This is a genomic window from Brachybacterium zhongshanense (assembly GCF_055385755.1).
Map to the genome: position 1 here is coordinate 564,691 of NZ_AP043790.1, position 55,898 is coordinate 620,588.

The following is a 55,898-nucleotide window of genomic DNA, read 5'->3' on the forward strand; positions in this document are numbered from 1 at the left end:
CTCGGAGCGTTTCAGGCGTGATCGGTGAGAGTGAGCGGGTGACCGTGCTCCGTAGTCGCCCTGTGTCGACGAGGTCGGCAATCGCGTTGAGCAGGCGGTGCTGCTCGATCATGTCGGCGGTGCGCTGGACGGGGCGGGTGAACATGAGCTCCCAGTGCCACGAGATGCTCTTGGCCTTCAGCGGCGACACGTCTCGGGGCCCGTCATCGATGGCGGTGATCTGGCCGAACGGCCGCACGATGTCCGCGTACGTCGGGATCTGCTCGTCCGAGTGCGCGGTGAAGAGCCAGTCGACTCCCTGTGGCGCGATCTCCTGCACCTGCGAGGCGAGATCGAGGCGGTGGTCGATCGTGTGCTCCGCGCCGAGCTCGGTGACCCATGCTGCGCGCTCCGCATCCGACGCGGTCGCGATCACCGAGACACCGGGCAGCAGTGCCTCGGCGAGCTGGGCCACGGCGGAGCCGACTCCGCCGGTGGCTCCGACGACGAGCAGGGTGCCCTTGTTCTCCTGGGTCAGGCGGAACCTGTCGAACAGCGTCTCCCACGCGGTGATCGAGGTGAGCGGAAGTGCAGCAGCTTCGGCGAACGACAGTGACGCCGGCTTGCGTCCGACGATGCGCTCATCGACGGCGTGGAAGCGTTGGTTGGTTCCGGGGCGGTCGATCGACCCGGCGTAGAAGACCTCGTCACCGGGGGAGAAGAGCGTCACCTCGCTGCCGACCGCGACGACGACGCCCGCGGCGTCGAAACCGAGAACGCGGAACCCTTCGGAGGGTGCGCCGGTCCGGAGCTTGACGTCGACCGGGTTCACCGAGACTGCGCGCACCTCGACGATCAGATCATGAGGAGCCGGATCCGGCATGTCGACGTGACGAGAGAGGATGCTGGCGGGATCGGAAGCGGGAAGGTTCTGCTCGTATCCGAGAGCGAAGTTGGTGTCCATACCGCGATAGTTCCCCATGGACCCTAGTTACCCGCAAGGGACGCTGGTTCCTATCGGGTACTGTTGGAGCCATGGCGACGACGACAGACTCCTGCGATCGTAACGACGTGTACGCCGCGATGTGCCCGTGCCGGGACATGCTCGACCTGCTGGCGAGCAAGTGGAGTGCACTCGTGATCGGTGCGCTCGAGGATGGGCCCCGAAGGTTCGGACAGCTCCGGCTGAGATTGGAGGGCGTCAGCCCGAAGGTCCTGTCCCAGACGTTGAAACGCCTGGAGGATCGCGAGCTGATCACCCGCACGGCCTACGCCGAAGTGCCCGTCCGCGTCGAGTACGAGCTGACGGAGCTGGGTGCTGGCGCTGCGGTGCCGTTGAAGCATCTTCGCGACTGGGTGGAGAGCAACGCCGCCTGACTGTCTCCGTCGGTCCCGCCCGCATGGCCTGTGGTGTCACTCGGCGCTCGGATGCGCAGCGTTGGCTGCAGGGTGCGTGGTCGCGGCGCATCGCCGACGAGCGTCGGCTGGTCCACCACGTTGTGGACCATGACCTCGTCATCCTGCAGGCCCGATACCACTATTGACCGGATCGCCCGTCGGGGTCCCGATATCGGTCTGGCTCTCAGAGGTTGGTCTGTCACGGAAGTCGGTCGAGTTCCGGTTTTCGAACTAAACCTTAGAGGGTGAAGCGTCCGGTGGAGGCTCGTGCTGCCGCCGTCGAGAGATTATGCGATCGTCGGTTTAGTTTGGGGCACCGGTCGACGGCGGTGCCGTATCGTGACAACGTGGTGCGCTACGAAAAATCGATGACCGGCTCGCAGAGCTCGCGACTGATAATCATTCGGGGAAACTCAGGAAGCGGAAAGTCGCTCCTTGCCTAATCGATCAGGGCGGCGCGGCCGCGTGGAGTCGCGTTGCTGGGGCAGGATACGTTGCGTCGGGAGATCCTTCACGTTCGGGATCGTCCCCGAGCCCTCAGCGTGGCTTACATTGACATGTCGGCTCGCTTTGCGCTCGACAACGGCCTGGATGTCGTCGTTGAGGGGATTCTTCACTCGGAGATATACGGCGACATGCTCACCCAACTCCAGAAGGATCATCGCGGTGTTACGCGCACGTTCGTTTACGAGCTCGGGTTGGAGGAAACTCTGCGAAGGCATCGCACGAAAACGCTCGCAGATGAAGTGTCGGAGGAACAGGTCTCATCTTGGTATCGCGAGTCCGACAGGATTCCCGAACTGGGTGAGATTGTGTTTGACGCTGAAGCCAGCGCGAACGATGCGCTTGCTCAGGTGCTTACCGAGGTCGGGTGGGGCGAAGCGGAATGACGATCGAGAACATGAGTAGACGTTTGGTCAAGAAGGCAGTTGGGTACGTCGTCCACCAAGGGAAGCTGCTCGTGTTCACCCATGACGATTTCCCGATGGAGATCACCGGTGTGCAAGTGCCCGCTGGATCGATTGTCGAGGGTGAGTCGCCTGCGGATGCCGTCGTGCGCGAGGTAGGCGAGGAGACCGGCCTCACGGCCAGGATCGTCCGTTCGCTCGGCGTCGAAACGTACGACATGTGGCCTGCCAAGCCTGAGGTCCACGAACGACACTTCTTCCAACTCGAGCTAGTAGATCCGAGTGTTCCCGACCGCTGGAAGTGCGGCGAACAGGACCCTTCCGACGGAGGCGAACCCGTTAGCTGGACGTGCTGGTGGATGGCGCTGACGGATGCTCACGTACTCTGCGCAGGCTTTGGCGCGCGCCTCGGAAGCATCGAAACGGATGGTGATCTCTAAGGTTGGTACGTGCCGGAATGCGGTGTAATTCCGGTTTAACCTCGATCTTTCATGGTGTCGGTGAGCGGGTGTGGTCGGCGTCGTTGCCGGTGTTCGCAGGGGGATTCTGGCATGAGGGTGTGACGGAGTGCCGCGTGTCGTCGCGGTGGCCGGGCTTCCAGCGGGCCGGGTCCTTGAGGTCGTGGGCAGTCGGGGGTCCTGAGGGCCTATCCAGCAGGGACGGGCAGAGCGCAGAGACGAGCGTGGCCAGCCTTGACGATCCCGGCCCAGGCTGAGCGGTCCGAGAGGTGCACGGTTCGAGCGCGGGCATGGCGGGCGAAGGTCGCCGGGACCTGGAACAAGCGGTCGCGGAGACGTTTGGGCTCCCACCTCCTGGCAGGCGCTTCGGGGTGGGCGAGCAGCCCCATCCAGGCGGTGAGTTCGCTGGCCAGAGCGACGATCTGGCACCAGATCCGGTTCTGCGCGAACGATGCAAGGGGCAGGTTCGCAAGTCCCATGTCCTTGGCGAGGCGGATCCGGTCCTCGCAGCGTGCCCGGCGGCGGTGGCGTACCTCGAGATCGGCCAGCTGCCCACGGGCGGTGTTGGTCGCGAAGGCGGTCAGCCGATACCCGTTCACGTCTTCGAACCTCAGCTGTGCTCCCGGATGGGGACGCTCGCGGCGGACGATGACCCGCATCCCTTTGGGCCACTGCGCGAGGTCCAAGAGACTGGTCAGCTCCGCGACGTCCGCACCTTCTCGCGGGGTCCCGTCGGGGTCATAGGCAGGCTCCCAGACGTGCTCGGGGATGATCCGGTAGAGCTCCGGGGTGTTGGTGGGCAGGGTGTATCCCACCGAGTAGGACACCCGGCGTTTGACCAGCTCGTCGAGGGTCTTCTTCGTCGATCCGGCACCATCGATCCTGATCAGCACCTTCTTCCCCGGCCGTGGACCAACCCCAGTCTGGTCGAGAGCATCACCGATCACCGTGGCGTGGTCAGCGGCGGTGTTCGAACCGGCGTTGCCCGGACGCAGCAGGCAGGCGAGCATCTCGCCCCCACCAGCACTGCCGTGGTCGGCGAAGGCCAGCAGCGGATGGAACCCGAAGCCCTTCTTGAACGTGGGCCTGGCCTTCTCCTTCTCGCTGTGGGCCGTCACCAGCGTCGCATCGAGATCGATGACCAGCGGATCCGCCGCGGTCGCCCCATGGCCTGGTGCGTGGTCTCCGGCGAGGTCCCACGCCCTTCTCCGCGCGGCTCGGCGTGCCAAGGCGATCGCTCGCTCAGCCTGATCCACGTCTGCGGCCAGGGCTGTCAGCATGCGGGAGATCGTCGGGTCCGAGGCCACCGGGCCATACACCGCCGGCTCGGCCCGCAGGGAGGAGACATCGGCCAAGCACTCGCCTCCGAGGGCGAGCATCAGTGCGAGGTCGAGGAGGATCTTGCCGGGGTCATGGCTGGCCAGAGGCCGCCGCCATGGTGCCAGAGCCCTTACGAGCTGCTGGTCCAGACCGGTGGCGCGCACCGTCTCGGTCAGCAGCACCCCGCCCGCTTTGCCCACCGCGGGCACCTCGGCGACATCAACCTGCACGCGCGGATACAACCCGGTAGTCTTCACCCTGAAGGTGCTCCTTCGACCTCGGCGAACTGGACTCTAGACAAGCCCCATTCTCCCAGGTCAGGAGCACCTTTCTACGTCCTCATCCACCCCTCGGACACCTCACCGATGAAAGCCCGAGGTTAACGCCTAGCCTCGATGTTTCATCGGGATGGCGCGTGGGGGCTTCCGGCGTCGTTGCCGGTGCTCGGTCGCTGATTCTGGCATGAGGGTGTGACGGCTTGTCGCAGTGTCCGTTGCGGGCGGCCCGGGTTCCACTCCTGGGAAGGCGATGTTGCTGGTCGTAGGGACGGATGGGCCTGCCGGGTCAGGTCTGGGCGACGGCAGTGCGGAGCCGGTTGACGCCGGTGAGCACGGTCCGGGCCTCCGGGGCGTGTTCGGCCAGGTGCAGAACCATGCTTCTGGAGCGGCGGGCGAGGGTCGCAGGGACCTCGAACAACCGGGCACGGAGCCTCTTGGGCTCCCATCGTCTCGCATCAGTACTGGTCAGGGCGATGGTCTGCATCCACGCGACCAGGTCAGCGGCGAGCTGGATGGTCTGGCACCAGACCTGATTCTGCGCGAACCCTTGGAACGGGAACCGCAGCAGCCCCATGTCTTTCGCATTGCGGATCCGGTCCTCGCAGCGAGCGCGGCGGCGGTGGCGGAGCTCGAGCGCGGGCAGCTGACCGCGGGCTGTGTTGGTCGCGAACGCCGTGATCCGCATCCCCTCGTGATCGGTGATCCGCAGCTGCGCCCCCGGATGCGGACGCTCTTTGCGCACGATCACCCGCATCCCCTCAGGCCAGCTCGTGAGGTCCAGCAGTCCGGTCAGCTCCGCCACGAACGCCCCGTCCCGGATCCCGTCGTCGGCGCTGTTGTAGGCCGGGGTCCACGCCCCTGCTTCGTCGAGGCGTTTCAGCAGTTCAGGAGTGTGGTCGGGCAGGGTGAACCCGACCGAGTAGGCCAGACGCCGCGCGGTCAGCCACGTCAGGAACTCCTTCGTGCCCCCGGCCCCGTCGGTGCGGATCAGGACCTTCTTCGATCCCCGACCACCCCGACCCAGCAGGCTCGTGGGGAGCTGGGCGAGCGCGTCCCGGCAGACGGCGATGTGATCGGTCGCGGTGTTCGAGCCCGCGTTGCCCGGGCGCAAGCGGATCGCGAGCGGTTCCCCCGTCCCGTCCTGGCCGTGGTCGAGGAACGCGCACAGGGGGTGGTAGCCGAAACCCTTCTTGAAGGTGGGCGTGGCCTGCTCCTTCTCGCTGTGGACGTTCACGAGGGTGGCATCGAGGTCGGTGACCAGCGGGTCCTTCACACTCGCCCGCGCCGAGGGGGACGCGGTCCCGGCCAGCTGCCAGGCCCGTGCCCGCGCGACCCGGCGTGCGTCAGCGATCGCGGAGGTCACCGCCGGGACGTCCTCGGCGAGGGTGGTGAGCATGCGGGAGATCGTCGGGGCCGAGGCGACCTTGCCGAAAAGGCACGGCTCACAGCGCAGCAGGTCCGCGTCGGAGGGATGCTCGCCACCGACGGCGAGGGTGAGCGCGAGATCCAGCAGGACCTTCGCGCCATGATGGTCGGCCAGCGGCTTCGTCCACCGATCCAATGCTCCCCGCAACGCCCCGGCGAGACCCGTCGCTGTGATCGTGTCGGTCAGCAGCACCGCCCCGGCATGCGAGACCGCGGGCACGTTCGCGATGTCCACGCGTGGGCGGGGGTAGAAGAACAAGGTAGGGTGGGACACCTGAAAGGTGCTCCTTCCAACGGACCGATACGAGCTTCAACACCCCGTATCATCCCAGGTCAGGAGCACCTTTCTTCATGTCTTCCACCGGTCGAGACCACCCACACATGAAATCTCGAGGCTAGGGTTGGAAGTAGAGAGCGTGCGGCGGAGGAGTGCCACCTCTCCCCGCCGCTTCTCGTCGGCCGACCAGCATGGATCGAGTCTCGATAGCCTTCCGCTTGGTCAACGATGCGGTTCTCGGGCCCGCGGGCGCAGGCGACGTGGGTGGGAGTCCGGCCGGGGTGGCGGCCAACATCGCGAATCCTCCACTCCCACACTTGACCCAGAGCAGCTCCCTCGACGAGGGTTCCGCGACCCGATCGGAGGGGGCGAGGGATCGAGACACGCACCACAGGCTATTGACTCACGATTGATATCTATCGATGATCGATGCATGAACATCGACCTCCCTCACCCTCCCCGCATCCTCGTAATCGCAACAGAGGCGCTGGTGGGCGTCTTGTTCGCGGTCGGGTTCGGGGTGGCCGTCATGCTCCCCGTCGTCTCCACCGCTGTCGCGGCGGAGCTCCCCGAGTACGCCGATCTCCGAGTGCCGCTCCTCGTTGCCGGATTCGCGTTCTTGACTCTCGGCCTCCTGGCCCTGGGGTCGGTCGCATTACTCGTCCACCGCATCCATCGGGGGTCGATGCTGGTGAGCTCATCGCTGGTCTGGGTCGATCTACTCGCGGGCGCACTGGCGGCAAGCGCTGTCGTGGTCGTCGCGGCGTCCGCTGTGATCAGCAACGGCGAGGCTGGCAGTCCGTTCCTTCTGATCATCGAGGTGATGGCCGTGCTCGCCTTGATGGCCATCGCAGGGGTCACGCTCGTGCTGCGCTCGCTCCTGCGCAGCGCCATCGACATGCGCGCCGAGCTGGAAGAGGTCGTGTGATGACGATTCGCATCACCATCGATCGCATGCTGGTGGAGCGGGGGATGAGCGTCGGCGAGTTCGCCGATGCCATCGGCATCACCCCGGCGAACGTCGCCGTCCTGAAGAACGGACGCGCCAAGGCCGTCCGCCTCTCGACCCTCGACGCGATCTGTCGTGTCCTCGAGTGCCAACCCGGCGACCTCCTCCACCACGAGAATCGAGAAGACGAGCCTGAGCAGTACAGATAGGTTTGACGACATGACCCACGAGTTCGACCTTCCCGCTTTCGCCGTGCAGTTCCAGAAGTTCCTCGACACGATGAGCGACCTCGCCGAGCAGCCGGATCGGGACGTCTTCGAGTCCGAGCTCGGCACGCATCTGGGAGTCAGCCCGCGCTCGCTCGACCCGGTGCGCCAGGAGTTCCCTCGGTGGAGATGGATCGACGTCGACGCCGCTCTGGACGCACTCTCGGCGACGCAGACCCTTCGCGGCGTCGTCCCGGCCGGCGACCCCGACGGCCTCTCCGAGGTGCTGTCGAACCGGTACAGCAACTACGCCTGGGGATCGGTCGAGCGCACGGCTCTGCCCTCCGGGCCGGGCCAGGTCACCCACGTGGCGACCAACGCCATCAGACAGCTGGAGATCGACGGCCAGCCGGTGATCGCGTTCGCGACCGACTCGAGCAGCCAGGACCCGGAAGGTGCCATCGCGGTCGAGGTGCTTTCGGCCGACGCCGCCGTCTCCCGCCGTGTGCTCTCCCGTATCGACGCCCATGTCCGGGAGCAGTCAGCGCTCGGCGGGCAGGTGGTCAGCTTCGTCGCAGGGCAGTACGGCTCGGAGCAGGGCGAGATCAGGTTCCATCCCCGGCCTCAGGTCCCCCGCCGGGATGTCGTCCTGCCGGCCGGGAGCCTGGATCGCATCGAGGAATCAGTGCTCGGGGTGAGTGAGAACGCCGCCGCGCTCCGCGAAGCCGGGCAGCACCTCTCGCGAGGGGTGCTGCTGTTCGGCCCTCCCGGGACCGGCAAGACCCATACCGTGCGATACCTCCTCTCCCGCGCCGCGGACACGACGGCGATCGTGCTGAACGGGGACTCCCTCAGCCACATCAGGCAGGCAGCTGACGCTGCTCGAGATCTGGGCCGAGCCATCATCGTCCTCGAGGACGCCGACCTCGTCGCCGCCGACCGCGACTTCAGCGAGGGAGAACGCTCCGTCCTCTTCGACGTCCTGGACATCCTCGACGGGCTCGCCGACGACGCCGACATCGCCTTCGTGCTGACCACGAACCGCGTGGGAGTGCTCGAAGAAGCTCTCGCCCTGCGGCCCGGACGCATCGACCTCGCCGTGGAGATCCCGCTCCCTGATCTGGCGCTCCGCCGCCAGCTCTTCACCCGGTACGGCCACCACCTCCCCTTCACCGAGCGGGGGATCGATCAGGCGGCCGTCGCCGCCGCAGGCACCACGGGCTCCTTCGCGAAAGAGGCCGTGCGCCGCGCCGTGATGAACTCACTCGCTCTCCGCCAGGACCTCACCGACACGCACCTCATCTCAGCCGTCCATGCGCTCGTCCGCGAAGCCGGCGAGCTCCGGGACGCCATGGCACTCGACGCAGAAGACCACGAGACCAGCGACGACGACTGAAGGTACGGAGAGCGTGACACCGAGCCGGCGTGACCGACCGCCACCACTTCGCCCTCGCGCCCATCGTCATGCCCGACCTCGTCCGACCAACCCACGCCAGCAGCCTCATCGCCATTCACCCCCGGGATTTCACCGGGGTGGGGTCTCGGTCGGCGGATGAGATAGCGAAAGGTGCTCCTGAGCTGGGAAGATACGGGGTGTTCAAGCTCGTATCGGTCCGCAGGAAGGAGCACCTTTCAGGTGTCCCACCCTACCTTGTTCTTCCACCCCCGTCCGCGCGTGGACATCGCCGAGGTCCCCGCCGTCTCGCATGCCGGTGCGGTGCTGCTGACCGACACGGTCGCAGCGACCGGTCTCACCGGGGCGTTGCGGGAGGCGTTGGAGCCGTGGACGAAACCGTTGGCCGAGCACCACGCGGCGAAGGTGCTGCTGGACCTGGCGATGACTCTCGCCGTGGGCGGGGAGAACGCCCGCGATACCGATCTGCTGCGGTGCGAACCGGGACTGTTCGGGGCCGTCGCCTCGAGCCCGACGATCTCCCGCATGCTCACCACGCTGGCCGAGGACGCACCGGCCGTGATGGCTGCGATCTCCCGGGCCCGCCGCACCACGCGTGAACGCGCCTGGGCCCTCGCCGGCGAACACTCTCCAGTCGCGGGGACCAGTGCGAAGGACCCGCTGGTCATCGACCTCGACGCCACGCTGATCACCGCCCACAGCGAGAAGGAGCAGGCCGCACCCACCTTCAAGAAGGGGTTCGGCTACCACCCACTGTGCGCGTTCGTCGACCACGGCAGTGAGGGGACCGGGGAGCCCCTGGCGATCCAGCTCCGGCCCGGCAACGCCGGCTCGAACACGGCCGCTGATCACATCACCGTCACCCAGGCCGCGCTCGCCCAGCTCCCGCCGACCCTGCTGGGAGGGGGTGGTCGTGGCTCGAAGAAGATCTTGATCCGCACCGACGGAGCCGGCGGCACCAAGGACTTCCTCCAGTGGCTGACCGGGCAGCGGTTGGCCTACTCGGTCGGATACACCCTCCCCGCCAACACTCCCGAGCTGCTGACACGCCTCGATGAGGTGAAGGCGTGGACTCCCGCCTACGACTGCGACGAGGACGGGATCCGCGACGGGGCCCGGGTCGCGGAGCTGACCGGGCTGCTGGACCTGACCGACTGGCCTGCGGGGATGCGGGTGATCGTGCGGAAGGAACGCCCCCACCCCGGCGCGCGGCTACGGATCACCGACCACGACGGGATGCGCATCACCGCGTTCGCCACCAACACTCCCCGTGGACAACTGCCAGTCCTGGAGCTGCGGCACCGCCGTCGCGCGCGCTGCGAGGACCGGATCCGCAATGCCAAAGCTCCCCCGCGCGCTTCGCTCTCAAGCGGGAGGTGCCCCCTCTGGGGCTGGCGAAGTTCCCGCTGCAGGGTTTCGCGCGGAACCAGATCTGGACCCAGGTGATCCAGCTCGCCGCAGAGCTCGTCGCCTGGATGCAGACCATCGCCCTGACCAGTACTGACGCGAGACGCTGGGAGCCCAAACGCCTCCGCGCGAGACTGTTCGAGATCCCCGCAACCCTCGTCAGACGTAGCCGAGCGATGGTGCTGCACCTCGCCCAGCACACCCCCGAAGCCCGCACCGTTCTCACCGGCATCAACCGGCTCCGCACCGCCGTCGCCCAGACCTGACCAGGCGGCTCCACCAGTCCCTACGACCAGCAGCAACTTCTTCCCGGGAGTGGAACCCGGCCGCCCGCAACGGACACTGCAACGGTCCGTCACACCCTCATGGCAGAATCACGCCACGAGAACTGGCAACGACGCCGATCGCCCCCACTCACGACCCCGATGAAACATCGAGGCTAGCCTTGATGAGCGCCTCGGCGTCCTCCCTGTGGCGGTCCACACCCAGGCGACGGTTCTCGCGATCCTGGGAGATCCGCAGGTAGACGGCGGCCCGCCGAGGCTCAGCACTCATGGGGTCAGTCTACGTCAAAGGTTATTCGGCTACGGAACGTGGTTGAATTCAGGTTCAATGTCTAATACAGGCTTCTGACCCACCTACCTGCGCATCAGTCCCTGACGCCGGGCACTCCCGTAACATTGCGGGTATGAATGGGGCGCTTTCGAAGGATCGAGCGAAGGTGTCACCGGCACGGACTGGCCGACTTGACTCCACGGACCGCCGGTACGAGCCTTTCGTGCGCCTCGTCCCTGCACCAGTGCGGCGGGTGGCCTCGTCGTGGAGGTGGGATGCGCCGGACGGGGGTGGTTCGTGGGACCTGCACATCGAGCACGTGGGTGCCCCGACGGCTTCGGTCCGAATGCTGCTGGTCCATGGAGCGGGAGGGAACGCGGCGGCGATGTGGCCCTACGCTGCGCACCTGAGTCGCCTGGGCGCTCGGGTTACGGTGGTCGATCTGCCCGGTTACGGGCGAACGATCCGGGTGCGGCGTGGACGCCGCAGCGTCAGTTATGGCGACTGGCAGCAGCTGCTCGTCGATCTCGTGGGTCGCGAGCATGACGAGCGGCCACTTGTCCTCGTCGGGGCGAGCATGGGTGGTGCCCTCGCGGTCGACACCGCTGCAGTGACCGGACTGGCCAAGCGGGTCATCGCGACCTGCCTGCTCGACCCGACTCGGCCGGGCATCGCTGCCGCCATCGTGCGAGCCCCGTGGATAGCGCGGCTGGGATTGCCACTGCTGCAGTTCGCCCGGGGGCCAGCGGCGAATCCACGGATCCCGGTCCGCGTGCTGACCCCTATGTCTGCGATTTCGAACGACCCTGGCCTCAGTCATGCAGTGCTCACCGACCCGTGCGGCGGTGGTGGCGCGATGCCGGCGGGCTGGTACCGCTCGTTCCTCGAGGCAGGTCCGGCTATTCCACCCGAGCAATACCAAGGACCACCGGTCGTGCTGTTGCATCCGGCCGAGGATCGTTGGACTATGCCGAAGCACAGCCTCGACTACCTTGGTCGGCTTCGCGGCAAGACCCGGGTCGTGATGCTTCCTGGCTGCGGCCACTTCCCCCTCGAGGAGCCCGGCTTCCAGGTCCTCCTGGACGAGGTTTCGGATGAGATTGAACAGGTGCTGGATGACCAGCGGAGAGGCAGCTGAGTCGGCCATGCGCGGTGAGAGACCGTAGCCCGGCGGCCGGTCTGGCCTGGTGAGGCGTGCATGCGTTCCCAGTCGTGGCGACGTCCTGGAGTTCGAGCGCCCGCGCTATGGCGGATCGCAGGAGCTCGCGACGATCATCCCCGGGCCCTGCCGGGGCCGGGTCCGCGGGCAGTGCAGCGACCTGGTCATGCCCCGCCATGAGGCGATCGGTCCGCGCGAGATCGCTCGGGTCCTGGCCCCCGGAGACCGTCTGCTCCCCCAGCAGGTCGACGGCGCCGACGCCGAGGAGATCCACGAGTGGTTCGGCACCGATCCCCAGTACCCGGAGGTCTCCTCGGAGCGCATCGTGCGCGATCTCGAGGCCGAGCGCCTGCTCGCGCTCGACGCGGACCGTCCGATCCGTGTCACGCAGAGACGCTTCCGCACCCTCGCCTCCCGCGATGGGGTTCAATAGTCCGATGAGCACCCCTGACCCGGTCCCGCATGTCGTCGTCTGCGGTCCCGCCTCCTGGAACTACCTGATCTCCCTGGACCGCCTTCCCGAACCGGTCCCGCACATGCAGTTCGCCGAGAGCGCCTGGCACACCGTCGGCGGCACGTCGGCCGGCAAGGCGGCGCATCTCGCCGGGCTCGGCGTCCCCACGGTGCTCCATGCGCCGCTCGGCGCCGCCGAGGACGGCGAGCGGATCGCCGCGCTCCTGGCCGGCGCCGGTGTCGATCTGCGCGCGGTCCGGAGCGAGCGCACCGAGAGGCATGTGAACCTCATGGCGCGGGACGGGCGGGTCTCCCTGTACGTCGCGACTCCGTCGGCCCCGTCGGCCGACGACGTCTCCTCCGCCGCCGCGTCGGCGCTCGCGGCCGACGTCGCCGTGCTGGACCTGTCGGAGCTGGGGCTCGCCGTGCTCCGGGATCTCGAGCGCTCCCCGCGCCGCCCCAGCATCTGGACCGACCTGCACGACTACGACGGCACCGCGGCGTTCCACGAGCCCTTCCTGCGGGCCGCCGAGGTCGTGCTGATGAACGCCGATGCGACCGACGACGCCTGGGCGCTGGTCGCCTCCTGCGTCGCACGCGGTCCTCGACTCGCGGTCTGCACCCTCGGCGCGCAGGGCGCGATCGCCCTGGAAGCCGACGGGACGCGGCATGAGGTCGCTGCGGTGCCGGCCGAGGTCGTGGACACCAACGGCGCGGGCGATGCCTTCATGGCCGGTCTGCTGGCGGCGACGCTGCGCGGACAGAGCATCCCCTCCGCGCTCTCCGCCGCGGCCGCGCAGGCGCGGGTCGCGATCGAGGGCGAGCATCTGCATCCCGCGCTCCGAGCCGAGGGCTGAGCTCTCGACCCTCAGAACGTGCTGGTCACAGACATATTACGGCATATTCTGCCATTCGTGACGTATACCTCGGGGGCTGTGGGGTGCCCTCTCCGCGCACCTAGAGTGGTCTGCCGATGGTTGCAGACTCCCGGATATCGCCAGTCGCCGGGCTCGACTCCACCCTCATGCGGGTCCGCCGTCGGACCCTGGCTCAGGGCTGGATCCAGCGTCTGACCTCGACCTGGGCCCTCGGCATCGCCTTCGTGACGGCCTTCGTCATCGCTGCCGGGCCCTTCCAGCAGATCGACCTTCTCCTCGCGAAGCGCTGGCTGCGGCGGATCGAGCCCGATCTGGTGTGGTTCGCGCAGAACGTGCTGGATCGCATCGCGGGTCAGATGATCTGCCTGCCTGTCCTCGCGGCGGTCGCGATCGTGATCGCGCGGCGCCGACGGTCGTGGCGACCGATCATCCTGGCGGCATCCGCGGAGGTCGCCTTCTATCTCGGCGTCGGAGGGCTGAAGCTGCTGACCGCGCGCGGTGTCGCCTATCGTCACGACCCCGCCTTCTTCTCCGCGGGGTTCCTCGCGGAGGGGTCCAAGGGCATCAGCTTCCCCTCCGGGCATGCGGCGGAATCGATCCTCATCTACGGCATGGCCGCGTATCTCATCGCGCGGTACACCGGGGCGTCCCGGCGGGCCGTCCGATGGCTGACCGCCGCCGTCGCCCTGATCGCCGTGAACTCGGTGGTCGTGTCGTTCCTGCTCGGCTGGCATTGGGCCAGCGACCTGGTCGGGGGAGTGCTCGCCGGGGGGTTCTTCCTGCGTCTGATCACGGATCTCGACGGGCGTGCGCTGCGTCGGCAGCTGGACCGGGTGCTGGGTCGGAACGAGGCGCGCCCGTCGTCGCAGGATCAGGTCCCGGCGGTGTGCTCCGACTGCGCGCTGTCCAGGGCCTCGGCCAGCGCCACGATGATGCCCTCCGGCCCTCGCAGATAGCACAGGCGGTACGCCTGGCCGTACTGCGCGATCTCGCCGATCAGGGATGCTCCGTGGTCGCGACGCAGACGGCCGACGACCCCGTCGAGGTCCTCGACCTCGACCATGATGGAGCGCCAGCCCAGCTCCTGAGGCTCATCGCGCGGGGAGTCCGCCCCGGTCGCGGCGGGGGAGAGGAATCGGCAGATCTCGAGGCGACCCGAGCCGTCGGGTGCACGCATCATCACGATCTCGGTGCGCATCCCGTCGATGCCGGTCACCTGCTGCGCCCAGGGGCCGTCGATCGCCGCGCGGCCCTCCTCCTCGAGGCCGAGATCGGCGAAGAAGGCGACAGCCGCCTCGAGGTCCTCGACGACGAGGCCCATGTGGTCCAGCCGAGCAGCGCTCATGGCACCACGGTAGGGGCGAAGGTCAGGGTGCGCCACCGGTGCGCGGATCCTCCTCGCGCAGACGCGGTTCGACCCGTGCCTTGGGCCGGGCGCCGGCCTTATCGGCGTAGAAGGCGCGGATGCGGTCCATGTCTGCGGTGACGTCGCCGGTCAGATCGAAGGTCGGGCCGAGACCGGTGGTCATGGTGGTGCGGTCCACGTATCCCAGCGTCACGGGCATCCCGGTCTCTCGGGCGATGCGGTAGAACCCGGACTTCCAGCGCGTGTTCCCGCTGCGGGTCCCGTCCGGCGTGACGACCAGGGAGAACACCTCGCCGTCGCGGATGCGCCCGACGATGCCGGACACGACGCGACCCGGGTCCGCGCGGTCGACGGGGATCCCGCCGAGGGCGCGCATGAGCGGGCCCCTCCACCCGGAGAACAGCGTGTGCTTCCCTAGCCAGCGGATGTCGATCTGCAGACGCCAGGCGATGGCGAGCATCAGCACGAAGTCCCAGTTGGAGGTGTGGGGTGCACCGATCAGGACGGTGGGGCGCTCCGGCCGGGGCTGCGTGGCCAGACGCCAGCGGCTCAGTGTCCAGAACGCGCGGGAGAGCAGGCGTCGCAGCACAGCTCCAGCCTACGCGCCGTCGTCGGCCTATGCTCCGTCGGTCTGCGGCCGGCGTCGGCCGCGCTTGGTCTCGCTCCGCTGCTTCTTGGCGGTGAGGCGCCGGCGCTGGGATCCCCGGGTGGGCTTCGTGGGTCGTCGTGGTACCGGCGGTGCGATGGCCTCGCGCAGGAGGGCGGCGAGACGCTCGCGTGCGGCGAGCCGATTGCGCCGCTGGGCGCGGTGCTCCGCTGCGGCGACGGTCAGGACCGTCCCGGCGAGCCGCGGGCCGAGTGCGGCGATCGCCCGCGGACGCTGCACCTCGTCGAGGGCGGAGGTCGTCCCGAGGTCGAGGCTGAGCTGCACGCGCGAATCCGCCGTGTTCACGCCCTGCCCGCCGGGACCCGAGGCGTGCGAGAACTGCTCCATGAGCTCCGCCGCGGGGACGACGAGTCCCCGCGGGGCGCCGGGCCCTGCTGCGATGCGCAGATCCTCCATGGGTGCATCATCGCAGAGGGCGCGGAGCGCCTCAGCCGACGTTCTCGCCGAAGGCAGGGTAGAGCCCGTGCCCGCCGTCGTAGGCGTAGGGCCCACCGCCGTTGAAGTACCAGATGCCGTTCTCCCAGCCGCCGACCGGTGTGTCGTACGTGCCGAGGTTCGTGCCGGTCGACGTCGTGGCGGTGATGCTCACTGGGGATCGCCAGTAGATGCGACGGCTGTTGGGGAGGTAGTCGCCAGTGTTCCGGATCCAGTCGAACGGGATGGATGCGTTCAGCGCGAACCAGATGGTGCCGCCGGGCGGGAGGGTGACGTTGCTCAGCGTGAAGTACGCCTGATCCATCCGGAAGTAGACCTCGCTCCAGGCGTTGGTCCCCGTGTTCTGGGTCCAGTCGGTGACCTGGGTGACGGTCCAGCCGGAGGCGCTTCCGACCGATGCGCCGCCGGACTCGCCAAGGTCGACGGTGCTCCAGTTGCTGAAGGCGTCGACATTGTTGCCGGATATCCCCTGGTTCCATGCGCGGGGGAAGGTGAAGTCGATCCTCAGCGTGCCCGTGAACGCGCCCTCGCCGGTGTTCGTGACCGAGAAGGCGCGGCGGAAGTCCGTGTTCGGGGCGACCACGCCGTTGGTGAAGTCGCTGCCCGTCCCGTAGCGCCCTTCGGCGCCGCCGAGGGCGTCGACCTCGAGGTCGCTCTGCGGGTCGAAGGGCGGGCTCGCGGCGACTGCCGGCGCTGCGGTGGCGACGGCGACGACCGGGACTGCCCATGCGGCCGTGGCGAGGGTCGCTCGTCGGCTGACCTTGGTCTCCTGTGCGGATACGTCGCTCTGACGCGCCGAAGTGTCCACTTTCTGCCCTTTCGTGGGGTAATGAGCGGAGTCGCTCCCTGGATGGCCGAAAGTTAGCATGCGGGGCAAGCGGCGGCAATGGCCGTCTCATGAATATGGCATGGTTCGCCATCCGGTGCTGGGACCGTGGTCCCTCAGTCCTCGAGGCCCGGCCACCCGTTCGCGATGCAGCCGTCCAGCGCCATCGACTGCTGGAGCATGACCGGAGCGGTCTCGCCCTCGCCCGGGCAGCCGACGTGGTCGTGGCCGAGGAAGTGACCGACCTCATGGTTGACCATGTAGGCGCGATACTCGTCGAGGTCGTCGTAGGTCGGTGTCTTGAGGAGCCAGCGGTCGGAGTTCAGCACCACGTCGTCCCCGATGCGGCAGTTCCAGGTGCCGCCGGTCCGGGCTGGCGCGCACAGCGAGTCGACCGTCGGCGGAGAGGCCAGGGAGATCGTGAACTCGGCGGACTCGGGATCCTCGACCTGCTGGAAGAAGACGCCGTCGAGCTCCTGCCAGCCGCGCTCGTCGGTGAGGATCGCGGCGATGGTCTCGGCGGTCTCGTCGGCGTCGATGTCGATGCCGTCCTCCACACGCACCGCATAGGTGCGCACGGCTGCGGCCGCATCGGAGGGATCGGAGTCCGCGACGGCGGGGTCGACGGCCGACACGGTCCAGGTGCCCTCGCCGACGGTCCCGGAGCGCTCGATCCCCGCGGACTCGTCCGAGCCCGCCTCTGCGTCCTCCTCGACCGTCGGGGTGGCGGTGGTCCCTCCGCCCTCGGTGCCGAGGTCCATGGTGTCCGATCCGGCCGACGGGGCGAGGGCTCGGATCGCGAGCGTCCCGCCGATCAGGATGCCGAGCAGCGCGAGCAGGACCAGGATCGAGCGCACGAGGCGTCCCCGCCGGGTCAGGACGAGGCGGTGCTGCGGAAGTGTCGTCGGTGGCACGGCCCCACCGTACTGCCCTCGGCACGAACCCGCTCGGCGCAGGCGGCTCGGTTCGCAGGTGATGGTCAGGCTCGCGACGATGTCGAGGTCCTCGAGCTCGACGGCGAGACGATCGTCCAGCTGGTCGCGGAGCTCGTCCTCCTCGGTGATGACCCAGTCGGTGATGCCGCGGCCGCCGTCGGGACCGGCGGGATCGGCAGGCAGCAGGAACCCGACGACGGCGTACAGCCGTCGGCCCAGCTTCGTGGAGCGCACGATCGGCGCAGGGAGGCCACGGGCGGTGCGGACCGTCTCGGCGGCGGCGGCGACCGCTGCGGCGATCGGCTCCGGAGGGGACGCCTCGAGCAGCTCCCGACCGCCCTCGCGCACGAGGCCCAGGGCCATCGGCGCGAGGGCGAAGGAGGCGAGCAGCACGAGCAGGGGTCGAGGTGCCCGGCCATGCTGCTGCGGCCGCTCGCGGCGAGGAGCATCGCCGCGATGCCGCCGGCGCCGACGACTGCGCTGAGCGCGGCGCCCGAGCGCCAGGACACCAGCTCCGCTCGGGAGAGCGCCGAGGTCCCCGCGAAGGATGCCAGCAGCCGTGCGAGGGCGAGGCACGCGAGGGTCGCCGCAGTGCCGTAGATCGCGACGGCGAGGCCCGTCGGCTCGGATCCGCCGGCGAGGATCACGGTCACGGCATCGCTCGCGCCGTAGGCGAGGGCTCCCAGCAGCGCCGCGCCCTGGATCGCGACGGCGAGGGGAGCGGCGGCGTGCCGGCCGTAGGGGTAGTCGGCCGTGGTACGGGAGGAGGCGATCCGTGCGGCGACCACCGAGACGGCCACGAGGACGATCCCCGCGAGGGTGACCACGCCGTCGAACAGGACGATCTGGGATCCCGTGACCGCTCCCCAGGCGACGCCGATCGCGCCGAGCAGGCCGGATCCGGCCATGCTCAGCGCGAGGGCGCGGGACTCGGCGCCGGGCGATGAGGGTGGGACGCCCACGCCCAGATCGTAGAACGCGCCGGTGGATCAGTCCTCGGTGCCGGTGGGGAGTCCGGCGGCGATGCGACGTCGCTCGAGCGTCGCGACGTTCTCGTCGACGCGCTTCTTGGAGAGCGGGTACCAGGTGACCAGGATCAGGCCGGCCAGACCCAGCAGCAGCGCGGGCACCAGGGTCGTCAGCGTGTAGATGCCGTCGAGGACCGACGGGGTCTGCTGCACGGACTCCGTGGAGGAGGACACGTAGCCGATCCAGCCGAGTGCCCAGCCCGAGAGGCCGCCGGCGAGCGCCTGTCCGAGCTTGCGGGCCCACGAGTAGGTCGCGTACACGGTGGCGTCGTTGCGCTCGCCGGTGCGGATCTCCTGGAAGTCGATCACATCGGTGATGAACGCCCAGATCAGCACGTTCAGCGCGGCGAGGCCCAGCTGCAGGAAGGCGTAGCCGACCATGAACACGTAGGGGCTGTCGGTGTGGACGAGGAACAGCAGGACTCCGGAGACGAGTCCCAGGGCCATGCCCACCACGCCGACCTCGCGCTTGCCGAAGCGCTTGGCCAGGGCCGTCCCGAAGGGCACCATCAGCAGGGTGGGCACGATGCCGACGAAGTTCACCAGCGAGAGCAGCTGTCCGTTGTTGAAGTACTCGTTGAAGGCGTAGGAGATCATGCCCATCTGCAGCATCATCCCGATGAGCATGACGAGGGCGGCGGCGACCAGCCCGGTCAGGGCGCGGTTGGTGGCGAGGGTGCCGAGCATGACGCCGATGCTCATCCGCTCGTCCTTCGGCTTCGGCGGGGTCTGCACGCGCTCGACGACGTTCGCGTAGCAGAGCATGTAGCAGACGACGGCGAGGACGCCGCAGCCGATCGCGGCCAGCATCATCCGGTTCGAGGAGAGTCGGGAGACGCCGTCGATCTGCACGTACACGAGCATCGGGAGCGCGACGGAGATGGCCAGGTTGGCGAGGGTCGCGCCGAGGGAGCGGAAGACCGACAGCGAGGCGCGGTCCTCGGGCTTGCCGGAGATGACCGAGGCCATCGAGCCGTAGGGGATGTTCACGAGTGTGTAGGCGACCGAGCCCCACAGCACGTAGGTGATGATCATCCAGGCCAGGCGGGCGCCGTAGTCGGCATCCTGGAAGATCGGCAGGAACATGAGGATCCCGGCGACGGCGACGGGGACGGCGCCGCGGAGGATCCAGGGCTTGAAGCGGCCCGCGCGGCCCGGCTTCAGGACGTCGATGAGGCGGCCGGCGCCGACGTCGGTGAAGGCGTCGAGGATGCGGGCCCCGAACAGCAGCGTGCCGACGTGGGCGGGGCTGATGCCCATCACGTTGGTGTAGAAGATCAGGAAGAACGCGGACTGCAGGATGAACGTGAAGTCGTTCCCGAAGTCCCCGAACATGTACCCGATCTTGTCGCGGAGCCCGAACGGGCGCGGGGTCCGGGTCCCGGTGGTGGGGGCCGGTGCTGCGGCGGTGCTCATGGTGCGCACTCCTGTCTCATCGTTGAGTTCGGGCACACGGGGCTCCGGGTCCTGGGGCGGAGGTGTCCGGGGGCGGTGCCTGCGACCCGGTCGGCGGCGATCCGTGCGGACCAGGTGCATGGAGTCTGCGTCCGGTTTGTCGCGGGCCCCGCCGGTTTGCCGATTGTTGCACCGGGTGTTGCCGTGCCGGCGAGCCTGCCGGTCACTGAAGATAGCGCTGTGACCTCGGTCGACGTCGAAGGTCCGGTGTCGCATCCGTTGCGCTGGTTGCCGTGTGTTGCGCCGTCTCGGCACGGCGGTGGCCGCCTGTTGCCACGGAGGCCGCCGGGAGCGGGCGTCGGAGCGCTCGAGATGCCAGGTCGATGGCGACGGGAGGGCGACATCGCGCTGACCTGCGTCGACGATTCGGGCATAGCGTGACGCCGGTCACCGGGATGTCACCATCGGGCCCCCGGATCGACGTCTGCACGGCACGGGCTCGTCCCCCGGCGTTCCTAGCGTCGGCGGCGGCCATCGCCCCCGACGCTGGAGACATCCCCGTGCCTGTCCGGTTCCCCCGCCGTCCCGCTCCCGCTCTTCCTCGCACCCCCTTCGCCCTTGCGGCAGCCCTCGCCGTCGGCGCCGCCCCGATGCTCACCGCGGCGGCGCCGCTGACGATCGCCGCGCCGTCGGCCCCTGTCGTCGTCCCGAGCGCGCCGACCTCCCGGACCCCTCTGCCGACCCCGGACGTGGAGGCTCCGACGCCCGATGTCCTCTCCGTGGACGTCGAGGCGAGCTCCACCGCGGAGACGGCGCAGGGCCGCGCCGCGACCGTCTTCGGCGCGGAGCCGACGATCGCCGAGGATGAGGCCCTCGGCCGCGACGTCGTCTCCTTCGACGGCACCAACGCGATCCGCTACGACTTCGCCGACGGCTTCGAGAGGACCGAGAAGGCTGTGACGATCGAGTGCACCGTCCGCTTCGACGGAGGCCTCACCGACAGCACCGGAGAGGACACCGGCAACTTCTGCGGCGCCAAGGAGGCCGGCGGGTACTCCCTGACGGTCTACGGCTCGACGCTGAAGATGATGGTCAACGTCGACGGCACCTACTACGGCGCCGGCGCCGAGGTCCGCGAGGGCGTCTGGTATCACGTCACCGGAGTGTGGGACGGCGACACGGTCCGCCTGTACCTGAACGGTGAGAAGGTCGCCGAGGAGCCGACGACCGCCGGCAGCATCCAGCCGCCGAAGGAGCCCGCCCGCCAGTTCTTCCTCGGCGCCGACACCGATGGCAGCGGGAACCCGCAGTTCCACGGCACCGCCTCCGTCTCCGAGGCCGCGATCCATTCGACCGCGCTCAGCGACGAGCAGATCACCGCCCGCTACGTCTCCGCGCTCTCCGATCGCACGGACGCCGAGGTGGCCGTGCAGCCGGTCAGCCCCGCCGCGGACACGACGCTCACCACGGCGACTCCCCTCGCCGTCGACGTCGAGAACGCGCAGCTCCTGGCGGGGCCGCTCGAGCTCGCGGTCGATGGCGAGCCCGTCGAGCCCGTCGAGCTCGGCGACGCCGTCGGCCCGGGCCTCGGGGCGGGGGAGCACACCCTGAGCTGGAGCGGGGTCGACGCCTTCGGCACCGACGTCTCCGGCTCGTCGACGTTCACCACGGCATCGATCCCGACGGCAGAGGGCGTGAGCACGTCGGTCCGCGACCGCACGGCGACCCTCACCGCGGCCGCGACCGATCCCGACGGTGGGGACCTCACCACCACCTTCCTGGAGGCTGATGTCGCGCACGGGACCGGCACCGTGCAGGGCGTCGTCGACCCGGCAGCGATCGCGGCCGACGGCTCGGTCTCCGCCGACGTCGAGATCCGGGACCCTGAGGAGATCGGGGAGATCGGCGAGCCCCTGGAGGCGCGGTCGACCTCGCAGTCCCCGGCGCTGCGGACCTCGATCCCCTTCTCGGAGGAGGGGCAGACGGTGCTGTGGAGCGGGGAGACCGATCCGGCGCGCGAGATCCGTCTGCTGCTGCTGGACTCGTCGACGGGGCGCTTCGAGGTCGTCGACTCCGCCCGCGGCTCGGCCGACGGCAGCATCGAGCTGAGCGCCTCGGCGACCGCGGCCCACGACTCCGACGGCGAGATCGAGGTGCTGGTCCTGGGTGTCGATCCCTTCGCCGACGACCTCGAGAACGAGGTGCGGGACTCCTTCGAGGACCCCGACGACTATGACTTCTCGCTCATGCACATCACCGACACCCAGTACCTCTCGGAGGGCGCCACGCAGCAGGAGACCGCGGAGGAGCGCGCCGAGTGGGCCTCCGCCTACGAGTCCTCGTACTCGTGGCTCGCCGAGCATGCGGAGGAGTACAAGGTCGAGTTCGTCGCCCACACCGGCGATGTCATCGAGTCCTGGAACACGGGGGCGACCGATCGCACCGTCGCCGAGGAGGAGTTCGCGTTCGCCTCCGAGACCCAGAGGCTGCTGGAGGACACCGGCATCCCGCATGCGGTGCTGCCCGGCAACCATGACAACCTCGGCGGCGGCGACGTCGGCCCGGACAGCCTGTTCGACGAGTACTTCGGCGCGGACCGCTACGAGGCGCTCGCGGCCTCGGAGTCCTGGCAGGAGGCGGGCGCCGAGTACCACCCCTGGCAGGAGGGCGACAACCAGAACAGCTATACGCTGTTCACCGCCGGCGGGCTCGAGTTCATCGCCGTGAGCCTCGGCTACGACGTGACCGAGGAGGAGGCCGCCTGGGCGTCGGACGTCCTGGACCGCTACCCGACCCGCAACGCCATCGTCCTCACCCACGCCTACAACAAGCCCTCTGACGCGGCCGACGGACGCGGGGGCTCCTTCTCGGCCGACGGCTCCCTGATCCTCGAGCAGGTCATCACCGGCCATCCGAACGTCGCCCTGGTGCTGTCCGGCCACGAGCACGGTGTGAGCATCAGCGTCCGCAGGGATGTCGGCGACCAGGGCAACAACATCGTCGAGCTGCTCGCCGACTACCAGTTCTACGAGATCAGCGCCGAGGAGCTGGGGCTGACGGAGGCCGGCGGCTACGACCCGGAGGACGGTCTGCGCTTCGGCTCGGCCTACTTCCGCCTGCTGCAGTTCGATCTGGACGCGGGCGAGATGGCGGTGGACACGTACTCCCCGTACCTCGACGACTTCGGCGCCTCGGAGTACGACACCCAGGGACGCTATGACGGCACCGAGGACGACACCCGGCTGCCGATCCAGCTCGAGACCCGCACGACGACCTTCAGCACGGATGCCCTGCTGGGCCTGACCCCGAGCGATCGGCGGATCGGGGAGGTCGACCACCCTTCCGGCGAGGCCGCGAGCATCCGCTGGAAGCACCTGGACCAGGGGGCCGCCTACGGCTGGTTCGCGGTCACCCGCACGGGGGAGGGCGGCGGCGTCATCCAGTTCAGCACCTTCACGACCGGCGAGGGCGGGGACTCCAGCCCCGGGAAGGGGTGAGGCTGCGGGCCCCTGGCCGATCGTCGGCCGGGGCCGTAGGGTCGGGGCATCGGGCGTCGACGGCGGCGTCCCTCGTGCGCAGGAGGCGTCATGCCGGTCCCCGCCCATTTCTCGATCGTCACGCTCGGTGTCGCGGACGTCGCTGCGTCGGCCGCGTTCTACCGCCGCCTGGGCTGGGAGCAGCGAGGTGACGAGTCCGCGGAGTGACGCTCGCGCTGAACTTCGCCGATGAGGCGGGGGTGGACGCCACCCTGCGAGATGCGCTCCATGCCGGGGCGCGCCTGGTGAAGGCACCGACCCGGGCGGACTGGGGAGGGTACTCCGGATACTTCGCCGATCCCGACGGCCACCTGTGGGAGGTCGCCTACGCGCCCATGATGCCGGCGCGCGAGGATGGCACCATCGAGATCCCGACTTCCTGATCCGAGCGGGGCGCAGGGATCAGAACGGCGGGGGTGAGCCGGCCGACGGCGGGGCGCCGGTCGTGACCGGATCGAGGTCCGGTTCTGGTTCTGGTTCTGGTTCCGGTGGGTCGGGGAGCGGATCGTCGAAGTGCTTCTCGAGCAGCCGCAGCCATTCGGACGGTTCGGCGTCGGGGTAGGCATGGCGGACCGCTCGCAGCTCGCGGTCGAAGCGCCGATCGATGAGATCCTCCCAGGAGCGGAGCAGGTCAGCGGCGAGATCCGGTGTCAGCAGGTCCACGGTGTCTTCGACGTCGCAGATGCGGTGGTCGTCGACTGTCCAGGTGGATGTGCCGTCGGCATTGCGCTCCACGTCGATCAGGCCGAACGTCTTGAGCTGGTGGTGGTGACCGCAGAGCCGGTGGAGGTTCTCGATGCTGGTGGGGCCGCCCTGCTCAGGATGTCGATGATCGAACTCCTCGATATGGTCCATCTCGCCGAAGGTGCCGACGCTGCGAGTGCAGCCGGGGACCGCGCACAGGGGGTTCCGGAGCCGCAGGAACTCGGCCATCTGCTTCGTGGGCGTGTACCGGTCGGCGGGCAGCGGCAGGAACTCTCCAGTGACGGGGTCCGTGAGGATGCGGTACCAGGTGGGCTCGTCAGCGGCGATGTCCCGCGCGAGGGAGGCGGGGATCGGGATGGTCCCGTCGATCACGCCGGGGGCGTCGGACAGGCCGAGCATGCTCATCATCGGCACCACCACCTCCATGCGGAAGCGGCTGCCGTCGACCTCCACGCCGGGCGTCTCGAGGACTGTGCCGGTGAGGATCGCGTAGCGGATCTTCGAGAGCGGCATCCGTCTGCCGGTGCGCTCGACGTCGCCGTCGATGTCGAAGGGGATCTGCTCGCCCTCGAGGACTGCCTGGCGCTGCTGGCGCTGCACCGCGCGTGCGGCCAGGTCGAGCCGGCGCGAGAGGCTGAGGATCTCGTGGATCGGGCCGGTGACCGTGAGGCAGGCCGTGCCGTCGTCGTCCGGGTCGATCTCGACGGAGACGTCCCGCTTCTCGAAGGGGGAGGTCTCGCTGCGCTTGCGGAACCAGGCCAGGAGGATGGACAGCTCGCGCATGAAGCGCTTGAAGGAGATGTTGGCGAGGTCCCAGTCGGCGACGTACTCGTCGACGATGTCGATCTCGTCGTCCTCCAGGCCGCGGACCCGACGCAGCAGGTGCTCGAACCACTCGACCGTCAGATGGCCGTGCTCCAGGCGCTCGAGCACCCGATGGAGGAGGCATACGGCGCGATGGGCATCGCGCATCATGCGCGATGCCCGCGGGATGGTGGTCCGGCGGACGTCGGCCAGGAGGATCGCGTTGACATCGCCCTCGCCGTCGGAGGCGGTCTCGTCCCACAGCTGCGCCATGCGGCGCAGACGGACCGCGTAGGAGAGAGCCTCCCCATGGTGGGTCGCGAAGAGGTCCCGAGCGATCAGAGCCTCGTAGCTGCCGGGATCCACCCCGGCGTCCTCGGCGAAGGCCGAGGGGTCCAGGGGACGGCGTGCGCGGACCGTGCGTCGAGGAGGACGGTCGCCGGATGCCGCCTCCGGCTCCGTCTGCTGCTGCTCCTGCTCCCGCTCCTCCTGTCCGCGGAGGATGCGCGCGGCCGCCTCCGCCCGCGCCTGGATCTGATCCAGGACTCCGGGCCCGAAGACAGGCGCGACAGGACCTGTCGGGACTCCGTCCGACGTCGTGAGCATGGCCGTCCCCCTCCCGAGATCCACCGCCGCGCAGAGCGCGCGACGGTGCCGCCATTGCAGTCTCCGCTACCTTCGCTTGGCTTCCCCATATGTTCCCCACCAGCGGATATGCATCGATCCTAGAACATGTGTTCGACGGATGGAAGGGGTGTGGACAGCGGTGATCTCTTCGTGACTCAGGGGTCCGCGGGAGGAGCTGGGGGAGGAGGGGCCGGCGGAGGGGTGACTGATGTCAGCGCTTGCGGCGGACCAGGATGCGCCACCGCTCCGGGCCGCGCTCGCGGTACTCGGTCGAGAAGGAGTCCCCGTGCTTCGCCTGCAGCTGGAGGAGCAGCGGGACCGGATCGTGCGTCGCAGAGAGGATCAGGCCGGCCTCGAGCGCCAGCGACTCGAGCGCCCCGAAGATCGCCGCATGACGGATCGCGTGCGGAATGGTCTGCACGTCGAGCTCGGGAAGGTCCTCGTCGTGCTCGCCGCAGGCGCAGCCCTGCGAGAGCTTCTGGTCGACGGCCTCGTCGCGCGAACGCTGGATCTCGATGTCTGCCATGGCTTCTCCTGGTCGGTGCTGTGGTCGGCGCTCACCGGTCGCTGAGCCGGGGCGACAGCGACGATGCCGCGATGAATATATTACAGTCGACGCCGTGGAAAAGGATCGTCGGCAGAGCCCGCTGCAGAGCCCGCTGCAGAGCCCGCAGTCGAGCCTGAGCCGACGTACCGCGTCGACAGGGAGGCGGCACTCGTCGTCACGGGAGCTCGTCCTGCGCACGATCGAGGCGCAGCAGGCGCCGGTGTCCCTGAGCGCGCTGGTGCGGTCCACCGGGCTGCACGAGAACACCGTGCGAGGGCATCTCGGGCACCTGCTGGAGGACGGCCACGTCACTCGTCGACGTGCCCGCGCTGAGGGCCGGGGGAGGCCGGCCTGGCTGTGGAGGGCCGTGCGGCAGGGCCCGTCGTCGCCGTACGCGGAGCTCGCCGGGGTGCTGGCGGACGCCCTCGCCCATGCCGCCCCCGACCCTTCGGCGACTGCCCGCGCAGCGGGTCGCCGCTGGGGTCAGGAGATCGCCCGGGACTCGGCGGCCTGCGAGGCGCGGGACGACCCTGCTGGGCCGGACGCCCGTGCGCAGCGGGACATCGTCCTGGCCGTCATGGCGGAGCAGGGGTTCGACCCGGAGGGCAGGGGGCAGGAGATCTCCCTGCGCAGATGTCCGCTCCTCGAGGCCGCCTCGCGGCAGACGCAGGTGGTCTGCGCCGTCCATCGCGGCATGGTCGAAGGAGTCCTCGAGCATCTGGGATCCGAGCCCGGGGAGAGCGTCGACCTGCAGCCCTTCGCGGGCTCGGGCCGATGCTCGCTGCACATGCGGTCGTCGGTGTGATCAGCCTTCCGGGACGGCCTCGCTCATCGCGCACAGCTGGAAGGTCGCGCCCTCGGGGTCGGCGACGGTGGTGATGCGGCCGAAGGGGGAGTCGACCGGGCCGTCGAGGACGGAACCACCGAGCTCGCGGAGCCTCGACAGTGCGGCATCGGTCGCCTCGATGCCCAGGTAGATCCGCCATCCGGTGGCATCCTCCGGCATGAATCCGGTGGCATCGCAGAGCCCCCAGCTGGCGTCCTCGCCGGCCCCGTTCGTGGAGTAGCGGGTCCCGTCGTCCATGGGCTCGCCCATGGGGACCAGGTGGGCGTCGACGACGTCCGTGTAGAACGTCGAGGCGTCGTCGAAGCGGTGGGACATGAGCTCGAACCACACCGGGGAGCCCGGAGCGCCCGTGAACTCGAAGCCCTCGAGATCACCGGGCTGCCACAGCCCGATGTCCTTGCCGGTGGAGTCGAGGAGGACGGCCATGCGGCCCTCGTCGCCGACGTCCATCGGCTCGACCAGCACGGTGCCGTCTGCGGCCTTCGCGCGCTCGAGCCGGGCATCGATGTCGTCGACCGCGAGGAAGACGCCCCAGGTGGAGGGCAGCGGTCCGCCGTCCGGACAGGTCATGCCGGCGACGCCCATGGCACCGCCGACGAGCGCGCCCTCGTTGCGGATGAGGTGGTAGTGGCCGAACTGCTCGCCCATGTCGTCGAAGGTCCAGCCGAACAGGCCGGCGTAGAAGGTCTTCGCTGCATCGAGATCCTGGACGGAGAGGTCGATCCAGGTCGTGGTTCCGGTCCTGCGGCTCATGGTTCCTCCAGCGATGTGCGGTCTGCGACCGACGGCCCGACGGGCCTCGTCGTCCCTCCACGCTAGGAGCCCGCGGCCGACGGCGATTGTCCGATCCTGCTCAGGACTCTGCGCGTCAGCCGCCTGCGGAGCGGCAGAGGCTCGGCAGCGCCGAGAGCATCGGCATGCTGCGTTCGGGCGGCTGCGGGGCGAAGCGGAGGACGATCTGCTCCGACTCCGCGAGCGGTGCTGCGAGCGGCACTGCGAGCGGCGCCGTGAGCGGTTCCGGGTGGGCGGCGACGATGGGGGCCTCGGGGAGCAGGTGGTCCTGCGGATCGGCGTGGGCGGGGACGGCGAACCCCAGCAGGAACGGCGCCCCCGGGCACAGCGGGAGTGCCACGGCCTCCTCGCCGCGGACGAGGAGGCCGGCGGTGGGAAGCCCGATCGGTGCGGGCTGCGGGTACCAGCCGACCCACACCGATGCGTCGCCCCGTCGGCCGACGGATGCGGGGAGCTCGAGGCGCACCGTCACCGTGGCCGAGGGGCTCGGGGCCGCGCGCTCGAGGAGGGAGAAGGGGCGGGGAGGATGGTCTGCGACGTCGTCGGCCAGGCGCCTCAGTCCGCCGGGCGGGACCCCGACGGTGCTGCGGAAGCGGCGGGAGAAGCTCGAGAGGGAGTCGAAGCCGACAGCGGTGGCCACGTCGATGACGGGCGAGTCGTCCTCGAGGAGAAGGCGCTTGGCGGCATCGATCTGCAGCATCGTGAGGAAGCGGCCGGGGCTGATGCCCATCCGTGCGCGGAAGAGCCGTGCGAAGTGGAAGGGGCTGTAGCCGGCGGCCGCGGCGAGATCGGGAACATCGAGAGAGGCGGAGTCCTCGCGCGCGAGCGAGAGCATCGAGACCCAGGGGGAGGCCCCAGGAGCCTCGCTCGGCTCGGCGGTCGTTGTGATCGCACTCACCTCTCGGAGTCTACGGAAGGGCCCGGTCGTGCGCCAGGCGCCGGACCCCGGTCCGAGGAACCGGCCCTGGTGGTCATCCGGGCTGGTCCACAATGGGAGCGTGCCTTCGTCCCCGACCGCGTCCCCGTCGACCGCCCCGATGGGCTCCTCGAGCCGTCGTCGGCTCGCGCGCCGCTGCGACGAGGCGATCGCCTCGCTCTCACCCGGCTGCTTCGCGCTGGTGATGGCGACGGGGATCCTCGGGATCGGTCTGCGCGAGGCGGGGGTCCCCGTCCTCTGGCGAGCGATGCTGGCGATCGCGGCGGGAGCGTACGCGGTGCTCGCCGTCCTGTACGTCCTGCGGCAGGTGCGGCATCCGCGGCGCGTGCGGGAGGATCTCCGCAACCCGGCGGCCGCGTTCTCGTACTTCACGATCGTGGCGGGCACCGACGTGCTCGCGGTGGGTCTGCTGGACACCCGCCTGCATGCCGTCGCGCTCGCGCTGCTCGCCGTCGGCGCGTCGGTCTGGTTCGTGCTGGGATACGTGCTGCCATGGCAGGTGCTGATGATGCGCGACGGGCGGCCGATCCTCGCGCGGGCCAACGGCACCTGGTTCATCTGGTCCGTCGCCTCGCAGTCCCTCGCCGTGGGGATGGCAGCCGCCCACCCGCTGATCCCCCGCTGGTCGGCGCTGGTGGGGATCATCGCCGTGATGTCGTGGTCTGTCGGGACGATCCTCTACATCGGGATCGCGGTGCTGGTCATCCTCCGGATCGTGCACTTCGGCATCGCGCCCGAGGAGTTCGAGCCGCCCTACTGGGTGTCGATGGGAGCGCTCGCCATCGCCGTCGTCGCCGGAGCGGGCGTGTTCGCCATGGAGTCCACGCCCATGGTCGATGCGGCCAGATCACTCATCGGCGGAACCGTCGTGATCTTCTGGTGCTTCGCCGCCTGGCTGATCCCGATGCTGGTGGGAGCGGGCTTCTGGCGCCATGTGATCCGGCGCGTGCCCCTGCGGTACACCCCCGCGCTGTGGTCGATGGTGTTCCCGCTGGGGATGTTCTCGGTGGCCTCGATGCGGCTGGGGACCGTCGAGCATCTGCCCGTCATCGAGCGCTTCGGCGTCGGATTCCTCGGGGTCGCCCTCCTCGCCTGGCTGCTGGTCGGAGCGGGCCTCGTCACCGCACTGGTGCGGGGAGCACGCCCTGCCTGAGCCGGGCTGAGCAGGGCAGAGCAGGGCGGGCGGAAGCCGTCAGCCCACCTGCAGCTCGCCCATCGGTCCCCAGCCGTCGGACTCGACCTGCACCGAGACGATCTGCGGGGTCGCGGTCAGGTGCTGGGGGAACTCCTGCTGCATGGTCCGGAAGTGCTCGGACTGCACGTGCGCCTCCCCGGCGTCGTCGTCGAACGCCTCGATGAGCACGTAGGTGCAGGGGTCCTCGATGCTGCGGGACCACTCGAACCAGCGGTTGCCGCTCTCGGCGCGGGTGGCCTCGGTGAACGGTCGGACGATCTCGGGCCAGCGGTCGGCGGCCTCGGGCTTCACAGGGAACTTCACGGTGATCAGGATCAAGGCTCTCTCCTTCGGACGGTCCTGGAGCGGTGGGCGTACCGTGACGGTAGCAAGGCACGAGGCGTCCCCGGCACGAAGAGGTGGCAGCGATGGGACACGCGCACGATGCTGACGACCAGGAGCTGATCGTCGACCTGATCCTGTCCCTCGACGGCTGCGCCGCCGCGGAGGGCTGGCCGGGCTGGTGGGGTCTGCAGAGCCCCGAGTACCTGGCCTGGCTCGACGAGCAGCCCGAGCACATCGCCGTGATGGGGGCGAACACCTTCCGCCTGATGTCGGCGATGGCTCGTGAGGCGCCCGAGCTCGACATCGAGGACGAGGAGAAGGCGAGCTTCGCGCAGATGGCGGCCCAGCCGAAGATCGTCCTCTCCTCGACCCTCGAGGAGCCGCTGGACTGGGGAGACGCTCGCCTGGTCCGCACCCGACCGGTCGACGCCGCGGGGCGGGCGGACGGAGCGGCGGGCGATGCGGCGGGCGATGCAGAGACCGCCGCGGAGGCGATCGTCCGGCTGAAGGCCGAGTCCGACCGGCCGCTCGTGCTGGTCGGCAGCCTCTCGCTCGGGCGCTCGCTGATGGCCTCCGGAGTCGTCGACCGATTCCGGATCGTGCTGTTCCCCGTGATCACGGGGCGCACCGGGCTCGAACGGATCTGGGAGGGGTACACGGACCTCTCCCTCGAGCTGCTGGACTCGCGCACCTTCGGGGGCGGGCTGCAGCTGCTCGAATACCGGCCGACGCCGCTCGAGCACCCGCCGGGCACGGGCTGGGATCGCCGTCGGGACTGACCCGCCCCCCGGCCACCCGCGGCAATCGCGCGACCGCGGCGGCGGGCACCTCCACAGTGGTGCTGTCAGCACCACGGTCCCGGGCTCCCGCCCGGAAGGGAGAGAGCATGTTCGGTCTCGCGAGGAGCGCGAAGAGCGCGAAGAGCTTGAGCAAGGGGCCGGCCGTCGAGGTCCGGTCCCCGGTCGCGGGAGCGCTGCTCCCGCTCTCGGAGGTCCCCGATGAGGTCTTCTCCCGAGGCGATGTCGGGCCCGGCTTCGCGGTGGACCCTGCGGAGGGGGTCATCCTCGCGCCGATCGCCGGGACCGTCGTCCTGCTCCCCGAGGCGACCCGCCACACGGTGGCGGTGCGCGGCGACGAGGACGTCGAGGTGCTCGTGCACGTCGGGATCGGCACGGTCGCACTCGCCGGTGCAGGATTCACCGCGAAGGTCGAGGTCGGTGAACGGGTCGAGGCAGGCCAGCCGCTCCTCGAGGTCGACCTCGACGCGATCCGCACCGGGGTCCCCTCCCTGATCACCCCCGTCGTCGTGACCAGCGCCGGCGCGTTCGGGATCGACGGGCCGCGCCTCGATGCGGAGCTCGGAGAGGCAGTCCCCCGGGTCAGCCGCCGCTGATCGTCGGCGACCCGGCCCGTCGGCCCGCGACGTCCTCGCACAGGATCTGCGGCCAGCGGGCGACCTGCTGCGGCCGCGATGCGATCTCCAGGCGGGCGTCCGGCAGCAGGTCCGCGAGGACCTCCGCCGTGGAGACCGGGTGGCCGGGGTCCTCCGTCCAGGCCAAGATCGACGTCGGAGCACCGAGGGCGGCGATCTGCCCCGGGGCCGGAAGGTCGCTCATCGCCGCACCGCGGTAGGCCGAGGGGAGGAGCGCCTCGGAGACGTCCGGCGCGGTGTCGGGAGTCCCGACGGTGGCGGGCGGGCGCTCGAGACGGCGCGTGGCCGCGATCAGCTGCTCCATGCCGTGCTGCTCGATGAAGTCGGCCAGGCGCAGATAGTCCTGCGCCTGGCCGCGACGCGTCTCCCAGGCCGTCGGCGGGAGCAGCAGCGTGAGGCCGCTGAAGCGATCGGGATCGCGGACGGCCGCGTGCAGGAGGGTCGCGCAGCCCATCGACGGGCCGACGCCGTGGACCTGCTCGCCGGGGAAGCGGTCGTCGAGCAGGGCGAGCAGATCCTCGGCGAGGGTCTCCCACCTGAAGTCCTCGGGGACGGCGCGTCCCGTCGAGCGTCCGTGGCCGCGGGCGTCATAGCGCAGCAGGCGGGTGCCGGAGAGACCCCGGCCCAGGTCCAGATCCAGCATGCGATTGACCTCGCGGCTCGAGGTGAGGCCGTGGAGCTGGACGACCGGACGACCGCCCTCGTCGCTGAGCTCGACGTCCAGCACCGCACCGGGGACGACGAAGCTGGTCATGCGCGCTAGGGTACCGCCATGCGCCTGACGCACGTCGCACATCTGCGGCTCCCCTTCGGCCCCCTGCTCAGCTACGAGGCCGCCGTCGTCCCGACGGGCGCGAGCCTTCCCCCGTCGTTCGATCAGCGGCGCCATGTGGCCGTCGGGGATCGCGCCGGCAGCTGGATGGCCCTGAGCATGCGGCTGCCCGAGCCCGTCCCCGCCGAGCGCCTCGCGAGCGCCTGGCTCGCGGTCATCGCCCGCCACGGCACCCTGCGCACGGTGTTCTCCCGGGCGGAGGACGGCGAGGTGCTGCTCCACGAGGCGGAGGTCTCCGCCGGGCACTGGGTCGAGCATCAGGTCGCCCCCGGCCAGGCGGTCGAGGATGCCCTGCGGCAGGTCCTCGACGCGACCTGCCGTCCCCTCGCACGGCCCTCCCATCGCCTGTGCCTGATCGACTCGGCGACGGAGCCGACGGCGGTGATCGGCTCGGATCATGCGCACATGGACATGTGGTCGCTGCTGGTGATCGCCCGGGACCTGCTCGCGGAGCTGGTCGGGGAGCAGGCCTCGATCCCCCCTGAGCCTCCCGCCTTCGCCGTCCACACCCGGGAGCTGCGTCAGAGGGAGCGCGCGCCCGAGGAGGTGCGCCGTCGATGGCAGGAGGTCATGGCAGCCGGGGGAGAGGTCATGCCCCGCTTCCCGTTCCCGCTGGGTGAGCCGGTGCCCCAGCCCGAACGCGTGGAGGTGCGCGATGTCCTGGACCTCGAGCAGTCCGACGCGTTCGCTGCGCGCGCTCGCCAGCAGGGCGTCTCCTCGCTCGCCCTGACGGTCTCGCTGATGACGGCGGTGACGCAGGAGCTGACCGGTGCCCCGCTCCGGGTCGTCTTCCCCGTGCACAGCAGGTACGACCCGGTCTGGCATGACAGCGTCGGCTGGTTCATCACCAACTCCGTCCTCGAGTCGGATGATCCTGCGCCCCAGGCCGCCGCCGCCGCGGTCAAGGAGGCGATCGCCCTGGGGTCATGGCCGCTCGAGGACGTGCTCGAGCCCTGGGGCGGGATGCCGGAGGCGCCGGGGATGTTCGCGCTGTCCTGGCTCGACCTGAGGCGTCTGCCGGTGAGGATCGACGACGTCGGGCTGCAGGCGCAGTACGTGAGCGCCGCGATCCGCACCGACGGCGTCATGCTCTGGTTCATCCTCGATGGCACCGGTGCGCACCTGCGCTGCCGCTACCCGGACACCGACGAGGCCCGTGACGGCGTCGGGCGATGGCTCGACGCCCTCGTGCTGAGGATGCGCCAGGAGGCCCGGACGGTGCAGGAGGCTCAGGACACCCGCAGCCGGTGATCGCCGTCGGCGGCCGGGATCAGCACCCGGGCGCCATCCCGCTCGAGCTCGGAGCGCTCGCCGTCGACCCGCAGCTCGACATCGAGCTCCTCGGGGATCCACAGCTCGCTGGGCTCGTCCCCCGTGCGCCCCGTCCAGGCGGACTTCCAGCTGCCGCCCGCCGAGGTCCCGCTGCGCAGGTCCCGTCCGGCGATCGCCACGGGCCGCGGCCGACGCAGACGCTCCGCGGCCTCCGTCGTCGAGAAGCCCTCCTCCCAGGATGAGTAGAACCAGCTCCAGGCGGAGCGGTCGAAGAGGTCGAGCTGCGAGTCCGCTGCGGGGGAGATGCCCGTGCGGGTCCCGAACGCACCCCATCCGCTGACGACCACCGGGACACCGAGCCGCGCGCCGGCCTCGGCGGCATGCTCGAAGAGCTCCTCCGCGGAGTCGCTCCCAAGCGCATCGGCGTGCGCTGAGCATGCCTGGGCGCCGGCGTGCAGCGTGACCATCCGGCCATCGGGATCGTCGTCCGCAGGATCACCGGGCGCAGCACAGCCGACGACGGCAGGATGCTCGGCGAGGTCCTGGGCCAGGACATCGCGAGGCGCATGGAGGACGACGGCGAGGTCTGCGGCGTGCAGGCGGTCGAGCAGCTCGCCGAGCGAGGACCGCTGCTCCTCGCGGACCACGTCGAGCCGGACGGCGTCCAGCCCCATCGTCCTCAGATGCTCGAGGTCCGCGTCGCTCGCACGGGGGCTCCCTGCGGCCTCCAGGGTGATGCCGTGCAGGACCCGCTGCCTGCCGTGCTCGTCGACCAGGATCGTTCCCTCGGTGCTCAGCCTCATCGCTGCTCCTGCCCACGGTGCCGTGGCGCGACCGCCGGACGGGTCGCGCGGTGATCGCAACGTAGCAGGGAGCGGGGCCTCCGGGGAGGGGAATGCGCGGGACACGCACGCGGGGGCGGCCCGGCGAGCTGCCGGTCCGCCCCCGCGGAGGGATCATCGGTCGACCGGCCTCGGCGGCCGATCGGGATCGATCAGTACAGGTTCAGGAAGGCCTGCAGCACCTTGGTGCTCTGGGAGTCCAGGTCGTCCGCGCCGTTCTGCGGCGCACCGACCTCGTGCTGGATCCCGGCCACGGTCTCGGGGCCGACGATGCCGTCCTGCTCGGCGCCGACCCAGGCCTGGATCGCGAGCACGGTGGCCTCGTCGAGCTCGCCGGTCTGGTCGATGTCGAGCCAGTCCTGCAGGGCGGTGATGGTCTTCGGGCCGACGACGCCGTCGACGTCGAGGGTCCCGGCCACGGCCATGCCGTCGGACGACGAGCTGGAGGACGAGGAGCCGGTCGACGAGGACTGGCCCTCGGAGGAGGAGCTGCTCTCAGAGGAGGAGCTGCCCTCGGAGGAGGAGGACTCGCTCTCGGAGGAGGACTCGCTCTTGATGGTGAAGCCGTTCTCATCGCAGTTGTCGGCGATGCCGTCACCGTCGCAGCTCCAGTCTCCCTGGGGCTCGGAGCGCTCCTGCGAGCGGGTGGACCCGGTCGACGAGGAGGACGAGGAGTCCGAGCTGCGGGACTCGCTGCTCGAGGACGAGCCGGAGCTGCTCTCGGAGGACGAGCTCGAGTCGTCGGCGGAGGCCGAGGTGTCGGCCCCTCCGCTGAGAGCGGAGCCGCAGTTGGGCCAGGCGCCGGCGCCCTGGCCGGCGAGGACCTTCTCTCCGATGGCGATCTGCTGGGACTTGGTGGCGAGGTCCGCGCGCGAGGCGTACTGGGTGCCGCCGTAGGCCTCCCAGGTGGACTGCGAGAACTGCAGTCCGCCGTAGTAGCCGTTGCCGGTGTTGATGGACCAGTCGCCGCCGGACTCGCACTGGGCGACGGAGTCCCAGCCGCCGGCGGCCTGGGCGGAGGTGGTGGACAGGGCCATCATCCCGGAGGCGACCATCGCGCCGCCCGCGAGCATCAGGGCGGAGCGGCGGATGGCGGAGGACACGGGTGCGGTGCGCGCGCTGCTCGTCAGGTTCTGAGGCGACATGAATGGCGCTCCTTCGTTCGGTCGTGGGGCCCGCAGATCGGACCCGCGGGACGTGCGACGGCCACGCTAGGGGCTCGCCCCGGGGTCGGCTCAAGCCAGAAGGGCAGACCTTGACCGAGGCTTGACCGCGGATGATCCATATGTCACAGAACGGTCACGAGCCTGCGTATGCCCTGGATAGGGGCATGACGTGATCTGGATGCGAGCCGGAAGGAGGGTCCCTCACGCCTCGGCCGGCGGATCGAGCGCCGCCGCAGCCGCCGCCCGATGCTCCGGATCGCCCGTCTGCAGCGCATACAGTCCGTACTCGAGAGCGCTCGCCGAGAACAGGGCTCTGCAGCGCTCGACGACCCGGTCGCCGGCATCCCCTCCGAGCTCCGCATAGTGCCCGAGGAGAGCATCGAAGACCTCCGGCGGGGCGCTCGCGCAGTGGAACTGGAGGTCCCGGGCAGGGTCTCCGACGGACGCCGTGGTCCAGTCGATCACGGCCGTGATGCGGTCGTCCTCGACGAGGGTGTGGGCGGGGTAGATCTCGCCGTGCGTCGGCACGGCGAGATCGGGCCACAGCCCGTCGTCGGCGAGCCAGGCCTCCCAGCCCTCCCGGAGAGGCGCGGAGATCGTGAAGGCCGCGGCCACCTGATCCACCTCGGCACGCCGCCGCTCGCGCTCCTCGGCCGCCGAGCGGCAGGGGACCCCGGTGGCGGCGACCTCCTGGGCATCGAGGCCGTGCAGCTGGGCCAGGAACTCCGCGAGCGAGAGCGCGTAGCGGTGCGAGGAGATGTCCATCCGCCAGACCACCTCACCGTCCGGGCCGACGCTGAGGCCCGGCTCGCCGGGCAGCAGCGGGTAGGCGATCAGGTCTGCGGTCCGGATCCGCCAGTCGGGGACGGCCACGTCCAGGCGCGGGCCGACGACGTCGAGCAGACGCGCCTCCACGTGGGCGCGGTCGGCGGCATCGGGCCTGCGCGGGACGCGCAGCACCCAGTCCGTCCCGTCCGTGTCGCGCCCGAAGGCGATCCGGAAGTCGAGGCCCATCTCCTCGACCCGCAGGGAGTCGGGATCCAGAGCGAGACCGTGCTCGTCGGCGAGGGTCAGCAGAGAGGTGTCCATGGGACCACCCTCCCAGATCGGAGCGCGGGGGTCAGGAGCTCGGGGGAGCTCCCTCGACCGCGGAGGGCGAGGCGGGGGAGAGGCGCTGCGCGCGCGTGCCCCCGGGGGTCGCGATGGTGCCGTCGGCGTTGGTGGCGATCTTCCCGGTCGGCAGCACGGTGAACAGGCCGTCGGGCTGGTCGTCGGTGCGGTGGCCCTGCTCCCGGTCTGCGGAGCGCTTGTCGGCCATCGCATGGGCGTCGGCCAGAAGCTCGCCGAGCGACCTCTCCTCCTCGAGCAGGTCGTGGTACTTGGCCGGGAGCGCCTTGATGACCTCCTCGTTCTCCGCCATGCGACGGTAGACCCGCTCGCGCTCCTCCTCGAAGGAGGTGTAGGTCATCTCCACATAGGAGGCGGCGTCGCGGCGCAGGCTGGCCACCGCGGCCTTGGCGCGGCCCCGCTTGCTCAGCAGCGAGGCGATCACGGTGACCACGAGGACGACGACGATCACGGTAAGGGAGAGCGAGGTGCTCACCTCGACCACGGCCACCGGCTTGCCGCCGTTGATGAAGGGCACGTTGTTCTCGTGCAGGGCGTGCAGGATCAGCTTCACGCCGATGAAGCCGAGGATCGCCGCCAGGCCGTAGGACAGGTACACGAGGCGGTCGAGCAGGCCGTCCAGCAGGAAGTACAGCTGGCGCAGGCCCAGCAGGGAGAACACGGTGGCGGTGAACACGATGTACGTGTTCTGGGTGAGGCCGAAGATCGCGGGGATCGAGTCGAGCGCGAAGAGGACGTCCGTGCCGCCGATGGCCACCATCACCAGGAGCATCGGCGTCATCACGCGCCTGCCGTCGACCTGGGTGAACAGCCTGTCGCCGTCGTACTGGTCGGAGGCGGGGAAGATCCGCCTGGCGATGCGGATGATGATGTTGTCCGCCTCGTCCTTGTCGTCATCGCCCTTGAGCAGGTTCCCGGCCGTCAGCAGCAGGAAGAGCCCGAAGATGTAGAAGGCCCAGGCGAAGTGCTCGAGGACGGTCGCGCCCACGAGGATGAGTGCGGTGCGGGCGATGATCGCGAAGGTGATGCCGAACAGCAGCACCTTCTGCTGGTCCTCGCGAGGGACCTTGAAGGCCGTCATGATCACGAGGAACACGAAGAGGTTGTCGACCGAGAGCGCCTTCTCGGTGATGTATCCGGCGTAGTACTCGGTGCCCAGGTCGACGCCGCCGAACACCATCACGATGAGGCCGAACAGCAGCGCGATGCCGACGTAGATCACCGACCAGACGGTCGCCTCGCGCATCGACGGGATGTGCGCCTTGCGCACGTGGAAGATGTAGTCGAACGCCAGCAGCCCGATGATGGCGATGACGGTCAGGATCCATACCAGGGGAGATTCGGTCACGGTTCCGCTTTCGGGGGTCGTCGAGACGGACCCGGGTCTCTCCGCCCGACCTGACCTCGGTCGGGCCCCTGCGCCCGGAGGACCATCGGCGGTCCTCGTGATGACGTGCGCAGGGCGGACGGATACTCCCCCGTTGTCTGCGGCAGTCTACACGTGCGGGCGCCGGCGGGATCAGGAGCTCTCGGAGCGGTCCTCCAGCGCGTCCTCGAGCTCCTGCCTGCTCATCGTCGAACGGCCCTCGACGTGCTCCCGCTTCGCGTCCTCGTAGAGCTGCTCCTTGGTCCTGCCCTCGGCGCCCGAGTGGGAGCGGCGACCGCCGCGCTCGGACGGGGAGAGGTCGTCGGTGGAGGTGCGTGACGCCTCCTCGGACTCCCCGGCCTGCGCACGGGCCTTGTTGACCGTCCTCGCGGCGATCTCCTCCGCCTCCTCCTGGTCGACGCCTCGGTCCAGCGCCGACTGCTTGACATGCTGATACTGCCGCTCGCGCTTCGCGCTCCATGCATCCGGCACGTCCGTCTCCTCTCCGGCAGAGCGGTCAGGCGGTGACCGCGTCCTCGCGGCGCGCGTCGCCGCTCATGGATCCGACGCGGTTGGACGGTGTGGAGCCGTCCCGCCAGCGCAGCAGGGCGCCGACGCCCTCGGGCACCTCCGCGACGCCGGTCCGCAGAGCGGTGATGCCGGCATCCGTGGACAGCGCCAGACGGATCAGCTCCTCGATCCGGGAGGGCTCGCGATCGGTGACCAGGAGGAGCTCCTCGACCTGGCCGCGAGCCAGCGCGGAGGCGGTCTCGTCGGCCCCTCCCACGGAGGCGCCGTCGCGCAGCTGGCTCTCGCGGAAGCGTTCGGCCAGCTCGCGCTCGCGCCGCTCGACGACCTCCTCGGTCGCTGCGCGCAGCGACTCGCGGAAGGAATCCGACCAGGGTGCGGACCCCCGCACGCCGCCGGGGACCTCGACCAGGCGCTCGCGCGCCTCCTGCCCGAGTGCGGAGCGCAGGAGCCCGACGGCTCGGACGTCGCCGCTCAGAAGCACCACGTCGGGGCAGCGCTCGCGCACCACGCGGTCGACGGTCGCGGCGACCGCATCGGCGTTGCGCTCCCAGGAGTCCTCGACCCGGGCCTCGGCGTTGCTCACGCGCCAGCCGTGCCGCCCTCCGCCGCCGAGGCCGGCCTTGTGCAGCTCGTCGTGGCCGCCGTCGACCGACGCATCCGCGCCCAGCCCGTCGCCGTCTCCGGCCGCCCGGGGGATCGTCGGGTCCTCCGGCGCTCTCAGGCGCAGGTCCGCGCCGGCGCGGTCGACGAGGATGAGCAGCTGGCTGACGGCATGCGCCGTCAGCTGCACGAGCGGCAGCAGCCGGGCATGCTCACCGCGCTCGGCGGACTCGGCGAGCGGGGGCGCCGGCAGCACGCGGTCCACGAGGATCCCGTCGTCGGCGGCGATGATGGTGCGCCCGTGGCGGCCACCGATGCCGGGCGGCGCGAGCACCGACTCCTCGATCTCGTCCAGCAGGGCGGCGGGGGCGCCGTCGGTCGCGAGCGCCGAGCGCAGGAGCGACCAGCGCGTCCCCAGATCGGCGGCGGCCCGGGCGTCCTCCCGGGTGGTGTCCAGATGGACCGTGGTGAGGGGACCGGGATGGTCCAGGACCGGCTTGAGCCAGGGCAGCTTCACGGATTGACCTCCTGCGTGCTCGATGCGGGTCGATCGAGACCGGTGCCGGCCTCGGTGCCGCGGGGTCGCTCCACCATGGCACGCTCCGGTGAGCGACCGCAAGGAGATCGGCGGATCAGGCCGTGCGCACCCGATGCCGACCGATCGGGAGCACCATCGGCAGATCCGAGAGGGGATCGGTGATGATCCGGCTGGCCAGGCCGAACACCTCCTGCACGGAGGCCTCGGTGAGCACGTCTGCGGGGGCGCCGGCGCTGTGCACGGCGCCGTCGGCGATCATGACCAGCTGATCGCAGTAGCGGGCGGCGAGGTTGAGGTCGTGCAGGACCATCACGACGGTGATGCCGCGGGAGGCGTTGAGGTCCGCCAGCAGGTCCAGCACCTCGATCTGATGGGAGACGTCGAGGAAGGTCGTCGGCTCGTCGAGCAGCAGCAGATCCGTGTCCTGGGCGAGCGCCATGGCGATCCAGACCCGCTGCCGCTGCCCCCCGGAGAGCTCGTCGACCGCGCGATCTGTGAGGGCCGCGGTGCGGGTCGCGTCGAGCGCCGCAGCGACGGCCTCGTCGTCGGCGCTGCTCCAGCGTCGCATCAGGCCCTGATGCGGGTGGCGGCCGCGACCGACGAGATCCGCGACGGTGATCCCCTCCGGGGTGATGGGGGACTGGGGGAGCAGGCCCAGCAGTCGGGCCAGGCGCTTGGCAGGCATGCTATGCACCAGCTCGCCGTCCAGGAGCACCCGTCCCTTCTGAGGGGTCAGCAGGCGCGACATGGAGCGCAGCAGCGTGGACTTGCCGCACGCGTTCGCGCCGACGATCGCGGTGACGCGCCCCGGCACGAGCTCCAGATCCAGTCCCCGGATGACGGTGCGGTCTGCGTATCCGACGCTGAGGTCCTCGGCGACGAGAGTGTGGTCGACGGTCACAGGGAGCCCCCTCGGCGGTTCGTGCGGATGATGAGATGGATGAGGTACGGGGCACCGAGCACGCCCGTCACGACGCCCACCGGGTAGCGGGTGCCGGTGGCGTACTGGCCGATCAGGTCCGCGGCGAGCACCAGCACGGCGCCGACGAGTCCCGCCGGCAGCAGCGGCGAGCTGCCCGGGGCGATCAGGCGCGCGGCGATCGGACCGGCCAGGAAGGCGACGAAGGCGATCGGACCGCAGGCCGCGGTCGCGAAGGCGATCAGGGCGACGGCGCAGATCACGAGGATTCCGCGGGAGCGGTCCACGCGCACGCCGAGCGCCTGTGCGGCATCGTCCCCCAGCTGCATGGCCTGCAGCTCCGACGAGCGCGACAGCAGCACCGGCGCGAGGACGAGGAGGGCTCCCGCCACCGGCAGCGTCTGCTCCCAGGAGGTGCTGTTCAGGCTTCCCGTCAGCCAGCGCATCGCCTCCTGCAGGTCCCACTGCCCGGCGCCCTTGAGCACCCAGTCGATCATGCTCTGCAGCATCGCGGAGATGCCGATCCCGACCAGGATCAGCCGGGTGGACGCCGCGCCGCCGCGTCGGGCGAGCAGGAAGATGATCGCCGCGACGACCAGTCCCGCGACGATCGCGACCAGGGAGACGGCGGTGCCGGACATGCCGAGCACCACGATGCAGAACGCCGCCGCCGCGCTCGCGCCCGAGGAGATGCCGATGATGTCCGGGCTCGCCAGCGGATTGCGCAGCATGGTCTGGAAGGTCGCGCCCCCGATGCCGAAGGACAGGCCTGCGAGGACGGCGAGCGTCGCCCGCGGCAGGCGGAGCCTCCCGACGGTGAAGCTCGCCCCGGGCACGTCCTGCCCGCCGATGACGGCGACCAGCTCGGCCGGGGTGTAGAACGTGCGGCCGACCATCAGGGAGAGGCACCACAGGGCGATCACCGAGAGGACCAGCACGGTGACCACCGTCGTGGTGCGCCGGCGTCGGCGCCGTCGGGCCCGGACGACCGCGCGCGCCGTGGCGGAGGCCGCGGAAGGCGCCGACGGAGCATCGGCCGGGGCGAGCGGCGGCGAGCTCGGAGGGGCGGGCGACGATCCTGCCGACGACGTCGGCCGCCGTCAGCAGCGCCGCCCCCGTGATCGCCACCCTCTCGCCGAGGCCCGCGGCCATCTCGACGCCCAGGGCGAGGATGTTCAGGCCGCGGGCGCTCGCGAGGCAGAGGATCGCGCCGACCACCAGGAACGGGGCGATCTGGGCGATCGCCGGGTAGCTTCCTCCGCCGACGCCTCCGATCTGCCACGAGCGGACGCTGTCGCCGATGTCCGAGCGGGGCAGCACCACGGCGGAGATGAACGAGGTCAGCGCCGCGGAGGTGGCGGCTCCGGCCAGGGCCAGCTTGAGCGGCGTGGCGCCGCCCTGGCCGAGGGAGCCCAGCGCGTACACGAGCACGGCTGTCGCGGCGGCGCCGCAGATCGCGGTCCACACGTAGCTGGTGGACATCGTCAGCCCGAAGTGGGCGATGCCGACCACCACGGCCAGGGAGGCCCCGGTGCTGATGCCGAGGATGCCCGGGTCCGCCAGAGGGTTGCGGGTCACGCCCTGCATGACCGCCCCGGAGATCCCCAGGGCCGCCCCGGCGATCACTGCGAGCAGCGTGCGCGGGATGCGCTTGGCGACCGCTGCGGGACCGAAGCCGTCCGTCGAGCCGGAGAGCGCGGCGAGCACGTCCTGCGCGGTGATCTGGCGGGAGCCGACGACGATCGACAGCATCATCAGAGCCGCCAGGACCACGACGCACGCGAGCAGGCGCAGCGATCGCCCCCGGGACGTCCTGCGCAGCAGGGTGACGGTCATGGGCGGCAGGACGCTCAGGCGGAGGCCGAGGCGTCGGCCGCCTCCTCGAGGACGGTCAGGTAGTCCTCGAGGATGTACGGGATCGCCAGCGGCGTCGGGTTCGCCGCGGTGCCGAGCGCGCTGCCGGAGGGCAGGTTCACGACCGCGCCGCTGCTCACCGCCGGCATCTGGGAGAGCAGCGGGTCGGCCTCGAGGGCCGCGATGAGCGACTCGTCGCCGTAGGTCACGATGATCTCGACGTCGTCGAAGGCGTCGGCCTGCTCGGCGCTGACGGTCGCGGAGAACTCCTCGGTCTCCTCGGAGGCGGCGACCACGCTCGGAGCGATGGCCATGCCGAGGTCCTCGAAGAACTGGGTGCGCGTGTCATGGGCGGTGTAGAAGCTGACCTGCGAGAGGTCGGTGGTGCCCACGTGGGTCAGGAACATGACGTTCCTTCCGGCGATCGCGGGGTGCGCCGCGGCGGCCTCGAAGTCGATGCCGTCGGACTCGTCGTAGAGGACCGGGGTCTCCGCGCCGAGCTCCTCGAGCGCGTCGGCGACCCAGGGGAGGAGCCCGTCGCCGTACTCGTCGCCGAAGTTCGCGGCCGCCATGCCTGCGGGCACGACGCCGAGGGCCAGGGGGACCTCGTGGTTCGCCCAGGCGACGGTGGTGATGCGCTCGGGCGAGGCGGGGATCTCGGTGGTGCCGAAGGCGTGCTCGAAGGTCGTCGCGCCGGAGGGCAGGGCCCGACGGTCGACGTCCTGCCACCGTGCCGCTCCGATGCGTGCATAAGGAGTGCCTCACCAAAATAGGGAATCGATCCGTTGTTTGCAATCGAGCGATCGGGACAGCGTCTTGCGCGCAACGGACAGTTGGCTCAGCGGTGCAGCGGGCGGCGCGGCAGCGGTCAGGCGGAGCCGGCGCGCCGGAACTGCCCGGGAGTCAGACCCGTGACGCGGCGGAAGGCCGTGGTGAAGGCGCTCGCCGAGCGGTAGCCGACGGCATCGGCGACCTCGTCGATCGCGGTGCCCGAGGTCATCAGCGTGACGGCGCGCTGCGTGCGGGCGGTCGCGGTCCAGGCGCGGAAGGTCATCCCGGTCTCGGCCTCAAAGGCGCGGGTGAGGGTGCGTGCGCTGACGCCGAGGCGCTCGGCCCAGCTCTCGAGGGATGTGGAGCCTGCGGGATCCTCCCCGAGCGCGTCGACGATCGGGGCGAGGAGCGCGCTCTCGGGGATCGGCAGCAGCAGCGGATGGTCCGAGGGCTCCATGACGTCCAGGATCATCTCCTCGGTCTGAGTCCTCGAGCGCTCGTCCATCTGCTTCGTGATCAGCCGGTCCAGGAGCAGTCGGAGCAGCGCTGAGAGGTCCACGGCGACCGGCCCCGAGGCGAGCGGAGCGGTGCGGGAGGGGGAGAACTGGGCCGAGCGCTGCCAGGTCCCGGCGGGGGTGAAGCCGCTGTGCACGGTCCCGGCGGGGAGCCAGAGCCCGACGGCGGGGGGCGATCGTCCACACCCGGGAGCCGATCGTCGCGATGGACGCGCCGCGCTCGTTCCAGATCAGCTCATGGGTCGGATGGGAGTGCTCCGCCCAGTAGGTGTCGTGGTCGATGACCTCCTGACCGCCGACGATCGTCGAGGCGTCTCGACGCTGCCCGCGGCGAAGGACGGCAGCTCGCGGCGGAGCGCGCCGCGGGAGGAGGCGACCTCCTCGGACCAGCGGGAGGCCGCACGGCGAGGGGGACCGGGGTGTGAGGCGGATGGGGTCACGGGGCCACCGGGTCAGGGGGCGGCGGGTCGGCCGGGTCGGGATCGGGGACGATGCCGGCGTCGGCGGCGACCTCGCGCCAGGTGACGGCGAGGGAGTCGATCGTGGCATGGGCGTTGAGTCCGCTCGGCTGCGGGACCACCCAGAGCACGGAGTCCCCGGGCCACCCCTCGATCGACGACGGGTCCTGGGGGCCGAGGCGCGCGCGGGGCTGCGAGAAGGCGGTGCGGAAGGCTGTGATGCCGGCGATCGCGACGGCCGTCGGCCGCAGCTCCGCCACGCGGCGCGGCAGGAGCGCGCCGGCCTCCCGCAGCTCCTCGCGGGAGAGCTCGTCGGCGCGGGCGGTGGCCCTCCCGATCAGGTTGGTGATCCCCAGGCCGCGCTCGTGGAGATCCGCCTCGTCGGCCGGATCCAGGCCGCGGGAGGCGTCGACGCGGCGGGAGGTCAGGCCCGCGCGATGCAGGGAGGGCCAGAAGCGGTTGGCCGGATGGGCGAAGGGGGCGTTGACCGCGGCGGTCCACAGCCCCGGATTGATGCCCACGATGAGCAGGCGCAGCTGTGGGTCGCCCGGGGAGGGGAGGACATCGTCGATCGCCTCGGGATCGGGGACCGCGAACCGCTGCAGGTCGGCTCGGGAGGGTCGCTGCCCTCCGAGCGGAGAGGGACGGCGAGGAGTCATGGCCGCACTCTACTCAGGGTGCGCGGCGCGACGTCCAGGGCACCCGACGGGACGAGGAGACGCCCGCGGGGGCGCTCAGCGGCCGGTGATCGGGTCCGGCTGCGAAGGGTCGACGAGCTCGACGCCGGCGAGATCCCACTGCCCGTCGGCGCGCTCGACGTAGTAGCGCAGCGGCACGTCGACGGTCTCGCCGCCGTCGCTGTAGGACTCGGTGACGTAGAAGATCGCATAGCCGGAGCGGTTGACGCGATCGGTGACCTCGTAGTCGACATCGGTGACGCCCTCGGTCGCGAGCTCGAAGTCGCCGCAGTCCGTCAGGCCCGTGCTGGAACGGAAGTCCGCGGTGGTGGAGTCCCGGAACAGGGTGCAGTCGCCCTGGGAGAGGGAGTCGTAGAAGTCGTCGAGCGTGTCCTGCGGGTTCCCCCGCACCACGAGCTGCCACACCACGATCGCCCCGACGACCAGCACGATCAGCAGGCCGACGGCCGCCACGCCCGCGACCAGCAGCCACTGCCACAGCGGTCTGCGACGCCTCGGTGCGCCCCGGATGCTCTGCGCCTGCACCATGTCCCCGCCTGCCCCCTCCGGATCGTCGGATGCACGGAAGTATCCCGCACCCGGAGCGGACGCGCATCCGCGCGCGGCAGCCGGTCGATAGCCTTGCCCCATGATCCTCACCGCTTCCCCGGGGCCCGTCGGCTCTCCCACCAGCGCGGACGGGACGGGATTCCTCGCTGCGACCGCTCTGCAGTATCGCTTCCGGGCGGGGGAGCGCAGCCGAGGCTCCCTGCCGGTCCTCGATGGGCTCGAGGACCTCAGGGGGCGCAGGATCGCCTCCGGCGACGTGCTGCGGGTCTACCTCTATCCGCAGCTGGACACGGGGCTGACCTGGGGTGCGACATTCGCCGCCGTGGATCTCCTGCTCGACGACGGCACCTTCCTCTCGGATCGGGATCCCCGCGATCAGCACGGCTCCCTCGCGACGGCCCGTGGGCTCGGCGAGGCGAGGATCCTGCATGCCGACCAGTGGAACGACGTGCAGATCCCGCTGGAGGCCGCCGTCGGCCGCAGCATCGTCGAGGTGCTGCTGGTCGGCGATGCGCCCCTCGCAGGGGAGGCAGAGGAGACAGGAGAAGCTGGAGAAGCTGGGGATGATCTCACCGGCTGGATCGACGGTCCCTACCTCGGCCCTGCGGAGCCCGAGCCGGATCCGGAGGATCTCGTCGCCTGGGTCGACACCCGCCGCGGCACGCACTCGTCGGGGGACCTGTCGCGCGGGAACACCCTGCCGCTGACCGCCTGGCCGAACGGCTTCGCCAAGTTCACGCCGGTCACCGATGCCAGGACGCGCCGCTGGGAGTACGAGTACCACCGCGCCAACAGGGCCGTCGACGGGGCGAGCCGTCCTCGGCTGCAGGGCATCGCCCTGTCCCACCAGCCGAGCCCCTGGATGGGCGATCGCGGCCAGCTGGTCCTGATGCCGCTGCACGGCGAGGATCCCGATGCCTCGCCCGTCGGCCGGGCCGTCCCCTTCGACCATGCGGAGGAGACTGCTCGCCCTGACCTGTATGCCGTGCGTCTGGGTGACGGCACCGTCCTCCGTCTCGCGCCCACCGACCATGGCGCGATCCTCGAGGTCGACTTCCCGGCGGGGACGCGCGCACCGCAGCTGCTGATCGAAGGGGTCGACGAGCACTCCCGCATCGACGCGTCCGGGGCAGTGCTCGACGGCGAGCTCGGAGGCTTCGTCGACTCCGGCGTCGACGAGGGCTTCGGCCGGGCCGACGGGAGCACGCGCCTGTTCGTCCGCGCCCGCGTCGAGCCCTCCCCGTCGCAGGTCGGCGCCGGTGGCGGCGCGACGCCGGGGGCTGCTCTGCTGCGCTTCGCGGACGGCACCGAGCGCGTCACCGTGCGCCTGGCCACGAGCTTCATCGGCGATGCGCAGGCCCGGCGCACCCTCGCCCGGGAGCTCGGCGGGCGCAGCCTCGCCCAGCTGCGAGCGGGCGCTCATCGGGCCTGGGCCGAGCGCCTCGGAGCGGTCCGCGTCGACGGCGCGACCGCACCGCAGCGCCGCACCCTGTACGGGAACCTGTATCGGCTGAACCTCTACCCGAGCTCGCACTGGGAGGACGCCGGGACGGCGCAGCGTCCGGAGCCCGTCCACGCCAGCCCCGTGCTGCCGACGAAGGGGGAGGCCACTCCGACCCGCACGAACGCCCAGGTGAAGCCCGGGCGCATGTATGTCGATCACGGGTTCTGGGACACCTACCGCACCGCCTGGCCGGCCTACGCCCTGCTCTACCCCGAGCTCGCTGCGGAGCTCGCCGACGGTTTCGTCCAGCAGTTCCGGGAGGGCGGGTGGATCGCCCGCTGGTCCGCGCCCGGATACGCCGACTGCATGACCGGCACCAGCAGCGACATCGCCTTCGCCGACCTCCAGGTGATGGGGGTGGACCTGCCGGACCCCCTCTCCGCCTACCTCTCGGGGCTGCGCAACGCCACGACGGCGCCGACGGCGACCGAGATCGGGCGCCGGGGCAACGAGCGTGCCGTGTTCACCGGATACGTCGACACCGAGGTCCACGAGTCCGTCTCCTGGTCCCTCGAGGCGCACATCAACGACGCCGGTCTCGCCACCCAGGCCGAGCTGATCGCCGCGCAGGAGGGCACCGCGGAGGAGCTCCAGGGCCGGCTGCGCGAGGAGGCCGCCTATCTGCGGGCCCGCTCGGCGAACTACGCCCTGCTGTTCGATGCCGAGACGGGTTTCTTCCGCGGCCGACGACGGGACGGCGGCTTCTCCGTGCCCGCCGGGGAGTTCGATCCTCTCGACTGGGGCGGCGACTTCACGGAGACCGACGCCTGGACCTTCGCCTTCCACGCGCCCCACGATCCCGAGGGGCTCGCGTCCCTGCACGGCGGTCGCGAAGGGCTGCTGGCCAGGCTCGAGGAGTACCTGGCGACCCCGGAGCGGGCCGACCATCCGGGCACCTACGGCGGCGTGATCCACGAGATGATCGAGGCGCGGGAGATGCGCATGGGACAGCTCGCGCTGTCCAACCAGCCCGCGCACCACATCCCCTTCCTCCTCCATCATGCAGGTGCCCCGGATCGTGCGTCCCTGCTCGTGCAGGAGGCGCGCCGGCGGCTCTTCACGGGTGAGCAGATCGGGCAGGGCTACCCGGGCGACGAGGACAACGGGGAGATGAGCGCCTGGTGGCTGCTCACGGCGCTCGGCCTCTACCCGCTGCAGCTCGCCACCGGTCGCTATCACCTGGTCGCGCCCCTGTTCCGGCGCGCCGAGGTGCGTCCGCTCGGCGGGGAGGCGTTCACGGTGGTCGCCGAGCGGCCCGAGGACCCCGACGCCTGGTGCATCACCGGCCTCGAGGTCGGCGGCGAGCAGCATCGCAGCTCCGCGATCGACCGGTCCGCGCTGCGCGGAGAGGTGCGATTCCGCCTGGGCTCCGAGCCGGGGGAGTGGGGAGACGTCCCGCCGTCGCCGACCGGCCCGGGGGAGCGGCCGAGCCCGCTGCTCGACCTGCTGCCGCGCGATGAGGCGGATCCGCTGCTCGACGACGACGCCCTGACCGAGCGCACCTGGACGACGCCGACCGCCGTGATCGACCTGCCCGTCCTCGCCGAGCCCGCTCAGGCGCGGTTCCTGACGCTCACGTCCGGGGCCCAGGAGGGCGGAGACCCCGCCTCATGGCGGCTCGAGGGATCGACGGACGGGACCACCTGGACGGTGCTCGACGAGCGCAGCGGCGAGAGGTTCCCCTGGCGGAGGCAGATCCGCCCGTTCGTCCCGGCGGACCCCGCGCCGTGCACGCATCACCGCCTGGTCGTCACCTCCGCGACCGGTCCGCTCCGGCTGGCCGGGATCGAGCTGCTGGCCTGACCGGCCGGAGCGTCCACGGCAGAGTCATGAGCGCCCAGACGACCGCTACCGCGACCATCTCGACCAGCAGGTAGAGCGGCCACGGTCCCATCACGTCCAGCAGGCTCGGGCCGCGCGGCGCACGGTTGAGATAGCCGTAGTTCGCCCCCGTGATCAGGTTCCCCAGGAAGGCGACGACCGACCAGCCGAGCGTCGCCGCATAGGCGAAGCCGTAGGAGCGCCAGGTCGGCCGGAATCCCAGACCCCAGGTCAGGACGATCGCGGCGAGCAGCGCGCCGCCATGGGCGAGCCAGTACTCGGCGAACTCGAGCGGGATCCAGACGAAGTAGTTCAGGTCCGGGGTCAGCACCGACATCATGTTCAGCGTCAGGCCCCAGTAGTGCACGAGCGTCGTGGACCAGCGAGAACGGGTGATCAGCGCGATCGGCACCAGGAAGCGCAGCGCGTCGGAGTAGTGCAGCGGGAGCGACTCGTCGAGGTTCCATGCCCAGGGCGCGAACCCCCACAGCGTCCAGAAGATCGCGTTGGCCAGCAGCAGCCAGCCGACGGTCCTCAGTGCGCGGGAGACCCTGACCGGGTCGCCCCGCCGCGTCCAGCGCAGCAGGACGACCGCGGCCAGGGCGATCACGACCAGCATCGTCAGATGCGCGGCGCCATAGGCGTCCATATGGCCGATCGAGGTCCCCTCCATGGCCAGGAGGGTAGCCCGATCAGGCCTCGACGGTGCGGTGCGCCATGGACTTCAGCGCGGTCACGGCCGCGGCCGCCACCAGGGTGCCGATGACGATCGCCAGCAGATAGCCCCAGATCGGACTGATCGCGAACAGCACGAACACCCCGCCGTGGGGTGCCTGCGAGCCGACGCCGAAGGCCATGATCAGCCCGCCGGTCACCGCGCCGCCCGCCATCATCGAGGGGATCACGCGCAGCGGGTCCGCGGCGGCGAAGGGGATCGCGCCCTCGGAGATGAAGGCTGCGCCGAGCAGCCAGGCCGTGGCGCCGTTCTCCCGCTCCACAGGGGTGTACAGCCGGCGGCGCACCACCGTCGAGAGCGCCATCGCCAGCGGAGGCACCATGCCGGCCGCCATGACCGCGGCCATGATCTGGAAGGACGCCTCCGTGCCCTGGGACAGGCCCGCCGTGGCGAACAGATAGGCCGCCTTGTTGACCGGTCCGCCCAGGTCCACGCACATCATGAGGCCCAGCACGATGCCGAGCACGATCGCCGAGGTGCCGCTCATGCCGCTCAGGGCGTCCTGCAGCGATGTCATCACCCAGGCGAGCGGGCGGCCGAGCACCAGCAGCATCGCGCCGCCCACGACCGCCGAGGTCACCAGCGGGATGATCACCACCGGCATCAGGCCGGCGAGCCAGCGGGGCGGCGAGAACGTCGTCAGCCACAGGGCGATCAGGCCCGCCAGCAGACCGGTGACCAGGCCGCCCAGGAACCCTGCGCCGACGAGGACCGAGATGGCACCGCCGATGAAGCCCGGTGCGATGCCCGGTCGGCCTGCGAGGCCGAAGGCGATGTAGCCCGACAGCGCCGCCACCAGGAAGCCCATGCCCAGGTTCCCGATGGTGAAGGCGACGGCGCCGAGGTACAGCAGAAGGCCCGAGCGCTCGGTGAGCATCTCGCCGCCGCTGCCGTCGTAGGCGATGTGGCCGGGCAGGTTCGTCAGCGAGGAGCCGGTGGCGACGTCCTGGGCGACGAAGGCGACGTCGAACCCGCCCAGCAGGAATCCGAGCGCCATCAGCAGACCGCCCGCGGCGACGAAGGGGATCATGTACGACACGCCGGTCATCACGGCGGCCTGGATCCGCTTGGGCCATGGGGCGGAGGTCCCCGAGGACCCGGAGGCGGCGCTCGCGGAGGATCCGGAGGAGCCGTCGGCGGACGAGGCGTCGGATGCCGCGGGGACGCGCCGCGCGGCCGGATCCTCGACGGCGGCGATCGCCTCGTCGATCATCTCAGGACCATGGGAGATGGCGCGCTTGACGGGGTGCTCGACGAGCGGCAGCCCGGCGAAGCGCTCACGGCCGGAGATGTTCACGTCGGCCGCGACGATCAGCGCCTGCGCACGCGAGATCTGCTCCGGGGTGAACGGGGTGATGCCTCCGGATCCCTGGGTCTCGACGTGGAGCTCGACGCCCTTGTCCTTCGCAGCGTTCTCGAGGGCCTCGGCGGCCATGTAGGTGTGGGCGATCCCGGTGGGGCACGAGGTGATCGCGAGCAGCACCGGCAGATCCGTTCCCTCCCGCGCATGGGCCTGCTCCGACGATCCTGCCTGCTCCGACGATCCGGCCTGCTCCGTCCCCTCGGCCGGGGCGAGTCCGATCTCTGCCGGATCGAGGACCTCCATCACGAGGTCGGCCGCCTCCTGAGCTGTCGTCGCCGCGCGCAGCGAGGAGAGGAACTCGGGACGGATCAGCGCTCGGGAGAGCTGGGCGAGGAGCTTCAGATGCTGGTCGTCGGTCCCGGCGGGGGCCGTGATGCCGATGATGACGTCGGCGGGCCCGTCGGGAGCTCCGAAGTCCACCGGCTCGCTCAGGCGGAGCAGCCCCAGGGCCGCCTCGTGCACGGCCTCGACACGGCAGTGGGGGATCGCGAAGCCGCCGGGCATGCCGGTGGCGAAGGACTCCTCGCGGGCAAGCAGGCCCGCGACCAGGCCGTCCCGTTCCGAGCGTCCGGTGGCCGAGATCAGATCGGCCAGCTGTCCGATGACGGCGCTCTTGTCCCCTGCGGGGGCGACGTCGAGGTGGACGAGGTCCGCCGTGATCAGTGGTGATGACATGGCCAGCTCCTTCACTGGTGATGCGTGGCTCGCACGGCCGCAGGGCGCGGCTCGTGCGGTTCGTGCAGAGGATCGGGGAGGTGGGGGAGTTCGGGGAGGGGAGCGGTCAGAGGGCCCGCACGGCGTCGGGCCTCACGCGCACCTGGTCGGGCGACGGGATGGTGGTGCCGGGCAGGCCGACGGCGGCCGTTCCGTAGGCGACGGCGCGGGCGAGGCGCGCGGGCTCGCTCTCGCCGCGCTCTCGGCCGATGAGATAGCCGGCGGCGGACGAGTCGCCCGCTCCGACGGTCGAGCGCACCGGGCCGCGCTCGGCAGAGCAGACCCATGCGCCGTCGGCGGTGGCCAGCAGCGCACCGGCGCCGCCCAGGGTCACCAGCACGGCACCGACGCCCTGCGCGACGAGCTCGCGGGCCGCGCCGGCGACCTCGGCGAGGTCCCCGTCCGAGGCCGAGCGCTCCAGCGCCGCACCGTCGAGGCCGGTCAGCTGCCCGAGCTCCTCCGCGTTGGGCTTGATCAGATCGGGGGCCGTCCGACGGTCCTCGCGCCATGCCTCGGACAGGGCCAGGAGCGGCGCATCGGAGGTGTCGACGCCGACGACGGCTCCGCGCGCGTGCAGCGCGCCCACCAGGTGCGGATACCAGTCGGGCGGCATGCCGGGTGCGAGGGATCCCGAGGCCATCACCAGGTCTCCGGGGGAGACCGTCTCCAGGAGCCGCTCCTCGAGCCGGCCGAGCTCCTGTGCGCTCATCGGCATTCCGGGCTCGTTGATCTTCGTGGTGGCGCCCGAGGGATCGACCACGGTGAGGTTCGTGCGCACACGGCCGGCCACGTCGCTGGCCAGGTGCGGAGCACCGGTCTGCTCGAGCAGGCCGAGGAAGGGGTCCTCGGGGCCGACGGGCACGACGGCGAGCACGCGCGCTCCTGCGCGGGAGACGCCCAGCGCCACGTTGACGCCCTTGCCGCCGACCTGGAGGACGTCGGACGCGATCCGGTGGACACCGCCGGGGACCAGGTCCGTCGTGAGCTCGACGGTGCGGTCCAGCGAGGGGTTCGGAGTCAGGGTGATGATCATGCCAGCACGACCTCGACGCCGGTTGCGAGGAGCGCCTCGTGCAGATCCGGCGGCAGTCCGTCGTCGGTGACCAGCACATCGACCGCCGCCATGTCGGCGAAGGCGACCAGATGATGGGTGCGCGCCTTGGAGGAGTCCGCGAGCACGATGCGACGGGCGGCGCGCGCCATGATCGCGGACTTCACGGCGCCCTCGTCGGGGTCGGGCGTGTACAGCGACTCCTCATCGAAGCCGTTGCAGCCCAGGAAGGCGACCTCCGGTCGCAGCCTGCGCACCGCATCGACGGCGGCGGCGCCCACGGCCGCACCCGTGCCCGGGCGCAGGCGCCCCGGCAGCAGGTGCACCTCGGGGCCGGAGAGGGCCAGCAGGGCCTGGGCGATGTCGAGGGAGTGGGTGATGACCACCCCATCGCGCTCCGAGAGCCGGGGGGCCAGGGCGCTGACGGTGGAGCCCGCGTCCAGCAGGACGGAGGCCTGGGGGTCGTCCGGCAGCAGAGCTGCGGCGGCGGCTCCGATGCGCTGCTTGACCTCCGGATTGGTCTCGTGCCGGCTGCGCAGATCCGGTTCGAGGACGGCGCTGCGGCGGGCGACCGCGCCGCCGTGGACGCGCACGAGGAGGTCGCGCCTCTGGAGGTCGTCGAGGTCGCGGCGAACGGTCTCGGCGGCCACGCCGAAGCGGTCGGCGAGATCGGAGACCGAGACCCGGTGGGATGCCTCGAGGGAATCGAGGATCTGGCGCTGGCGCTGCTGTGCGTACATGCTCTCGCCCCTGCCTTCGTCATCGGAGGTGGTGTGTCCTGTGCCTGCGTCCGACCACCGTAGACCATGAACCCACAGAAAACAACAGACAGCCACAAAGAACAACATGGGGCACCTGCGGACGGGGACCTGCAGGGACGGGCGGTAGCATCGGTGCTCCCCTCGATCGTCCCGATGCGCACCCAGGAGATGCCATGTCCCAGGCCTTCCATGCTGATTCCTCCGACCTGCAGGTCAAGGAGGTGCTCAGCTGGGACCTGTTCGGAACGGCCTCGCGCGAGCTCGCCCAGACCATCGCCGACTCCCGCTTCGACCCCGAGATCGTGATCGCCGTCGCCCGCGGCGGGCTCCTGCCGGCCGGATCGCTCGCCTACGCGCTCGGGCTCAAGCTCGCCGACGCCATCAACGTCGAGTTCTACACCGACGTCCACGAGACCCTCCCGGATCCCGTGCTGCTGGCCCCGATGCTCGACACCGAGTCGATCCGGGGCAAGCGCCTGCTGGTCGTCGACGACGTCGCCGACTCCGGCCGCACGCTCGCGCTCGTGCTCGATCTCCTGCGCGAGCAGGGCGCCGACGCGCGCAGCGCCGTGCTCTACTCCAAGTCGGCCTCGGTCGTCGAGCCCGACTTCGTCTGGCGGCGCACCGACGAGTGGATCGTCTTCCCCTGGTCGGCGGAGCCGCCGGTCGTCGCTCGCGCCGACGGCTGAAGCGGCCGACGGCGGGATCGGCCGACGGCTGAACCGACGCCCTGCCGGCCGTCGTACGGGAGTGACAGCATGGTCGGCATGGATATCTCAGTCATCGGTGGACATGGCAAGGTCGCGCTGCTCGCGGAGCCGCTGCTCGCGCAGGGAGGACATCGCGTCACCGCGGTGATCCGCAATCCCGAGCACTCCGCAGAGGTCGAGGCGACGGGCGCCCGCGCGCTCGTCGAGGACATCGAGGCGCTGGACGCCGCAGGCTGGGACCGTCTGCTGGAGGGGTCGGACGCCGTCATCTGGGCGGCCGGAGCCGGAGGCGGGAACCCGGCCCGCACCCGCGCCGTGGACCAGGAGGCCGCGATCGCCTCGATCGACGCGGCGGAGAGAGCCGGCGCACGCCGCTACGTCATGGTCAGCTACTTCGGTGCCCGCCCCGATCACGGCGTGGATCCCGCCAGCTCCTTCCACGCCTACGCGGAGGCCAAGGCCGCCGCCGATGCGCATCTGCGCGCGAGCGGTCTGGACTGGACGATCCTCGGCCCCAGCGGTCTCACCCTCGAGGAGGGCTCAGGGCGCATCGAGCTCGTGGACCTCGTCGGCGCGGACGGCTCCCTGGTGGCGCCCGAGCTCGAGTCCGGGACGGTGCCGCGCGCCGACGTCGCCGCAGTGATCGCCGAGGTCGTCGACCGAGCTGATGCGCATGGGCGGTTCCTCGCCTTCAACGCCGGGCCGGTGCCGATCGCCGAGGCGGTCTCGCAGAGCTGATCGCCGCGTCCTGGGTCGGGCCGTCACGGTCGGGGCCGCCGCGCCGAGCGGGTGAGCTCAGGCGGCGTCCGCCGGGCCGGAGGTGCCGGTGGAGTCGGCATGCTCCTTCGCTGCGGCGTGCTCGGTCGCCGGGTGCTCCTTGCGTCCGAACGGCAGCAGGTGGATGACGGCGAGGATGACAGCACCCCAGAGGATGCCCAGCAGGAGTGAGAAGACGGTCTCCACGAGCCAGGCCAGCGCACCGCCGACGACGGCGACGTCCTCGACGAGGTGCGCGAGATGGTGGACGAAGCCGTAGGGCTGGGCGGCGCCGAGCTCATGCATGCCCGAGAGGATGATGTGCCCGCCGACCCACAGCATCGCGACCATGCCGACATAGCTGATCACCGTCATGATCCTCGGCATCGCCCGCACCAGGCCGTCGCCGATGCGCTGCGCGGCGGCCGACTCGCGCCCCGCCATGTGCAGGCCGACGTCGTCCATCTTCACCAGCAGGCCGACGGCGCCGTACACGAGGGCGGTCATGAGCACGCCGACCACCACCAGGATCACGGCGCGCTGCAGGAGGGGCTGATCGGCGACCTCGTTCAAGGAGATCACCATGATCTCCGCCGACAGGATGAGGTCGGTTCGGACCGCCCCGCCGACTATGCGCTTCTCCGCCGCAGGCCCCTTCTCGGCTGCGGGCTCGGTGTCGTCGCCATGGCCCCCGTGCAGCAGCTCCCAGATCTTCTCCGCGCCCTCGAAGCACAGATAGCTCCCGCCGAGCATGAGGATCGGGGTGAGCAGCCATGGGGCGAGCCAGGAGAGCAGCAGGGCGAGAGGCAGGATGATCAGCAGCTTGTTGATCAGCGACCCTCGGGCGATCCGCCAGATGATCGGCAGCTCCCGTGCGGGTTCGATCCCGCGCACGTACTGCGGGGTCACCGCCGCGTCGTCGACGACCACGCCGGTGGCCTTGGCACTGGCCTTCGCGCTCGCTGCGGCCACGTCATCCGC

Annotated in this window: 53 protein-coding genes and 4 pseudogenes (2 of these 57 only partly in view); 22 read left to right on the top strand and 35 right to left on the bottom strand. The window is 70.5% G+C overall.

The window, feature by feature from the left end; all coding sequences use genetic code 11:
• Positions 1 to 943, bottom strand: partial view of a zinc-binding alcohol dehydrogenase family protein gene (locus tag ACZ5AJ_RS02555; protein WP_464136810.1) — the 5' portion only. It extends 68 nt beyond the left edge of the window; 943 of the gene's 1,011 nt are visible here — the first part of the coding sequence; the start codon lies at positions 941 to 943; its stop codon lies beyond the left edge, outside the window.
• A gap of 71 nt (positions 944 to 1,014) precedes the next feature.
• On the opposite strand from ACZ5AJ_RS02555, the gene ACZ5AJ_RS02560 reads away from it, so the two are divergent.
• The 4 genes and pseudogenes from ACZ5AJ_RS02560 (at position 1,015) to ACZ5AJ_RS02575 (ending at position 2,725) form a co-directional block, all read left to right on the top strand.
• Positions 1,015 to 1,356: a winged helix-turn-helix transcriptional regulator gene (locus ACZ5AJ_RS02560; protein ID WP_464136812.1), complete on the top strand. Its 342-nt coding sequence runs from the start codon at positions 1,015 to 1,017 to the stop codon at positions 1,354 to 1,356.
• 71 nt (positions 1,357 to 1,427) lie between these two features.
• Positions 1,428 to 1,523 (top strand): annotated as a pseudogene (locus tag ACZ5AJ_RS02565) (type II toxin-antitoxin system YoeB family toxin); the annotation flags it as partial.
• 396 nt (positions 1,524 to 1,919) lie between these two features.
• A complete protein-coding gene (locus ACZ5AJ_RS02570) occupies positions 1,920 to 2,267 on the top strand; it encodes a P-loop NTPase family protein (RefSeq protein ID WP_464136814.1) in 348 nt (115 codons plus the stop codon).
• A complete protein-coding gene (locus ACZ5AJ_RS02575) occupies positions 2,264 to 2,725 on the top strand; it encodes an NUDIX hydrolase (RefSeq protein ID WP_464136815.1) in 462 nt (153 codons plus the stop codon). Before ACZ5AJ_RS02570 ends, ACZ5AJ_RS02575 begins: the two co-directional genes overlap by 4 nt.
• 206 nt (positions 2,726 to 2,931) lie before the next feature.
• On the opposite strand, the gene ACZ5AJ_RS02580 is transcribed toward ACZ5AJ_RS02575, so the two are convergent.
• Positions 2,932 to 4,320, bottom strand: coding sequence for an IS1380 family transposase (locus ACZ5AJ_RS02580; RefSeq protein ID WP_464136816.1), 1,389 nt, complete (start codon positions 4,318 to 4,320; stop codon positions 2,932 to 2,934).
• A gap of 307 nt (positions 4,321 to 4,627) precedes the next feature.
• On the bottom strand, positions 4,628 to 6,040 hold the full coding sequence (locus ACZ5AJ_RS02585) for an IS1380 family transposase (RefSeq protein ID WP_464135690.1): 1,413 nt from the start codon (positions 6,038 to 6,040) through the stop codon (positions 4,628 to 4,630).
• Between the two features lie 436 nt (positions 6,041 to 6,476).
• On the opposite strand from ACZ5AJ_RS02585, the gene ACZ5AJ_RS02590 reads away from it, so the two are divergent.
• The 4 genes and pseudogenes from ACZ5AJ_RS02590 to ACZ5AJ_RS02605 all read left to right on the top strand — a co-directional run bounded on the left by ACZ5AJ_RS02590 (position 6,477) and on the right by ACZ5AJ_RS02605 (position 10,285).
• On the top strand, positions 6,477 to 6,971 hold the full coding sequence (locus tag ACZ5AJ_RS02590) for a DUF2975 domain-containing protein (RefSeq protein WP_464136818.1): 495 nt from the start codon (positions 6,477 to 6,479) through the stop codon (positions 6,969 to 6,971).
• A complete protein-coding gene (locus tag ACZ5AJ_RS02595) occupies positions 6,971 to 7,201 on the top strand; it encodes a helix-turn-helix domain-containing protein (RefSeq protein WP_464136819.1) in 231 nt (76 codons plus the stop codon). The genes ACZ5AJ_RS02590 and ACZ5AJ_RS02595 overlap by 1 nt, the downstream gene beginning before the upstream one ends.
• Positions 7,128 to 8,594 carry an AAA family ATPase gene (locus tag ACZ5AJ_RS02600; RefSeq protein WP_464136821.1) on the top strand — a complete coding sequence of 489 codons (1,467 nt, stop codon included), beginning with the start codon at positions 7,128 to 7,130 and terminating at the stop codon, positions 8,592 to 8,594. The genes ACZ5AJ_RS02595 and ACZ5AJ_RS02600 overlap by 74 nt, the downstream gene beginning before the upstream one ends.
• Positions 8,595 to 8,834: 240 nt before the next feature.
• Positions 8,835 to 10,285 (top strand): annotated as a pseudogene (locus ACZ5AJ_RS02605) (IS1380 family transposase).
• Between the two features lie 148 nt (positions 10,286 to 10,433).
• Here ACZ5AJ_RS02605 and ACZ5AJ_RS02610 read toward each other — a convergent pair.
• Positions 10,434 to 10,574: a hypothetical protein gene (locus tag ACZ5AJ_RS02610; protein WP_464136823.1), complete on the bottom strand. Its 141-nt coding sequence runs from the start codon at positions 10,572 to 10,574 to the stop codon at positions 10,434 to 10,436.
• A gap of 385 nt (positions 10,575 to 10,959) precedes the next feature.
• On the opposite strand from ACZ5AJ_RS02610, the gene ACZ5AJ_RS02615 reads away from it, so the two are divergent.
• From ACZ5AJ_RS02615 to ACZ5AJ_RS02630, 4 genes are all read left to right on the top strand, one after another.
• A complete protein-coding gene (locus ACZ5AJ_RS02615) occupies positions 10,960 to 11,712 on the top strand; it encodes an alpha/beta hydrolase (protein ID WP_464136824.1) in 753 nt (250 codons plus the stop codon).
• A 187-nt stretch (positions 11,713 to 11,899) separates the two neighbouring features.
• Positions 11,900 to 12,166 carry a hypothetical protein gene (locus tag ACZ5AJ_RS02620; protein WP_464136826.1) on the top strand — a complete coding sequence of 89 codons (267 nt, stop codon included), beginning with the start codon at positions 11,900 to 11,902 and terminating at the stop codon, positions 12,164 to 12,166.
• Between the two features lie 4 nt (positions 12,167 to 12,170).
• A complete protein-coding gene (locus tag ACZ5AJ_RS02625) occupies positions 12,171 to 13,043 on the top strand; it encodes a carbohydrate kinase family protein (protein WP_464136828.1) in 873 nt (290 codons plus the stop codon).
• Between the two features lie 116 nt (positions 13,044 to 13,159).
• A complete protein-coding gene (locus tag ACZ5AJ_RS02630) occupies positions 13,160 to 14,020 on the top strand; it encodes a phosphatase PAP2 family protein (protein WP_464136830.1) in 861 nt (286 codons plus the stop codon).
• Here the strand turns inward: ACZ5AJ_RS02630 and ACZ5AJ_RS02635 are convergent.
• The 7 genes and pseudogenes from ACZ5AJ_RS02635 to ACZ5AJ_RS02665 form a co-directional block, all read right to left on the bottom strand.
• A complete protein-coding gene (locus ACZ5AJ_RS02635) occupies positions 13,936 to 14,409 on the bottom strand; it encodes a VOC family protein (RefSeq protein WP_464136832.1) in 474 nt (157 codons plus the stop codon). The two genes, ACZ5AJ_RS02630 and ACZ5AJ_RS02635, sit on opposite strands and share 85 nt — an antisense overlap.
• A 22-nt stretch (positions 14,410 to 14,431) precedes the next feature.
• Positions 14,432 to 15,019 carry a 1-acyl-sn-glycerol-3-phosphate acyltransferase gene (locus ACZ5AJ_RS02640; RefSeq protein ID WP_464136834.1) on the bottom strand — a complete coding sequence of 196 codons (588 nt, stop codon included), beginning with the start codon at positions 15,017 to 15,019 and terminating at the stop codon, positions 14,432 to 14,434.
• Positions 15,020 to 15,046: 27 nt separating this feature from the next.
• Positions 15,047 to 15,493, bottom strand: coding sequence for an alternative ribosome rescue aminoacyl-tRNA hydrolase ArfB (arfB, locus tag ACZ5AJ_RS02645; RefSeq protein WP_464136835.1), 447 nt, complete (start codon positions 15,491 to 15,493; stop codon positions 15,047 to 15,049).
• Positions 15,494 to 15,524: 31 nt separating this feature from the next.
• The gene (locus ACZ5AJ_RS02650; protein ID WP_464136837.1) at positions 15,525 to 16,340 is read right to left on the bottom strand and encodes a hypothetical protein; all 816 of its coding nucleotides are present in this window, start codon (positions 16,338 to 16,340) and stop codon (positions 15,525 to 15,527) included.
• 134 nt (positions 16,341 to 16,474) lie between these two features.
• Positions 16,475 to 17,686, bottom strand: a complete 1,212-nt coding sequence (locus tag ACZ5AJ_RS02655; RefSeq protein WP_464136838.1) for a DUF3152 domain-containing protein — start codon at positions 17,684 to 17,686, stop codon at positions 16,475 to 16,477.
• 107 nt (positions 17,687 to 17,793) lie between these two features.
• Positions 17,794 to 18,201: pseudogene (locus tag ACZ5AJ_RS02660) on the bottom strand (cation efflux transmembrane domain-containing protein); the annotation flags it as partial.
• A gap of 81 nt (positions 18,202 to 18,282) precedes the next feature.
• Complete coding sequence (locus tag ACZ5AJ_RS02665; protein WP_464136840.1) at positions 18,283 to 19,737, bottom strand: MFS transporter; 1,455 nt, start codon at positions 19,735 to 19,737, stop codon at positions 18,283 to 18,285.
• 539 nt (positions 19,738 to 20,276) lie between these two features.
• On the opposite strand from ACZ5AJ_RS02665, the gene ACZ5AJ_RS02670 reads away from it, so the two are divergent.
• Together ACZ5AJ_RS02670 and ACZ5AJ_RS02675 are read left to right on the top strand one after the other, a co-directional pair.
• Complete coding sequence (locus tag ACZ5AJ_RS02670) at positions 20,277 to 23,213, top strand: laminin G domain-containing metallophosphoesterase family protein (protein ID WP_464136841.1); 2,937 nt, start codon at positions 20,277 to 20,279, stop codon at positions 23,211 to 23,213.
• Between the two features lie 203 nt (positions 23,214 to 23,416).
• Positions 23,417 to 23,635, top strand: coding sequence for a VOC family protein (locus ACZ5AJ_RS02675; protein WP_464136843.1), 219 nt, complete (start codon positions 23,417 to 23,419; stop codon positions 23,633 to 23,635).
• A gap of 19 nt (positions 23,636 to 23,654) precedes the next feature.
• On the opposite strand, the gene ACZ5AJ_RS02680 is transcribed toward ACZ5AJ_RS02675, so the two are convergent.
• Positions 23,655 to 25,367, bottom strand: a complete 1,713-nt coding sequence (locus ACZ5AJ_RS02680; RefSeq protein WP_464136844.1) for an HNH endonuclease signature motif containing protein — start codon at positions 25,365 to 25,367, stop codon at positions 23,655 to 23,657.
• Between the two features lie 232 nt (positions 25,368 to 25,599).
• Positions 25,600 to 25,914, bottom strand: a complete 315-nt coding sequence (locus ACZ5AJ_RS02685) for a DUF2249 domain-containing protein (RefSeq protein ID WP_464136846.1) — start codon at positions 25,912 to 25,914, stop codon at positions 25,600 to 25,602.
• Between the two features lie 94 nt (positions 25,915 to 26,008).
• Between ACZ5AJ_RS02685 and ACZ5AJ_RS02690 the strand changes: the two genes are divergently transcribed.
• Positions 26,009 to 26,740, top strand: coding sequence for a helix-turn-helix transcriptional regulator (locus tag ACZ5AJ_RS02690; protein ID WP_464136848.1), 732 nt, complete (start codon positions 26,009 to 26,011; stop codon positions 26,738 to 26,740).
• On the opposite strand, the gene ACZ5AJ_RS02695 is transcribed toward ACZ5AJ_RS02690, so the two are convergent.
• Both ACZ5AJ_RS02695 and ACZ5AJ_RS02700 read right to left on the bottom strand, forming a co-directional pair.
• Positions 26,741 to 27,535, bottom strand: a complete 795-nt coding sequence (locus ACZ5AJ_RS02695; protein ID WP_464136850.1) for a VOC family protein — start codon at positions 27,533 to 27,535, stop codon at positions 26,741 to 26,743.
• 115 nt (positions 27,536 to 27,650) lie between these two features.
• Entirely contained in the window at positions 27,651 to 28,472 is an 822-nt protein-coding gene (locus tag ACZ5AJ_RS02700) for a helix-turn-helix domain-containing protein (protein WP_464136851.1), read from the bottom strand.
• A 100-nt stretch (positions 28,473 to 28,572) separates the two neighbouring features.
• Between ACZ5AJ_RS02700 and ACZ5AJ_RS02705 the strand changes: the two genes are divergently transcribed.
• Positions 28,573 to 29,664 (top strand): tellurite resistance/C4-dicarboxylate transporter family protein, encoded by a 1,092-nt coding sequence (locus ACZ5AJ_RS02705; protein WP_464136853.1) that lies wholly within the window; start codon positions 28,573 to 28,575, stop codon positions 29,662 to 29,664.
• A gap of 39 nt (positions 29,665 to 29,703) precedes the next feature.
• Here the strand turns inward: ACZ5AJ_RS02705 and ACZ5AJ_RS02710 are convergent, their stop codons facing one another.
• Positions 29,704 to 30,024, bottom strand: coding sequence for a putative quinol monooxygenase (locus tag ACZ5AJ_RS02710; protein ID WP_464136855.1), 321 nt, complete (start codon positions 30,022 to 30,024; stop codon positions 29,704 to 29,706).
• An 89-nt stretch (positions 30,025 to 30,113) separates the two neighbouring features.
• Here ACZ5AJ_RS02710 and ACZ5AJ_RS02715 point away from each other — a divergent pair, with 89 nt between their 5' ends.
• Entirely contained in the window at positions 30,114 to 30,809 is a 696-nt protein-coding gene (locus ACZ5AJ_RS02715) for a dihydrofolate reductase family protein (RefSeq protein ID WP_464136857.1), read from the top strand.
• A 146-nt stretch (positions 30,810 to 30,955) separates the two neighbouring features.
• The gene (locus ACZ5AJ_RS02720; RefSeq protein ID WP_464136859.1) at positions 30,956 to 31,423 is read left to right on the top strand and encodes a PTS sugar transporter subunit IIA; all 468 of its coding nucleotides are present in this window, start codon (positions 30,956 to 30,958) and stop codon (positions 31,421 to 31,423) included.
• Here ACZ5AJ_RS02720 and ACZ5AJ_RS02725 read toward each other — a convergent pair.
• Complete coding sequence (locus ACZ5AJ_RS02725) at positions 31,410 to 32,216, bottom strand: alpha/beta fold hydrolase (RefSeq protein ID WP_464136861.1); 807 nt, start codon at positions 32,214 to 32,216, stop codon at positions 31,410 to 31,412. The genes ACZ5AJ_RS02720 and ACZ5AJ_RS02725 overlap by 14 nt on opposite strands.
• 18 nt (positions 32,217 to 32,234) lie before the next feature.
• Between ACZ5AJ_RS02725 and ACZ5AJ_RS02730 the strand changes: the two genes are divergently transcribed.
• Positions 32,235 to 33,545, top strand: a complete 1,311-nt coding sequence (locus tag ACZ5AJ_RS02730) for a condensation domain-containing protein (protein ID WP_464136862.1) — start codon at positions 32,235 to 32,237, stop codon at positions 33,543 to 33,545.
• On the opposite strand, the gene ACZ5AJ_RS02735 is transcribed toward ACZ5AJ_RS02730, so the two are convergent.
• The 13 genes and pseudogenes from ACZ5AJ_RS02735 to ACZ5AJ_RS02795 form a co-directional block, all read right to left on the bottom strand.
• Positions 33,524 to 34,369: a hypothetical protein gene (locus ACZ5AJ_RS02735; RefSeq protein ID WP_464136866.1), complete on the bottom strand. Its 846-nt coding sequence runs from the start codon at positions 34,367 to 34,369 to the stop codon at positions 33,524 to 33,526. The genes ACZ5AJ_RS02730 and ACZ5AJ_RS02735 overlap by 22 nt on opposite strands.
• Before the next feature lie 191 nt (positions 34,370 to 34,560).
• A complete protein-coding gene (locus tag ACZ5AJ_RS02740; protein ID WP_464136868.1) occupies positions 34,561 to 35,553 on the bottom strand; it encodes a transglycosylase family protein in 993 nt (330 codons plus the stop codon).
• 222 nt (positions 35,554 to 35,775) lie between these two features.
• Positions 35,776 to 36,663: a macrolide 2'-phosphotransferase gene (locus ACZ5AJ_RS02745; RefSeq protein WP_464136869.1), complete on the bottom strand. Its 888-nt coding sequence runs from the start codon at positions 36,661 to 36,663 to the stop codon at positions 35,776 to 35,778.
• Between the two features lie 31 nt (positions 36,664 to 36,694).
• Entirely contained in the window at positions 36,695 to 38,050 is a 1,356-nt protein-coding gene (locus ACZ5AJ_RS02750) for a TerC family protein (RefSeq protein ID WP_464136871.1), read from the bottom strand.
• A 171-nt stretch (positions 38,051 to 38,221) separates the two neighbouring features.
• Complete coding sequence (locus tag ACZ5AJ_RS02755) at positions 38,222 to 38,560, bottom strand: plasmid stabilization protein (RefSeq protein WP_464136873.1); 339 nt, start codon at positions 38,558 to 38,560, stop codon at positions 38,222 to 38,224.
• A 25-nt stretch (positions 38,561 to 38,585) separates the two neighbouring features.
• On the bottom strand, positions 38,586 to 39,716 hold the full coding sequence (locus ACZ5AJ_RS02760) for a baeRF2 domain-containing protein (RefSeq protein WP_464136874.1): 1,131 nt from the start codon (positions 39,714 to 39,716) through the stop codon (positions 38,586 to 38,588).
• A 115-nt stretch (positions 39,717 to 39,831) separates the two neighbouring features.
• On the bottom strand, positions 39,832 to 40,638 hold the full coding sequence (locus tag ACZ5AJ_RS02765) for an ABC transporter ATP-binding protein (protein WP_464138676.1): 807 nt from the start codon (positions 40,636 to 40,638) through the stop codon (positions 39,832 to 39,834).
• The gene (locus tag ACZ5AJ_RS02770) at positions 40,635 to 41,594 is read right to left on the bottom strand and encodes a FecCD family ABC transporter permease (RefSeq protein WP_464136877.1); all 960 of its coding nucleotides are present in this window, start codon (positions 41,592 to 41,594) and stop codon (positions 40,635 to 40,637) included. The genes ACZ5AJ_RS02765 and ACZ5AJ_RS02770 overlap by 4 nt, the downstream gene beginning before the upstream one ends.
• 214 nt (positions 41,595 to 41,808) lie before the next feature.
• Positions 41,809 to 42,492: pseudogene (locus ACZ5AJ_RS02775) on the bottom strand (FecCD family ABC transporter permease); the annotation flags it as partial.
• Positions 42,493 to 42,506: 14 nt separating this feature from the next.
• Complete coding sequence (locus tag ACZ5AJ_RS02780; protein WP_464136879.1) at positions 42,507 to 43,094, bottom strand: TroA family protein; 588 nt, start codon at positions 43,092 to 43,094, stop codon at positions 42,507 to 42,509.
• A gap of 284 nt (positions 43,095 to 43,378) precedes the next feature.
• Positions 43,379 to 43,933: a helix-turn-helix domain-containing protein gene (locus ACZ5AJ_RS02785; protein ID WP_464136881.1), complete on the bottom strand. Its 555-nt coding sequence runs from the start codon at positions 43,931 to 43,933 to the stop codon at positions 43,379 to 43,381.
• A 299-nt stretch (positions 43,934 to 44,232) separates the two neighbouring features.
• The gene (locus ACZ5AJ_RS02790) at positions 44,233 to 44,913 is read right to left on the bottom strand and encodes a mismatch-specific DNA-glycosylase (RefSeq protein WP_464136882.1); all 681 of its coding nucleotides are present in this window, start codon (positions 44,911 to 44,913) and stop codon (positions 44,233 to 44,235) included.
• A gap of 75 nt (positions 44,914 to 44,988) precedes the next feature.
• Positions 44,989 to 45,480 carry a nuclear transport factor 2 family protein gene (locus tag ACZ5AJ_RS02795; RefSeq protein WP_464136884.1) on the bottom strand — a complete coding sequence of 164 codons (492 nt, stop codon included), beginning with the start codon at positions 45,478 to 45,480 and terminating at the stop codon, positions 44,989 to 44,991.
• Between the two features lie 100 nt (positions 45,481 to 45,580).
• Between ACZ5AJ_RS02795 and ACZ5AJ_RS02800 the strand changes: the two genes are divergently transcribed.
• Positions 45,581 to 48,808, top strand: coding sequence for a GH92 family glycosyl hydrolase (locus ACZ5AJ_RS02800; protein WP_464136885.1), 3,228 nt, complete (start codon positions 45,581 to 45,583; stop codon positions 48,806 to 48,808).
• Here ACZ5AJ_RS02800 and ACZ5AJ_RS02805 read toward each other — a convergent pair.
• From ACZ5AJ_RS02805 to ACZ5AJ_RS02820, 4 genes are all read right to left on the bottom strand, one after another.
• On the bottom strand, positions 48,756 to 49,499 hold the full coding sequence (locus ACZ5AJ_RS02805) for a YwaF family protein (protein ID WP_464136888.1): 744 nt from the start codon (positions 49,497 to 49,499) through the stop codon (positions 48,756 to 48,758). The genes ACZ5AJ_RS02800 and ACZ5AJ_RS02805 overlap by 53 nt on opposite strands.
• Before the next feature lie 19 nt (positions 49,500 to 49,518).
• On the bottom strand, positions 49,519 to 51,600 hold the full coding sequence (locus ACZ5AJ_RS02810; RefSeq protein ID WP_464136890.1) for a PTS fructose transporter subunit IIABC: 2,082 nt from the start codon (positions 51,598 to 51,600) through the stop codon (positions 49,519 to 49,521).
• A gap of 106 nt (positions 51,601 to 51,706) precedes the next feature.
• The gene (locus ACZ5AJ_RS02815) at positions 51,707 to 52,672 is read right to left on the bottom strand and encodes a 1-phosphofructokinase family hexose kinase (RefSeq protein WP_464136891.1); all 966 of its coding nucleotides are present in this window, start codon (positions 52,670 to 52,672) and stop codon (positions 51,707 to 51,709) included.
• A complete protein-coding gene (locus ACZ5AJ_RS02820) occupies positions 52,669 to 53,430 on the bottom strand; it encodes a DeoR/GlpR family DNA-binding transcription regulator (RefSeq protein WP_464136893.1) in 762 nt (253 codons plus the stop codon). The genes ACZ5AJ_RS02815 and ACZ5AJ_RS02820 overlap by 4 nt, the downstream gene beginning before the upstream one ends.
• Before the next feature lie 194 nt (positions 53,431 to 53,624).
• Between ACZ5AJ_RS02820 and ACZ5AJ_RS02825 the strand changes: the two genes are divergently transcribed.
• Both ACZ5AJ_RS02825 and ACZ5AJ_RS02830 read left to right on the top strand, forming a co-directional pair.
• The gene (locus ACZ5AJ_RS02825; protein WP_464136895.1) at positions 53,625 to 54,140 is read left to right on the top strand and encodes a phosphoribosyltransferase; all 516 of its coding nucleotides are present in this window, start codon (positions 53,625 to 53,627) and stop codon (positions 54,138 to 54,140) included.
• A gap of 78 nt (positions 54,141 to 54,218) precedes the next feature.
• Positions 54,219 to 54,899, top strand: a complete 681-nt coding sequence (locus ACZ5AJ_RS02830; RefSeq protein WP_464136897.1) for an NAD(P)H-binding protein — start codon at positions 54,219 to 54,221, stop codon at positions 54,897 to 54,899.
• 57 nt (positions 54,900 to 54,956) lie between these two features.
• Here ACZ5AJ_RS02830 and ACZ5AJ_RS02835 read toward each other — a convergent pair whose 3' ends face one another.
• Positions 54,957 to 55,898 carry the 3' portion of a DUF808 domain-containing protein gene (locus ACZ5AJ_RS02835; protein ID WP_464136898.1) on the bottom strand. Its footprint extends 66 nt past the window's final position, so only the last 942 of its 1,008 coding nucleotides appear in the window; its start codon lies beyond the right edge, outside the window; its stop codon occupies positions 54,957 to 54,959.

Coding starts and splice junctions, on each gene's coding strand:
- ACZ5AJ_RS02560 (WP_464136812.1), top strand. CDS start 1,015: ATGGCGACGACGACAGACTCCTGCGATCGTAACGACGTGTACGCCGCG.
- ACZ5AJ_RS02685 (WP_464136846.1), bottom strand. CDS start 25,914: ATGGCAGACATCGAGATCCAGCGTTCGCGCGACGAGGCCGTCGACCAG.
- arfB (WP_464136835.1), bottom strand. CDS start 15,493: ATGGAGGATCTGCGCATCGCAGCAGGGCCCGGCGCCCCGCGGGGACTC.
- ACZ5AJ_RS02730 (WP_464136862.1), top strand. CDS start 32,235: ATGCGCCTGACGCACGTCGCACATCTGCGGCTCCCCTTCGGCCCCCTG.
- ACZ5AJ_RS02805 (WP_464136888.1), bottom strand. CDS start 49,499: ATGGAGGGGACCTCGATCGGCCATATGGACGCCTATGGCGCCGCGCAT.
- ACZ5AJ_RS02815 (WP_464136891.1), bottom strand. CDS start 52,672: ATGATCATCACCCTGACTCCGAACCCCTCGCTGGACCGCACCGTCGAG.
- ACZ5AJ_RS02635 (WP_464136832.1), bottom strand. CDS start 14,409: ATGAGCGCTGCTCGGCTGGACCACATGGGCCTCGTCGTCGAGGACCTC.
- ACZ5AJ_RS02680 (WP_464136844.1), bottom strand. CDS start 25,367: ATGCTCACGACGTCGGACGGAGTCCCGACAGGTCCTGTCGCGCCTGTC.
- ACZ5AJ_RS02820 (WP_464136893.1), bottom strand. CDS start 53,430: ATGTACGCACAGCAGCGCCAGCGCCAGATCCTCGATTCCCTCGAGGCA.
- ACZ5AJ_RS02620 (WP_464136826.1), top strand. CDS start 11,900: ATGCCCCGCCATGAGGCGATCGGTCCGCGCGAGATCGCTCGGGTCCTG.
- ACZ5AJ_RS02665 (WP_464136840.1), bottom strand. CDS start 19,737: ATGAGCACCGCCGCAGCACCGGCCCCCACCACCGGGACCCGGACCCCG.
- ACZ5AJ_RS02790 (WP_464136882.1), bottom strand. CDS start 44,913: ATGACTCCTCGCCGTCCCTCTCCGCTCGGAGGGCAGCGACCCTCCCGA.
- ACZ5AJ_RS02595 (WP_464136819.1), top strand. CDS start 6,971: ATGACGATTCGCATCACCATCGATCGCATGCTGGTGGAGCGGGGGATG.
- ACZ5AJ_RS02825 (WP_464136895.1), top strand. CDS start 53,625: ATGTCCCAGGCCTTCCATGCTGATTCCTCCGACCTGCAGGTCAAGGAG.
- ACZ5AJ_RS02575 (WP_464136815.1), top strand. CDS start 2,264: ATGACGATCGAGAACATGAGTAGACGTTTGGTCAAGAAGGCAGTTGGG.
- ACZ5AJ_RS02735 (WP_464136866.1), bottom strand. CDS start 34,369: ATGAGGCTGAGCACCGAGGGAACGATCCTGGTCGACGAGCACGGCAGG.
- ACZ5AJ_RS02725 (WP_464136861.1), bottom strand. CDS start 32,216: ATGACCAGCTTCGTCGTCCCCGGTGCGGTGCTGGACGTCGAGCTCAGC.
- ACZ5AJ_RS02795 (WP_464136884.1), bottom strand. CDS start 45,480: ATGGTGCAGGCGCAGAGCATCCGGGGCGCACCGAGGCGTCGCAGACCG.
- ACZ5AJ_RS02625 (WP_464136828.1), top strand. CDS start 12,171: ATGAGCACCCCTGACCCGGTCCCGCATGTCGTCGTCTGCGGTCCCGCC.
- ACZ5AJ_RS02800 (WP_464136885.1), top strand. CDS start 45,581: ATGATCCTCACCGCTTCCCCGGGGCCCGTCGGCTCTCCCACCAGCGCG.
- ACZ5AJ_RS02615 (WP_464136824.1), top strand. CDS start 10,960: ATGTGGCCCTACGCTGCGCACCTGAGTCGCCTGGGCGCTCGGGTTACG.
- ACZ5AJ_RS02740 (WP_464136868.1), bottom strand. CDS start 35,553: ATGTCGCCTCAGAACCTGACGAGCAGCGCGCGCACCGCACCCGTGTCC.
- ACZ5AJ_RS02830 (WP_464136897.1), top strand. CDS start 54,219: ATGGATATCTCAGTCATCGGTGGACATGGCAAGGTCGCGCTGCTCGCG.
- ACZ5AJ_RS02610 (WP_464136823.1), bottom strand. CDS start 10,574: ATGAGTGCTGAGCCTCGGCGGGCCGCCGTCTACCTGCGGATCTCCCAG.
- ACZ5AJ_RS02715 (WP_464136857.1), top strand. CDS start 30,114: ATGGGACACGCGCACGATGCTGACGACCAGGAGCTGATCGTCGACCTG.
- ACZ5AJ_RS02695 (WP_464136850.1), bottom strand. CDS start 27,535: ATGAGCCGCAGGACCGGAACCACGACCTGGATCGACCTCTCCGTCCAG.
- ACZ5AJ_RS02630 (WP_464136830.1), top strand. CDS start 13,160: ATGGTTGCAGACTCCCGGATATCGCCAGTCGCCGGGCTCGACTCCACC.
- ACZ5AJ_RS02810 (WP_464136890.1), bottom strand. CDS start 51,600: ATGTCATCACCACTGATCACGGCGGACCTCGTCCACCTCGACGTCGCC.
- ACZ5AJ_RS02590 (WP_464136818.1), top strand. CDS start 6,477: ATGAACATCGACCTCCCTCACCCTCCCCGCATCCTCGTAATCGCAACA.
- ACZ5AJ_RS02745 (WP_464136869.1), bottom strand. CDS start 36,663: ATGGACACCTCTCTGCTGACCCTCGCCGACGAGCACGGTCTCGCTCTG.